General features: G+C 54.4%; 54 protein-coding genes, 1 tRNA gene and 1 pseudogene (2 of these 56 cut by a window edge). 23 read left to right on the forward strand and 33 right to left on the reverse strand.

The annotated features are described in order from the left end of the window. Both gss and NKJ21_RS08040 read left to right on the forward strand, forming a co-directional pair. Window positions 1-1,337, forward strand: partial view of a bifunctional glutathionylspermidine amidase/synthase gene (gss, locus tag NKJ21_RS08035; RefSeq protein WP_008806494.1) — the 3' portion only. It extends 529 nt beyond the left edge of the window; 1,337 of the gene's 1,866 nt are visible here — the last part of the coding sequence; the start codon falls outside the window, past its left edge; it ends in the stop codon at window positions 1,335-1,337. A 144-nt stretch (window positions 1,338-1,481) separates the two neighbouring features. Further along, window positions 1,482-2,663 carry a PLP-dependent aminotransferase family protein gene (locus tag NKJ21_RS08040; protein WP_032733815.1) on the forward strand — a complete coding sequence of 394 codons (1,182 nt, stop codon included), beginning with the start codon at window positions 1,482-1,484 and terminating at the stop codon, window positions 2,661-2,663. A 196-nt stretch (window positions 2,664-2,859) separates the two neighbouring features. Here NKJ21_RS08040 and NKJ21_RS08045 read toward each other — a convergent pair whose 3' ends face one another. The 3 genes from NKJ21_RS08045 to NKJ21_RS08055 form a co-directional block, all read right to left on the reverse strand. Then, a complete protein-coding gene (locus NKJ21_RS08045) occupies window positions 2,860-3,048 on the reverse strand; it encodes a hypothetical protein (RefSeq protein ID WP_008806492.1) in 189 nt (62 codons plus the stop codon). A 199-nt stretch (window positions 3,049-3,247) separates the two neighbouring features. Beyond that, entirely contained in the window at window positions 3,248-3,592 is a 345-nt protein-coding gene (locus NKJ21_RS08050) for a hypothetical protein (RefSeq protein WP_012540552.1), read from the reverse strand. Between the two features lie 86 nt (window positions 3,593-3,678). Next, entirely contained in the window at window positions 3,679-4,281 is a 603-nt protein-coding gene (locus NKJ21_RS08055) for a short chain dehydrogenase (RefSeq protein WP_012540553.1), read from the reverse strand. Between the two features lie 97 nt (window positions 4,282-4,378). On the opposite strand from NKJ21_RS08055, the gene NKJ21_RS08060 reads away from it, so the two are divergent. After that, entirely contained in the window at window positions 4,379-5,290 is a 912-nt protein-coding gene (locus NKJ21_RS08060; RefSeq protein ID WP_008806489.1) for a LysR family transcriptional regulator, read from the forward strand. On the opposite strand, the gene NKJ21_RS08065 is transcribed toward NKJ21_RS08060, so the two are convergent. Next, the gene (locus tag NKJ21_RS08065; protein WP_008806488.1) at window positions 5,291-6,439 is read right to left on the reverse strand and encodes a PLP-dependent aspartate aminotransferase family protein; all 1,149 of its coding nucleotides are present in this window, start codon (window positions 6,437-6,439) and stop codon (window positions 5,291-5,293) included. It lies immediately after the preceding gene. 11 nt (window positions 6,440-6,450) lie between these two features. Further along, a complete protein-coding gene (locus NKJ21_RS08070; protein ID WP_016161835.1) occupies window positions 6,451-7,827 on the reverse strand; it encodes a cystathionine beta-synthase in 1,377 nt (458 codons plus the stop codon). A gap of 753 nt (window positions 7,828-8,580) precedes the next feature. On the opposite strand from NKJ21_RS08070, the gene NKJ21_RS08075 reads away from it, so the two are divergent. Further along, window positions 8,581-9,723, forward strand: coding sequence for a Fic family protein (locus NKJ21_RS08075; RefSeq protein WP_048268211.1), 1,143 nt, complete (start codon window positions 8,581-8,583; stop codon window positions 9,721-9,723). Window positions 9,724-9,758: 35 nt separating this feature from the next. Here NKJ21_RS08075 and NKJ21_RS08080 read toward each other — a convergent pair whose 3' ends face one another. The 5 genes and pseudogenes from NKJ21_RS08080 to NKJ21_RS08100 all read right to left on the reverse strand — a co-directional run bounded on the left by NKJ21_RS08080 (window position 9,759) and on the right by NKJ21_RS08100 (window position 14,938). Beyond that, window positions 9,759-12,347, reverse strand: a complete 2,589-nt coding sequence (locus NKJ21_RS08080) for a helicase-related protein (protein WP_080928858.1) — start codon at window positions 12,345-12,347, stop codon at window positions 9,759-9,761. Between the two features lie 5 nt (window positions 12,348-12,352). Continuing rightward, the gene (locus NKJ21_RS08085) at window positions 12,353-13,252 is read right to left on the reverse strand and encodes a DUF1837 domain-containing protein (RefSeq protein ID WP_223175346.1); all 900 of its coding nucleotides are present in this window, start codon (window positions 13,250-13,252) and stop codon (window positions 12,353-12,355) included. A 233-nt stretch (window positions 13,253-13,485) separates the two neighbouring features. Further along, window positions 13,486-13,720 (reverse strand): annotated as a pseudogene (locus NKJ21_RS08090) (Arm DNA-binding domain-containing protein); the annotation flags it as partial. Window positions 13,721-14,043: 323 nt separating this feature from the next. Continuing rightward, window positions 14,044-14,119 (reverse strand) — tRNA-Phe (locus tag NKJ21_RS08095). 105 nt (window positions 14,120-14,224) lie between these two features. Beyond that, the gene (locus NKJ21_RS08100) at window positions 14,225-14,938 is read right to left on the reverse strand and encodes a DUF554 domain-containing protein (RefSeq protein ID WP_032733809.1); all 714 of its coding nucleotides are present in this window, start codon (window positions 14,936-14,938) and stop codon (window positions 14,225-14,227) included. A gap of 419 nt (window positions 14,939-15,357) precedes the next feature. On the opposite strand from NKJ21_RS08100, the gene NKJ21_RS08105 reads away from it, so the two are divergent. Then, window positions 15,358-17,496, forward strand: coding sequence for an ornithine decarboxylase (locus NKJ21_RS08105; RefSeq protein WP_008806477.1), 2,139 nt, complete (start codon window positions 15,358-15,360; stop codon window positions 17,494-17,496). 43 nt (window positions 17,497-17,539) lie between these two features. Here the strand turns inward: NKJ21_RS08105 and NKJ21_RS08110 are convergent, their stop codons facing one another. From NKJ21_RS08110 to mutY, 4 genes are all read right to left on the reverse strand, one after another. Beyond that, window positions 17,540-18,793, reverse strand: a complete 1,254-nt coding sequence (locus NKJ21_RS08110) for a nucleoside permease (RefSeq protein ID WP_012967223.1) — start codon at window positions 18,791-18,793, stop codon at window positions 17,540-17,542. Between the two features lie 191 nt (window positions 18,794-18,984). Further along, window positions 18,985-20,067 carry a membrane-bound lytic murein transglycosylase MltC gene (gene mltC, locus NKJ21_RS08115; protein ID WP_012540557.1) on the reverse strand — a complete coding sequence of 361 codons (1,083 nt, stop codon included), beginning with the start codon at window positions 20,065-20,067 and terminating at the stop codon, window positions 18,985-18,987. Between the two features lie 48 nt (window positions 20,068-20,115). Continuing rightward, entirely contained in the window at window positions 20,116-20,391 is a 276-nt protein-coding gene (locus tag NKJ21_RS08120; protein ID WP_004105744.1) for an oxidative damage protection protein, read from the reverse strand. A 28-nt stretch (window positions 20,392-20,419) separates the two neighbouring features. Further along, window positions 20,420-21,478 (reverse strand): A/G-specific adenine glycosylase, encoded by a 1,059-nt coding sequence (gene mutY, locus NKJ21_RS08125; protein ID WP_239270435.1) that lies wholly within the window; start codon window positions 21,476-21,478, stop codon window positions 20,420-20,422. A 136-nt stretch (window positions 21,479-21,614) separates the two neighbouring features. On the opposite strand from mutY, the gene trmB reads away from it, so the two are divergent. Genes trmB through NKJ21_RS08140 form a run of 3 tightly spaced genes read left to right on the forward strand, consistent with a single transcriptional unit; the run spans window position 21,615 to window position 23,430 of the window. Further along, window positions 21,615-22,334 carry a tRNA (guanosine(46)-N7)-methyltransferase TrmB gene (trmB, locus tag NKJ21_RS08130; protein ID WP_002916627.1) on the forward strand — a complete coding sequence of 240 codons (720 nt, stop codon included), beginning with the start codon at window positions 21,615-21,617 and terminating at the stop codon, window positions 22,332-22,334. Next, a complete protein-coding gene (locus tag NKJ21_RS08135; protein WP_012967224.1) occupies window positions 22,334-22,660 on the forward strand; it encodes a YggL family protein in 327 nt (108 codons plus the stop codon). The genes trmB and NKJ21_RS08135 overlap by 1 nt, the downstream gene beginning before the upstream one ends. A 50-nt stretch (window positions 22,661-22,710) precedes the next feature. Then, a complete protein-coding gene (locus NKJ21_RS08140) occupies window positions 22,711-23,430 on the forward strand; it encodes a DUF2884 domain-containing protein (protein WP_236744999.1) in 720 nt (239 codons plus the stop codon). Between the two features lie 47 nt (window positions 23,431-23,477). On the opposite strand, the gene NKJ21_RS08145 is transcribed toward NKJ21_RS08140, so the two are convergent. The 8 genes from NKJ21_RS08145 to NKJ21_RS08180 all read right to left on the reverse strand — a co-directional run bounded on the left by NKJ21_RS08145 (window position 23,478) and on the right by NKJ21_RS08180 (window position 29,931). Next, window positions 23,478-24,779, reverse strand: a complete 1,302-nt coding sequence (locus tag NKJ21_RS08145; protein WP_022064843.1) for a TRAP transporter large permease — start codon at window positions 24,777-24,779, stop codon at window positions 23,478-23,480. Beyond that, the gene (locus tag NKJ21_RS08150; RefSeq protein WP_032731249.1) at window positions 24,779-25,282 is read right to left on the reverse strand and encodes a TRAP transporter small permease; all 504 of its coding nucleotides are present in this window, start codon (window positions 25,280-25,282) and stop codon (window positions 24,779-24,781) included. Before NKJ21_RS08150 ends, NKJ21_RS08145 begins: the two co-directional genes overlap by 1 nt. 46 nt (window positions 25,283-25,328) lie before the next feature. Next, window positions 25,329-26,315 (reverse strand): TRAP transporter substrate-binding protein, encoded by a 987-nt coding sequence (locus NKJ21_RS08155; protein WP_023323264.1) that lies wholly within the window; start codon window positions 26,313-26,315, stop codon window positions 25,329-25,331. A 305-nt stretch (window positions 26,316-26,620) separates the two neighbouring features. Further along, complete coding sequence (gene hemW / locus NKJ21_RS08160) at window positions 26,621-27,757, reverse strand: radical SAM family heme chaperone HemW (RefSeq protein WP_002916617.1); 1,137 nt, start codon at window positions 27,755-27,757, stop codon at window positions 26,621-26,623. Continuing rightward, the gene (locus NKJ21_RS08165) at window positions 27,750-28,343 is read right to left on the reverse strand and encodes an XTP/dITP diphosphatase (protein WP_224229545.1); all 594 of its coding nucleotides are present in this window, start codon (window positions 28,341-28,343) and stop codon (window positions 27,750-27,752) included. The genes hemW and NKJ21_RS08165 overlap by 8 nt, the downstream gene beginning before the upstream one ends. Before the next feature lie 12 nt (window positions 28,344-28,355). Continuing rightward, complete coding sequence (gene yggU / locus NKJ21_RS08170; protein WP_008806468.1) at window positions 28,356-28,646, reverse strand: DUF167 family protein YggU; 291 nt, start codon at window positions 28,644-28,646, stop codon at window positions 28,356-28,358. After that, entirely contained in the window at window positions 28,643-29,209 is a 567-nt protein-coding gene (locus tag NKJ21_RS08175; RefSeq protein WP_004205182.1) for a YggT family protein, read from the reverse strand. The genes yggU and NKJ21_RS08175 overlap by 4 nt, the downstream gene beginning before the upstream one ends. A 20-nt stretch (window positions 29,210-29,229) precedes the next feature. Next, the gene (locus NKJ21_RS08180; RefSeq protein ID WP_023298214.1) at window positions 29,230-29,931 is read right to left on the reverse strand and encodes a YggS family pyridoxal phosphate-dependent enzyme; all 702 of its coding nucleotides are present in this window, start codon (window positions 29,929-29,931) and stop codon (window positions 29,230-29,232) included. A 16-nt stretch (window positions 29,932-29,947) separates the two neighbouring features. Between NKJ21_RS08180 and NKJ21_RS08185 the strand changes: the two genes are divergently transcribed. Both NKJ21_RS08185 and NKJ21_RS08190 read left to right on the forward strand, forming a co-directional pair. Next, window positions 29,948-30,928 (forward strand): type IV pilus twitching motility protein PilT, encoded by a 981-nt coding sequence (locus NKJ21_RS08185; protein ID WP_042948086.1) that lies wholly within the window; start codon window positions 29,948-29,950, stop codon window positions 30,926-30,928. A gap of 348 nt (window positions 30,929-31,276) precedes the next feature. After that, on the forward strand, window positions 31,277-31,930 hold the full coding sequence (locus NKJ21_RS08190) for a LuxR C-terminal-related transcriptional regulator (protein ID WP_008806465.1): 654 nt from the start codon (window positions 31,277-31,279) through the stop codon (window positions 31,928-31,930). 52 nt (window positions 31,931-31,982) lie between these two features. On the opposite strand, the gene ruvX is transcribed toward NKJ21_RS08190, so the two are convergent. The 8 genes from ruvX to metK form a co-directional block, all read right to left on the reverse strand. Then, entirely contained in the window at window positions 31,983-32,399 is a 417-nt protein-coding gene (gene ruvX / locus NKJ21_RS08195; protein WP_012540565.1) for a Holliday junction resolvase RuvX, read from the reverse strand. Then, window positions 32,399-32,962, reverse strand: coding sequence for a YqgE/AlgH family protein (locus NKJ21_RS08200; protein ID WP_012540566.1), 564 nt, complete (start codon window positions 32,960-32,962; stop codon window positions 32,399-32,401). The genes ruvX and NKJ21_RS08200 overlap by 1 nt, the downstream gene beginning before the upstream one ends. A 173-nt stretch (window positions 32,963-33,135) precedes the next feature. Continuing rightward, window positions 33,136-34,086 carry a glutathione synthase gene (gene gshB, locus NKJ21_RS08205; protein WP_008806462.1) on the reverse strand — a complete coding sequence of 317 codons (951 nt, stop codon included), beginning with the start codon at window positions 34,084-34,086 and terminating at the stop codon, window positions 33,136-33,138. 20 nt (window positions 34,087-34,106) lie between these two features. Continuing rightward, on the reverse strand, window positions 34,107-34,838 hold the full coding sequence (gene rsmE / locus NKJ21_RS08210; protein WP_023323263.1) for a 16S rRNA (uracil(1498)-N(3))-methyltransferase: 732 nt from the start codon (window positions 34,836-34,838) through the stop codon (window positions 34,107-34,109). A gap of 91 nt (window positions 34,839-34,929) precedes the next feature. After that, window positions 34,930-35,637, reverse strand: coding sequence for a deoxyribonuclease I (gene endA, locus NKJ21_RS08215; protein ID WP_008806460.1), 708 nt, complete (start codon window positions 35,635-35,637; stop codon window positions 34,930-34,932). Window positions 35,638-35,731: 94 nt separating this feature from the next. Then, on the reverse strand, window positions 35,732-36,232 hold the full coding sequence (locus NKJ21_RS08220) for a SprT family zinc-dependent metalloprotease (RefSeq protein WP_008806459.1): 501 nt from the start codon (window positions 36,230-36,232) through the stop codon (window positions 35,732-35,734). 77 nt (window positions 36,233-36,309) lie between these two features. Then, window positions 36,310-37,704 (reverse strand): sugar porter family MFS transporter, encoded by a 1,395-nt coding sequence (locus NKJ21_RS08225; RefSeq protein ID WP_239270437.1) that lies wholly within the window; start codon window positions 37,702-37,704, stop codon window positions 36,310-36,312. A gap of 379 nt (window positions 37,705-38,083) precedes the next feature. Next, a complete protein-coding gene (gene metK, locus NKJ21_RS08230; protein WP_008806457.1) occupies window positions 38,084-39,238 on the reverse strand; it encodes a methionine adenosyltransferase in 1,155 nt (384 codons plus the stop codon). 138 nt (window positions 39,239-39,376) lie between these two features. On the opposite strand from metK, the gene NKJ21_RS08235 reads away from it, so the two are divergent. From NKJ21_RS08235 to speB, 4 genes are all read left to right on the forward strand, one after another. Continuing rightward, the gene (locus tag NKJ21_RS08235; protein WP_136047534.1) at window positions 39,377-39,652 is read left to right on the forward strand and encodes a hypothetical protein; all 276 of its coding nucleotides are present in this window, start codon (window positions 39,377-39,379) and stop codon (window positions 39,650-39,652) included. Between the two features lie 287 nt (window positions 39,653-39,939). After that, window positions 39,940-40,071 carry an acid stress response protein YqgB gene (gene yqgB, locus NKJ21_RS08240; RefSeq protein ID WP_002916578.1) on the forward strand — a complete coding sequence of 44 codons (132 nt, stop codon included), beginning with the start codon at window positions 39,940-39,942 and terminating at the stop codon, window positions 40,069-40,071. 8 nt (window positions 40,072-40,079) lie between these two features. Then, window positions 40,080-42,056: a biosynthetic arginine decarboxylase gene (gene speA / locus NKJ21_RS08245; protein WP_008806456.1), complete on the forward strand. Its 1,977-nt coding sequence runs from the start codon at window positions 40,080-40,082 to the stop codon at window positions 42,054-42,056. A gap of 233 nt (window positions 42,057-42,289) precedes the next feature. Continuing rightward, window positions 42,290-43,210: an agmatinase gene (speB, locus tag NKJ21_RS08250; RefSeq protein ID WP_002916572.1), complete on the forward strand. Its 921-nt coding sequence runs from the start codon at window positions 42,290-42,292 to the stop codon at window positions 43,208-43,210. 131 nt (window positions 43,211-43,341) lie between these two features. On the opposite strand, the gene NKJ21_RS08255 is transcribed toward speB, so the two are convergent. Continuing rightward, window positions 43,342-44,610, reverse strand: coding sequence for an OprD family outer membrane porin (locus tag NKJ21_RS08255; protein WP_008806455.1), 1,269 nt, complete (start codon window positions 44,608-44,610; stop codon window positions 43,342-43,344). A 377-nt stretch (window positions 44,611-44,987) separates the two neighbouring features. Further along, a complete protein-coding gene (locus NKJ21_RS08260) occupies window positions 44,988-45,746 on the reverse strand; it encodes a M48 family metallopeptidase (RefSeq protein WP_012540572.1) in 759 nt (252 codons plus the stop codon). Window positions 45,747-46,026: 280 nt separating this feature from the next. Between NKJ21_RS08260 and tkt the strand changes: the two genes are divergently transcribed. The 7 genes from tkt to NKJ21_RS08295 all read left to right on the forward strand — a co-directional run bounded on the left by tkt (window position 46,027) and on the right by NKJ21_RS08295 (window position 54,505). Next, window positions 46,027-48,018: a transketolase gene (gene tkt / locus NKJ21_RS08265; RefSeq protein WP_254732830.1), complete on the forward strand. Its 1,992-nt coding sequence runs from the start codon at window positions 46,027-46,029 to the stop codon at window positions 48,016-48,018. A 385-nt stretch (window positions 48,019-48,403) separates the two neighbouring features. Beyond that, window positions 48,404-49,432 (forward strand): erythrose-4-phosphate dehydrogenase, encoded by a 1,029-nt coding sequence (gene epd / locus NKJ21_RS08270; RefSeq protein WP_004205289.1) that lies wholly within the window; start codon window positions 48,404-48,406, stop codon window positions 49,430-49,432. 39 nt (window positions 49,433-49,471) lie between these two features. After that, window positions 49,472-50,635: a phosphoglycerate kinase gene (gene pgk / locus NKJ21_RS08275; protein WP_008806453.1), complete on the forward strand. Its 1,164-nt coding sequence runs from the start codon at window positions 49,472-49,474 to the stop codon at window positions 50,633-50,635. Between the two features lie 97 nt (window positions 50,636-50,732). Further along, window positions 50,733-51,812, forward strand: coding sequence for a class II fructose-bisphosphate aldolase (fbaA, locus tag NKJ21_RS08280; RefSeq protein ID WP_008806452.1), 1,080 nt, complete (start codon window positions 50,733-50,735; stop codon window positions 51,810-51,812). A 191-nt stretch (window positions 51,813-52,003) separates the two neighbouring features. Further along, on the forward strand, window positions 52,004-52,861 hold the full coding sequence (locus NKJ21_RS08285; RefSeq protein WP_012967232.1) for a small-conductance mechanosensitive channel MscS: 858 nt from the start codon (window positions 52,004-52,006) through the stop codon (window positions 52,859-52,861). A gap of 151 nt (window positions 52,862-53,012) precedes the next feature. Beyond that, window positions 53,013-53,648, forward strand: a complete 636-nt coding sequence (argO, locus tag NKJ21_RS08290) for an arginine exporter ArgO (protein ID WP_008806450.1) — start codon at window positions 53,013-53,015, stop codon at window positions 53,646-53,648. An 89-nt stretch (window positions 53,649-53,737) separates the two neighbouring features. Then, entirely contained in the window at window positions 53,738-54,505 is a 768-nt protein-coding gene (locus NKJ21_RS08295; RefSeq protein WP_012967233.1) for an oxidative stress defense protein, read from the forward strand. Between the two features lie 54 nt (window positions 54,506-54,559). On the opposite strand, the gene argP is transcribed toward NKJ21_RS08295, so the two are convergent. Then, window positions 54,560-55,453, reverse strand: coding sequence for a DNA-binding transcriptional regulator ArgP (gene argP / locus NKJ21_RS08300; RefSeq protein ID WP_008806448.1), 894 nt, complete (start codon window positions 55,451-55,453; stop codon window positions 54,560-54,562). Window positions 55,454-55,620: 167 nt separating this feature from the next. Here argP and rpiA point away from each other — a divergent pair, with 167 nt between their 5' ends. Continuing rightward, window positions 55,621-56,280: a ribose-5-phosphate isomerase RpiA gene (rpiA, locus tag NKJ21_RS08305; protein WP_008806447.1), complete on the forward strand. Its 660-nt coding sequence runs from the start codon at window positions 55,621-55,623 to the stop codon at window positions 56,278-56,280. 269 nt (window positions 56,281-56,549) lie between these two features. Beyond that, window positions 56,550-57,074 carry the 5' portion of a phosphoglycerate dehydrogenase gene (serA, locus tag NKJ21_RS08310; RefSeq protein WP_008806446.1) on the forward strand. 708 nt of this gene lie beyond the right edge of the window, so the window shows 525 of its 1,233 coding nt (coding positions 1-525); it begins with the start codon at window positions 56,550-56,552; its stop codon lies off the right edge, out of view.

Consider the following 57,074-nt stretch of genomic DNA (forward strand, 5'->3'; position numbering starts at 1 on the left):
AAGATACCTTTACCGATACCGAAATTTTAGGCTGGATGATCCAGACCGCCGATACCGAACACAGCCTGCCGCAGCCGGTGCTGCCGGGCGAGGCGATGGCGATCAAAGGCGCGCGGCTGCCGAACAACGGCCAGTTCCGCGGCAAATGGCTGAACGAGAAAGATCCGCTGCAGAAAGCCTACGTGGCGGCCAACGGCCATTTCATCAACCAGGATCCCTACCAGTATTTCACCATCAGCGAAAGCGCCGAACAGGAGCTGATCAAAGCCACTAACGAGCTACACCTGATGTATCTGCACGCCACCGATAAGGTGATGAAGGATGATAACCTGCTGGCGCTGTTTGATATCCCGAAAATCCTCTGGCCGCGTCTGCGTCTCTCCTGGCAGCGCCGTCGTCATCATATGATCACCGGGCGCATGGATTTCTGCATGGACGAGCGCGGGCTGAAGGTGTACGAATACAATGCCGACTCCGCCTCCTGCCATACCGAAGGCGGGTTGATCCTTGAGCAGTGGCTGAAGCAGGGCTACTACGGCACCGGCCACAATCCGGCGGAAGGTCTGCTCGATGAGCTGGCGGGGGCGTGGAAACACAGCCGGGCGCGGCCCTTCGTCCACATCATGCAGGACAAGGATCTGGAAGAGAATTACCACGCGAAATTTATTCAGCGTTCGCTGACCCAGGCCGGTTTTGAGAGCAAAATTCTCTTTGGCCTTGATGAGCTGCGCTGGGACGCTGCCGGCCAGCTGATTGACGCTGACGGGCGGCTGGTCAACTGCGTCTGGAAAACCTGGGCATGGGAAACCGCCATTGAGCAGGTGCGCGAAGTCAGCGCCGATGAGTACGCGGCGGTGCCGATTCGTACCGGACATCCGCAGAATGAGGTGCGGCTGATTGACGTCCTGCTGCGTCCTGAAGTATTGGTATTCGAACCCCTGTGGACGGTGATCCCGGGTAACAAAGCGATTCTGCCGGTGCTGTGGTCGCTGTTCCCGCATCATCGCTATCTGCTGGATACCGATTTTGTGGTTAACGACGAGCTGGCGAAAACCGGCTATGCCGTGAAGCCCATTTCCGGACGCTGCGGGAACAATATCGATTTGATCGGTCCTCAGGATGAGGTTCTGGATAAGACCAGCGGCCAGTTTGTCGATCGCAAGAATATCTACCAGCAGCTGTGGTGCCTGCCGAAAGTGGACGGTAAGTACATTCAGGTGTGCACATTTACCGTCGGCGGTAACTACGGCGGTACCTGCCTGCGCGGCGATTCGTCGCTGGTGGTGAAAAAAGAGAGCGATATCGAGCCGTTAATCGTTTTGAAAGACAAAGCATGACGTGCGAAACCCGGGTAGCGGCATACCCCTGTCCGGGTGACAACGTACAGAAAAGGATAGCCCCGGCATGGTCAGCGCCGCCGGGAACACCTGCAACGAAGCGAAGATAATTAACACAACAACAAGACAGAAAAGGAAAATAGTATGCACGATCGGCGTCTCGCCGCCCGCGCGGGTGAACTCAAGCCCTCCGCCGTCCGCGAACTTCTCAAGCACAGTAAACTGCCCGGCGTGATCTCGCTTGGCGGCGGCATTCCGGCCCCGGAATTGTTTGATACCGAAGGCCTGGAGCTGGCGGTGCAGAAGGTGATGAGCGAACGTTTTCATGACGCATTCCAGTACGGTCTGACGGAGGGCTACCCGCCGTTGCGCCAGGCGGTGAGTGAAATCTGTCACTCCCGTGGCGTGACCTGTTCTCCCGCTCAGGTCTATATCACCTCCGGCTCGCAGCAATCGCTGGATATCGTTGCTCGTACGCTGCTCGATCCAGGTGACACTATTGTCGTTGAGCGTCCTACCTATCTGGCGGCGCTGCAGGTGTTTCAGCTGGCGCAGGCCAATATTCTCAGTGTCGACACCGATGATGACGGGATGCTGGTGGAGCAACTGGCCGACCTGCTGGAGACCACCCGCGTCAAAGCCGTTTATCTGGTGCCGACGTTCGGCAACCCCGGCGGCAAAACGCTGAGCGAGACGCGTCGTCGTCACCTGGTTGAGCTGGCGAAAAAATATGACTTCGTCATTCTGGAAGACGATCCCTATGGCGAAATTAGCTTCACTGACGCCGTTCGACGCCCGCTCTATCAGCACGCGGTTGAGCTGGGCTGTGAAGATCAGGTGGTCTACACCTCGACCTTTTCGAAGATCCTCGCGCCGGGGATGCGCATCGGCTGGGTCGTGATGCCGGACTGGCTGGCGCAGCAGACGGTGATCGTCAAGCAGGCGGCGGATCTGCATACCAATATGCTGTCGCAGGTGATCACCGCGGAGTACCTTGGCATGAACCGGCTGGAGAACCAGATTGCGTTGATTCGCGAAGACTACCGCAAGAAGTGTGTGGCGCTGGCCGACGCGCTGGAAAGCCGCCTTGGCGAGCACCTGGAATTCAGCCGCCCGCAGGGTGGCATGTTCCTGTGGGCGCGTTTCCGCTATCCGTTCGATACCATGGAATGGATGAAGAAAACGCTGGAAAACGGCGTAGTCTACGTTCCTGGCGAAGCGTTCTATCACGATAAGCCGGATACCCGTACTCTGCGTCTCTCCTACTCCACGGTGTCTGAGGCCGGGTTGCTGACGGCCGTTGAGCGGCTGGCGGCCTCCCTGTAATGACTCTGCTGTGCGCCGCGTAACGACGGCGCACAGCCCTTCGCGGCGAGAGCGGGAGGAACTGACGTTAGCGTCCAGCGCCAGGGTCAATCTGTCTCGGCGATCCGGTCATCCAGCCAGACCAGCATCAGCGCTGCGAGAAAAGCAACCGCAAAGGTGCCAATAAACAACCACATAAATGTCCCTCGCGGGTTAATTATTTTTCTGATTTTACCGGAGAGCGATCGTTTCGGTCGGAGATGGAGATTTTTGTCCCAGCAGAATGGCTGGCGAGAGAGAAAAAGTCATCGGCATCAATATCGAAGTTGAGAATAATTTCCCTGTATTTCCCACCGTTAATCAATGCGTTGGCTTCTTTAATACTACTGGCAATAATGACTGGCATCAGTTTTATCTCATTTTGAAAACTGAGAAGCAAAATAAGAGTTAGTTCGTACCAGATCAACTACTTTTTATAGTATGTCGCAGCAGAAAAAAACGTCATATCGCGGCCCCGCAAGAGCGGGGTGTTTTATGGCGGTCATCTGGCTACCAACAGCAAAATCTCATTCGACGCTGAAGATATACTGCGATTTCGCCCCCCATCAGGATGATTTTCCCTGCTGTTTTTCGCGCAATATCTCGCCACAGCGCTGCCGATCTTCGCCCAGTGTTTGCTGCTCCTGCGCGCTGAGCTGGCGCCAGGTGTCCAGCATCCGCTGCCCCAGCGCCGGCAGGTAATGGGTTTTATGCAATGCATAGTCCGAATTTCCCCCTTCGACGATATTTTGCATATCGTGGAGGAACTGGCGGCTGTCGTCATGATCGATCATGCAAAAGACTGCCCGGTAGTAGGCTTCTTCATCTGCGGTGTAATGCGGGGTGAACCACCAGACCAGCAGCGCGATAAGCGCCAAAAGCGGGATAATAAAAGGTAATTTTTTCAACATCAGTTTTTCGGTCGGAGACAATCAGCCGTCAGTGTACCTGCAATGACGGCCTGATGTAAGCGCCGGCCCCGGCGGGCCGGCGCAGGCTAGTAGCCGACCGGGTAGATGCGGCCGGTCTGAACGCCTTCAATGCTGCGACGATAGGCCTGCGCCACGGCGGCGGCGGGGACGCTGGCAAAGCCCGGGAAAAAGTCGCCGTAGGCCGCCAGCGACTCGCTGAGCACGGTGGGGCTAATGAGATTGATGCGGATCCCGCGTGGCAGTTCGCAGGCGGCGGCGCGCACAAAGCCTTCCAGACCGGCGTTGACCGTCGTGGCATTGACCCCCTGAGCAATGGGCTCCTGGGCGACAATACCGCTGACCAGGGTAATCGACCCGCCGTCGCGCAGGAAATGCTGCCCGATTAGCGCCAGGCGAATTTGCCCCAGCAGCTTGTCCTGCAGCCCGAGGTTGAACTGACTGTCGGTCATGGTGCTTAACGGCCCAAAGTGCAGATTGCCGGTGGTGGAGACAATCGCATCTACTTCGCCCGTTTGGGCAAACAGCGCCTCGACGCTCTCCTGCGAGGTGATATCCACCTGATAATCCCCCCGGGTGCGGCCGACGCGGATAACGTCATGTCTCTGGCTCAGCTCTTCGCTGACCGCACGACCGATGGTGCCGCTGGCACCGATAACGATAATTTTCATGGCTGACTCCTGATGAGGTGAGAGGCTATTCTTTAATAAAACGAATATCGGATAAACTGGCTAAAAGTTAGAACATTACTAACCAGAGGTTAGCAATATGGATAAGTTACGAGGGATGGAGACGTTTATTGCCGTGGTGGAGTGCGGCAGCTTTACCGGGGCGGCGTCGCGCCTGGGGCTGTCGGCGGTGATGGTCGGAAAATATATCGCCCAGCTGGAAAGCCAGCTGGCGACGCGTCTGCTGGAGCGTAACACCCGACGCCAGAGCCTCACCGACGCCGGGCGGGTCTATTTTGACGAAGCGAAACGGGTGATGGAGCAGGTCTCCATCGCCGAAAGCGCGGTCGAGCGGCTGCGGCTGGCGCCCGCCGGCACTCTGCGGGTGAGCGCCCCCACCTCGTTTGGCGCCAGCGTGATCGCGCCCCTGACCGCCACCTTCCTGCAGGCCTGGCCTGCGGTCCGGGTGGAACTGGATCTGACTAACCGGATGGTCGATCTGGTGGATGAGGGGGTCGATCTGGCGATCCGCATTGGCGAGATCCATCAGGAGGATCTGGTGGCCCGCTATCTGGCGCCGTATCGGATGGTGATCTGCGCCGCGCCGGCTTATCTGGCGCGTTACGGGACCCCCGGGACGCCAGAGGATCTCGCCGATCATCTCTGCCTGTCCCATACGGTCTGGACCGCCCGCAACGAGTGGCGGCTGCCGGGCATGGAGGGGGAAGTGCGCTGGAAGCGCGATGCGATTTTACGCTGCAATGATGGCTACGCGCTGCGCCAGGCAGCAATCGCCGGGGCCGGGCTGCTGATGCAGCCGGAGGTGCTGCTGGCCGATGCGCTGGCCAGCGGCAGCCTGGTGCGGGTGCTGGAGGCCTGGACCCCGCAGCCGAGACCCGTGCATCTGCTCTGGCGCCAGGATCGTCGGCCCCTGCCGAAGCTGACGCAGTTTATTGCCCATCTTCAGCAGGGAATGGCCGACGCGCTGACAATGACCCGCGCGTCGGAATAATCACTCCTCCCGCAGCGCCTGCTGCCAGTCGGCAATCAGATCGTTGGGATCTTCGATCCCCACCGACAGGCGGATCAGCTGGGGCGTGATGCCATTCGCCAGACGTTTCTCCAGCGGGATCGAGGCATGGGTCATGCTGAACGGCTGGCTCACCAGACTCTCCACGCCGCCCAGGCTCTCCGCAAGCGTAAACCAGCGCAGCTTGCTGATAATGCGCTCGGCGTAACCTTCATCGCCCTTCACCACCACCGAAATCATGCCGCCGGGCAGCGCCATTTGCTGCCGCGCCAGCTGATGATGCGGGTGCGAGGCCAGCCAGGGGAACCAGACTCGCTCCACTTCCGGCTGCTGTTCCAGCCATTCGGCGAGCTGCAGCGCGTTCGCGCTGTGGCGCTCCATCCGCAGCGCCAGGGTACGGATACCACGTAGCGTCAGGAAGCTGCTGAACGGGTCGAGTACACCGCCTACCGCATTCTGCAGATAGCCAAGCTTTTCCGCGAGCTCGGAGTTATCGCCAACCACCGCCAGGCCGGCGACGACATCGGAATGGCCGTTGAGGTATTTGGTCGCGGAGTGCACCACAATATCAAATCCATGCTCCAGCGGGCGATGGATCGCCGGCGAGGCGAAGGTGTTATCGGCGACGCTGATCAGGTTATGGCGTCGCGCGATGGCGGCGATGGCGCTGAGATCCGCCAGCTTCAGCAGCGGGTTGGTGGGCGTTTCCACCCAGATCATGCGCGTATCGGGGCGGATCGCCGCTTCAATCCCCTTCAGGTCGTCGGGTTTCACCCAGCTCACCTGCAGACCAGCGCTACGGCGGCGCACGTTTTCCAGCAGGCGGTAAGTGCCGCCATACACATCATCGACCGCCACCAGGTGACTGTCCTTATCCAGCAGCTCCAGCACGGTGGAGATGGCGGCCAGCCCGGAGGCGAACGCGTAGCCGCGCGTGCCGTTTTCCAGGTCGGCGATCGCCGTCTCCAGCGCGTGGCGGGTAGGGTTCCCGCTGCGGGAATATTCATAGCCGGTATGCTGCCCCGGCGCCGGCTGAGCAAAAGTGGAGGTGGCGTAAATCGGCGGCATCACTGCGCCGTGGCTGTCGGTGAAGGTTCCGCTATGTACGCTCAGGGTGTGGATAGATGACATAAAAAAATTCCTTATTGTGCGACTCGGTTACGCCAGGCGGTTAGTACATCGCTGCGGGTGACCAGGCCAAGAAAACGCGCGTTGTCAGCGATCACCGCCACCAGACCGCGATCGAGAATAGCCTGCAGTTCGCTCTCTGGCGCACGCTTATCGAGAGTTTCAACATGGCGGCTCATCGCTTCGCTGACCGGCAGGGAGAAGCGTTGGCGATCGCCCTGTACGTGGCGGATCAAATCCCACTCATCGACAATGCCGACCACGTGGCCATCCTCCAGCACCGGCAGTTGGGAGATGTCATACAGCCGCATGCGGGTAAAGACTGCGGCCAGGGTGTCGTCCGGCGCGGCCGTGACGGTGGCGCCTTCGTCATGGCGCAGGGCGATAAAATCACTGAGATCGCCCTGTTCGGGCCGGGCGATCAGTCCTTGCTGGCGCATCCAGTCATCGTTGAACATTTTGGACAGGTATTTATTGCCGCTATCACAGGCGAAGGTCACCACCCGTTTCGGACGGCTTTGTGCCCGGCAGTAGCGCAGGGCGGCGCTGAGCAAGGTGCCGGTGGAAGAGCCGGCCAGCACGCCCTCGACCTGCAGCAGCTGGCGCGCAGTCTGGAACGCTTCGCGGTCGCTGACGCGATACGCGGTATGTACCCCCTCCAGCCTGGCCAGCGGCGGGATAAAATCTTCGCCGATCCCTTCGACCAGCCAGGATCCCGTTTCGCCGTAGCGTCCGGTATCGACCTGATCGGCAAGAATGGAACCCGCCGGATCGGCGAGAATAAATTCCGTTTTCGGCGAGTGTTCAGCAAACCAGGCCTGAAGCCCGCCCAGCGTACCGCCGGAGCCGACGCCGACGACGACGGCGTCGATATCGCCCTCCAGCTGCTGATAAAGCTCCGGCGCAGTGGAGGTGGCATGGGCCAGCGGATTGGCGTCGTTATTAAACTGGTCGATATAAAAGGCGCCCGGGGTTTCATCGGCAAGGCGGCGGGCATAATCCTGATAATAGGCCGGATGGCCTTTATTGACGTCGGAACGGGTGAGCAGCACCGTCGCGCCCAGCGCCCGCAGGTGAAAGATTTTCTCGCGGCTCATTTTGTCCGGCACCACCAGGATCAGCCGGTAATTTTTCTGCGCCGCGATCAGCGCCAGGCCGAGGCCGGTGTTGCCGGCGGTGGCTTCGATTATCGTTCCTCCGGGCGCCAGTTTTCCCTGGCGCTCGGCTTCATTAATCATCGACAGCGCAACGCGATCTTTAATTGACCCGCCGGGATTCTGATTTTCCAGTTTTAAAAACAGACTGCAGGGGCCGGTATCCAGTTTGTGCAACTGGAGCAGGGGAGTATGACCGATCAGGTCGCTCACGGAATGAAACAGTGACATAACCATTTACCCACTCGTTTAAGATATTTTTGCATGGTAGAGCTGTGAAAACAGTAATTTAAAGAACATTTCTCTGCCTGTTAGCGTCAAATGGAATATAAGATGCTATTTGGCCATCTGGAGGGAAAGCAGGGTAGCCACCTGGGCGGATCGATTGCCAGAAAAGGGCGTTTTTAGCCGCTTTTAGCGAGAAAATGGCGATTTGAATCAGCGTGTTATCTGATATCTGAAAATGTATTTTCGAAAAAATTCTATGGGGAATAGGCCTTAATGGCACAGAGGATACGGCGTGGTAGAAACCCACAGATATAGGGCGCAGAAAAGCAAAAACCCAGCCATAGGCTGGGTTCTCTGAATAAGTGGCGGACTCGGAATCATATCCACGATTAACGTGCTGTTTGTTATTGGTGTTGTTGGTATTTCTTGTAAACAGCGCCCCACGAAGGCCCCCATAAAAAATCGTTATTTAGCGAATGGGGTTTCGTTATGTGTGGAGTCAAGTCCACACATAACGGTCTGAGGTCCACATATAGTGGCTGGAACTCCATACATAGCAGCGCCAAACAACCCCTCCTACATTATGCAATCAAAGCCCCATTCCCTTTAGTGTTGAACATCTTTCAAACTTATATTTGATATGTTGGAACAACGGTTTTTGAGATAATCAGAAACGATGTTTTTTCTAATTTATAGATTCTATTAGTATTTTTGGTATACTTTTGAGATATCGTCATGCACCAGTTGAGATAACTAAACATCATGGCTCAATTTAATCACTTTGAACTCTCGCTTCTGAACCCCAGCTTTGACTCCCCTTTGGTCGATGCGCTGACGGAACTGGAGTTACTCCGACACCTGCGGCTGGAAACCGATGTTCACCCTATCCTGTTTGCGCAGTTGAAGGCGGTTTTCCACATGCTGGAGAGTCTTGGCTCTGCAAGGATTGAGGGAAATCACACCACGCTTGCCGACTATGTTGAAAGCAAAGTTGAAGGGACGCAGAGTTCGACGGACCAGCTCAAAGAAATCAATAATATTGAAGCCGCGATGGAGTATATCGACGAATACCTGAGCAACGGCGATGAGATAACGGAATATTTTATCCGCGAGTTGCATAGTCTGGCTGTCGTCGGGCTGCAACAGGAAGGCGACAGAACGCCCGGCGCATATCGACAACATAATGTCAGCATCGCTCAGTCTGACCATCTGCCACCGGACCACATCCGCGTTGCTGATTATATGGCGGAACTGACCGCCTTTATTAACCGTGCCGATAAGCCAAAGTACGATCTGATGAAGATTGCACTGGTGCATCACCGCTTTGGCTGGATACACCCCTTTGGCAATGGTAATGGCCGAACGGTCAGGCTGCTGACCTATGCGTTACTTATCAAGTATGGTTTTAATGTTCAGGCAGGTGGCCGGGTACTCAATCCGACTGCGGTATTTTGTAACGATCGTGAACGCTATTACGCCATGCTTTCGTTAGCCGATAAGGGAACAGAGCAGGGGCTGGAAGAATGGTGCTTATATGTGCTTTCGGGGATCTCCTCTGAGCTGAAGAAAGTCGATCAACTGACAAACCACGCTTTCCTGAGTGAAAAGATCCTGTATCCGGCCATCGATTTTTCGTCGGAGAGAGGAGTGATAAATCCGCTGGAATCAAAGGTTTTGAAACGTTCTGTTGAACTGGGGACGATAAAAGCGGGCGATCTCCGCGCTGTTTTGCCCGATCTGAAACCGACGCAGGTGACTTATCAGCTTGGTAAGCTGATTGAGCGGGGACTGCTTCAGCCGGTAGAACAGGGGGCTCGTACCTATACGGCGAAGTTTTCTAACTCGTATCTGATTCGTGGGGTGATTAAGGTTCTGCGGGACGAGGGGTTTATTCCTGACTTGTGATAACACCCCATCTGTAATTCAGATGGGGTGTTATGTTAAAGCAGGGCCTGAATTTCAAGCCAATATAATTTGTTCTGTTTAACCTTTGACTTGATTTCAGCTCTGTTTAATATGTATAACTGATTGTTTTCTTGATCATATTTAAGGTGTTTAGGGAAGTTTTTCTTTAAAAATATTGCACAATGTCTGGAAAATCCCATAAATTGCAGTTGCCATACAATCGGATCATTCGAGCCAAACTCTATGAATTGTGACCAATTTGCTCCCGGGTTATTTTCAAAAACAAGTGAAAGAAGTTGGCAATAATGTGAAATATAATTTTGTAGTTGATAACCTATTTTTAATTCTATATCTTTAATTGTATCATTTACTAATTTTGTTATATGAATAGAATTATTTTGATCAAATGGCTCTTGAGTCTTATCTGAAAGATAGATATTCTTTCTATTCGATATGTAATAAACAATCGCGTCAGAGATAATTTCACTTAATGTATTGCCATGCATCCACTTAGTTAAAATGACTGCGTAATATGGAATTGAATTAAAATTAAGACGGTTTAATCCTTTACTATATTTATCTATTTGATAAATATTGAATATGAGGGCCAATTTTTCTTTTATTTCTTCATTTGTAGGATTCCATGATAACTTTAGTTCGTCAATTGAATAATTCCTGATGCAATTAAATGCATTATGTTGTGAGTTAATAGCAATATGGCTATTTGCTAATAAAATATGTGTAGGTATGTTAATGTTATCTATGCTTTTCAAGGCATAATGTAATATATCGTTATTTCCATTATTTCTGAAATAATTGATAAGTGGTAAATTATTGGCTTTGTCAGTTCGTAGGGTATCAATCCTTACCATATCACTTAGTGTTCTGAGAAATTCGCTATTTTGAATCCCCTCAGTAGAACCAGTTTTTATTATTTGTTCTAGCTCTTTAATCCTTTTAGAATCGTTAAGATAAAAGCTGGGAGTTAGTTCAATTTCATTTTTATTGGATAGAATTAAATTTTTTACCGCTTTATCATTCCAGGTCCCACTTTCATCTTTTACGCAAAATATATCACCAGCTAACTCTATGGCTAGTCTTCCAGCTCTGCCTGCGAGATTCCAAAAATCCACAGGTTCAAAATATCTAGTACCCTTTTTTGATGTCAAAATAAATACTGAACGTGCGGGTAAATTTACCCCCTCAAGAAGAGTTGATGTGCAAAACAGGTAATCAATATTACCTATTTTAAAGTTGTATTCAATAAGATCTCTTATTGCTTGTGGCAGGTTTCCGAAATGAAATGCTACTCCATACTCTATAGCTTCAGCAAGTTCGTAGCCGGTATGCACAAATTCTCGGACCTGAGATGCTAGATCAAAATTTTGAGGTTTCTTGTTACTTTGTAATTTCTTTATGTAACGTAGGAAATCCCTTGTTCGAGATAATGTATTATCGATACCTCCAGTGTAAATAATCTTACTTTTCCCTTTGTTAATCTGGAAGATAAGATCATTAACAGATGTATAAGTCTGATTAACATTATCTATATCAATTAATTTGTTTTTATCAACATAACTAAACTTGTTGTTTAATAAATCAATAAAGTATAAGTTCTGAGCTGTAGCGCCTTCTATGCTGCGATAAACTTTAGCATGGTCCCGATTAAATAAATCATTAAATACTTCAGGGTTGGATAAATTTGGTGATGAGAAAAATAGTTTTGCGTTTGGATTTAAATTTAATGTTTGTTCGATCGCGGAATAGGTTACGAGACTTCGTGTATCATTTTTAATAGTAAGTTTTTGTGCTTCATCGACAAAAATATAATCAATAATTATATCAGGACATGTACTAATTAAACTAACTAATCTCTCTGGAGTCAATACGAAAACATACCCTTTACTATGATCAATACCTCCTCTGAGCATGTAAGATGTTGTTACTATCTTATACTGATTGCCATCAATTTCATCTCTTAGTTCATTTTTTAATTTTAATGTACTTTGGCTAATTAATGCTCTAGTTGGGACTATGAGCACTATATTTTTTTTAGCATTACCAAAAACAATATGTTTTATATATTCATTTATGACAAACGATTTCCCCATTGACGTAGGGCCGGCAAAGCTTAAAGTGTTTGAGGTAATTAGGGATTGATAAAGTTCATATTGTTTGTCTGTAAAAAATAATCCATCTATAGTAGTTCTTTGGAATGATTTTTTTATGGATGATTCTATTTCTCGGTCTAACGGTAAATGTACTCCTTGTGAGATTAAATTATCTGCGGCAAATATACCTAAACGATTTATGACCGCTGAACCTATCATTTTAAAATAAGGATCATCTGAATGAAATGCAGCTATTTTACTTATGATTTCAAATGATTTTGTTCGATGAGCTTCAACAAGTGAATGAGATAGAATATCAGCAAAACGTAAAGCTTTCTCTATTTTTGTTGTGTCAACAAATAGCAGATTATGAGTGCCGTTATTATTAAACAAACAATTATCGTATAAAATTGATATATATTTATAGATCTCTTTAAAATAGCTACTTGTATAAGCGTCCATCGAAAGACGTTGTGCTAATGGAATTTTTCTTGCTACATCTTTTTCGTTCATAATTTTTATCCAATTGTTAGCATTTCTTGGATTAATTTTTTACGAGTGATATCTATGTCTGTGAAAGGGACAATGTATATATGAAAGTCGTGACCAAAGAGTTTATGCTTTATAATTCTTTTTTCTATCGTATCAATTACACGAGAAGCATTATTTTTTACTAATGAATATGTCCAATCTCGGAATTCGTTGTTTCTCATAGACAATTGTGTATCACTAACAGGTAATTCAAATCCTAGGAAAACGCCAAAAGCTAGATCAAGGTTTGGCCCATTATTTCCTGAAGGTAATAGTATAGATTTTATTGTCTCATATCCTTCTTCAGTAACCATTTCATTTATGACATGAGTATCTATTAGACCTCGTTCAAATCCTAATCCGTTGGCTTTAAAGTCAGCAATAGAGTCAAACGCTTCACGAGCCCCCTCCAGTAAGTCCGAGTACATTTTGGACTCGCCAAAGATTAGTTGATAATTATTGTCGATCTCTAATAAATGTATACCATCGGAACCTTTGATATAATCATTTGCATCAGTCTTTAGCTCCATTTTGGATAGTAATTTAGGTGCGTTGAGACCTGATTCAAGGAATGCGTATAATAGTAGTTCACCTAACTCACCTTCATTTGATGTATAGGTACGAAATTTCTGTATTGCCTCTAAATATGGTTTGGGACTAAAAGATGGATGATTTTTTTCAAACTCAGCTATTCTTCTATTCGAATGTACGTAACAGACTATTAAGTCTCTTAATTCCTCAACCAATTTGTTATAAACAAAACTGTTACTCTCAATGTTTAGAACATGTAAGTTTACGGTAGATTGCCGTGGTGCTTTGTCTAATGTAAGTGTTCTAAATAAATTCAAGAACCGCTTGTTGACTCGTATGGGCAGCAGCATATCCATAATACCTTGTTGTTATCATGGATGAAATTTATCATGTGTGCCTCGTTTTGTCGATTTTATACTCACAGTATATATACTGTATAAAAACACAGTCAAGAGTAATTTTCAATTAAATTCGCTGTACCCTAGAACCACGGTAAGCCATTTGGACAAGAATTTATTAATGAAATGAATGTTTTTTACTAATGCGATTTTTAATATGTCAAATAAGTTAAACTACCTATAAAAAAAATAATTACGGATATCAGCAGCTTACGCGCCGCATCGCGCTTTTCGTGGGCTTCCGCCAGCGTAATCTATGGATAGGGCCAAAGGCCAGAGGATTTCCTCACCTTCAAAACGGTAGCGGAAATACCATAGCTTAGAGTCGGTGATAAATATCGTCAGGTACAGACCTTGTGTGTCGGTGAGCTTGTAGTATTTTGCGAGGGGCTTTGCAGCGCGGATTTTACTGTCATTCAGAGTCACATGAGGGTCTCTTCATTCATCGAACTGAATGACCCGCAATTTGACCCCAAATTTTCCGAATACATAGAGATAAATAGAAACGTATCTGGAAAGATTTTTAATCTAACCTATTGAATTTAATAAACGATGGGGTGCATAGAGAAGCATAAAAACAGAAAAGTGGTGCCCGGACTCGGACTAACGCCGCAGGCGTTGAACAGCGCGCGTGTCACGCTGGCCCCGAAGGGGTGAGCCGCTGTGCGGCGAATAATCGAACGCAGTTCGATGGAGAGTCCGGTCGTAGAAAAGCAAAAACCCGCCTTTTGGGCGGGTTCTTTAAATAGTGGTGCCCGGACTCGGAATCGAACCAAGGACACGGGGATTTTCAATCCCCTGCTCTACCGACTGAGCTATCCGGGCAACGGGGCGCATTAAACCGTAATCGCCGCGCCTCGTCAACGAAATTTATCTGTTTTGCAGCAGACTGAACAATCTATCACCACATTGCGCTAAAAGCACGCGCCTTCAGGTAAAAAACAGCGTCCAGGCCGCTGAAATTGGCATCGCCAGCACCAGCGCAGGCAGCATATTCACCACCGCAAACATTTTTATCCCGCAGATGCGCAGCCCGGTGGCCACCAGCAGCATACCGCCGACGGCGCTGAAATCCGCCAGCATCATCGGGGTAGTAAGCGGCATAATGATCGCCGCGCAGGCCGCAAGAGTCAGCTGGATGAGCAGCATCGGCACGCTGATGGCGGCGACGGCAATGCCCAGGGTGCAGGCGAAAATGGTGGCAGTGAAAAAGTCGAGAAACGCTTTAGCAATCAGAATGCTGGCGTCGCCAGTCATCCCTTCGCGCATGGCGCCGAAGACGCCGGTGCCGCTGGCGCAGAACAGGACGATAATCGCCACATAGCTCTGAATATAAGACTCATGAGCCGAAGCCTTTTTCTTGCCTTTCGCTGACATCAACTGCTGGAGCTTACTGACCAGCGTATTGATGCCTTTTTCCATATTGCATATTTCGCCGAGCAGCGTCCCCACCAGGGTCGACAGCACCATCACTGGCAGATTGGCGCACTTAATGACCAGTAAAATGCCGATGCCTAATGACGCCAGGCCAAAAATTGAGGTCATTGATGTGCGGATCCGTTCCGGCAACCGTTGACTGAGCAAGGCGCCCAGCACACCGCCGACCAGCACCGCGCTGGCGTTAATAAAAGGTCCTGTAACCACGCTGACTCCTGTTAAATATCCCTGATAACCGCATTATTATGACGTTAACCCGCCGTGAAAGCTTGTGTATCCGTGATATAAGTGCATACGGTTTTCATCTTGCGCCTGTTCGGGAAAGGTGCCATGATTGCGCGAATTTTCTCCTCCCTGATATGAGGCCGCCGATGACGACACTGCCATTATCTCGCCAGCGACGTCGCGCACAGATGCGCGGGCTGCCTCATCTTGCTACGCTTACTCCTCTGTTCACCATGCGGTGAAGGACACGTATGCTCACTGTAGGGCAACAGTAAGATCGGACGCGTCTGCTTTTACTGATGTCCGGCGGTCGGAGCTGAAATCCGTCAGACCCGGACACATCGTTGGGCAAGGTTTCCTTGTCTGAGATTTTTACACTCCCGATACGGGCATTTGCGCTTATGAAATCCATGCACATTGCCGCCAGCTGCGAGCTGGTCACCCGCTTGTCCACCCACCGTCGCGTTGTGGCGCTGGACAGTACCGATTTTACCGATGTGGCGGCAGTCGTCATCACCGCGGCGGACAGTCGCAGCGGCATCCTTGCTCTCCTCAGACGCAGCGGATTTAATCTGCCGGTCTACCTGCTGAGTGAGACGGCGGTCGAGAGGCCAGAGGGGGTGCAGGCGGTGATCGCCGGTAAAGATCAGGAGTGGCTGGAGCTGGAGGCGGCGGCCTGTGATTATGAAGCGCGTCTGCTGCCGCCGTTTTTCAATACTCTGACCCAGTACGTCGAGATGGATAACAGCACTTTTGCCTGTCCGGGGCATCAGCACGGGGCGTTTTTCAAAAAGCACCCTGCAGGCCGTCAGTTCTATGACTTTTTTGGCGAAAATGTCTTTCGCGCCGACATGTGCAACGCCGATGTGAAATTAGGCGATCTGCTGATCCACGAAGGGTCGGCCAAGCACGCGCAGAAGTTCGCTGCGAAAGTGTTCAATGCGGATAAAACCTACTTCGTCCTCAACGGCACCTCGGCGGCCAACAAAGTCGTGACCAATGCGCTGTTGACCCGCGGCGATCTGGTGCTGTTCGATCGTAACAACCACAAGTCAAACCATCACGGGGCGCTGATTCAGGCGGGGGCGACGCCGGTCTATCTTGAAGCCGCGCGCAATCCGTTCGGTTTTATCGGCGGCATTGACGAGCGCTGCTTTGATGAGCATTACCTGCGGGATCTCATCCGCGAAGCGGCGCCTGAGAAAGCCAATGCCTCCCGCCCGTTTCGTCTGGCGGTGATCCAGCTGGGGACCTACGACGGCACGGTCTATAACGCCCGCCAGGTGGTGGATAAAATAGGCCACCTCTGCGATTACATCCTGTTCGACTCGGCGTGGGTGGGCTATGAGCAGTTTATCCCGATGATGGCCGACTGCTCGCCGCTGCTGCTGGAGCTGACCCCGGACGATCCGGGTATTTTTGTCACCCAGTCCGTGCACAAGCAGCAGGCCGGCTTCTCACAGACGTCGCAGATCCATAAAAAGGATAACCATCTGCGCGGCCAGGCGCGTTTCTGTCCGCACAAGCGGCTGAATAACGCCTTTATGCTGCATGCCTCCACCAGCCCGTTCTATCCGCTGTTTGCCGCGCTGGACGTCAACGCCAAAATTCATGAAGGTGAGAGCGGCCGCCGCCTGTGGGCCGAGTGTGTGGCGCTGGGCATTGAGGCGCGGAAAGCGATCATCGCTAACTGCAAGATGATCCAGCCCTTTATTCCGCCAGTGGTGGCGGGGCGTCCATGGCAGGATCACCCGACCGAGGCGATCGCCCGGGAGCGCCGCTTCTTCAGCTTCGAACCCGACGCGCGCTGGCATGGTTTTGAGGGCTATGCGGACGACCAGTATTTTGTCGACCCATGCAAGCTGTTGCTGACCACCCCGGGCATTGACGCTGAAAGTGGGGAGTACAGTGAGTTTGGCATCCCGGCAACCATTCTGGCGCATTATCTGCGTGAAAACGGCATCGTGCCGGAGAAGTGCGATCTCAACTCGATTCTGTTCCTGCTGACGCCGGCGGAGAGCGCCGAAAAAATGGCGCAGCTGGTGGCGATGCTGGGGCAGTTCGAACAGCATATTGAGTCGGATACGCCGCTGGCTGACGTGCTGCCGACCATCTACAACAAATATCCGGTGCGCTATCGCGATTACACACTCCGCGAGCTGTGCCAGGAGATGCACGATCTGTACGTCAGCTTTGATGTGAAGAGCCTGCAAAAGGAGATGTTCCGTAAACGGAGCTTCCCGCGCGTGGTGATGAATCCGCAGGATGCTAACCGCGAATTTATCCGCGGCAACGTGGAGCTGGTGCGTCTGAGCGAAGCGGAAGGCCGCGTCGCGGCTGAAGGGGCGCTGCCCTATCCGCCGGGGGTATTATGCGTGGTGCCCGGCGAGATCTGGGGCGGGGCAGTACTGCGCTATTTCCTCGCGCTGGAGGAGGGGGTCAATATGCTGCCGGGCTTCTCACCGGAGCTGCAGGGGGTTTACAGCGAAACGGATCCGGATGGCATTAAGCGGCTGTACGGTTACGTGCTGAAGGGATAAAAAAACGCCCCGCCGAGCAGGCGGGGCGTTTTGCTTGTGACGATCAGGCGCTCTGCTGGGCGGCGGTCGGTTGTCTGACGTGTTTGTATTTGAACAGTGCCACGAAGGCAAAGGCCAACACCAGCGAATAGCCAGCGAAAATCAGCCATACGCTCTGCCAGTTAGTGATCCCCTCGACGGTAAAGTGCTCAACCACTTTGCCGCTCACCATCCCGCCAAGAATGCAGCCGAAGCCGTTGGTCATCATCAGGAACATCCCCTGGGCGCTGGCGCGGATTTCCGGACGAACCTCTTTCTCAACGAACACCGAACCGGAGATGTTGAAGAAGTCGAAGGCGCAGCCGTAGACGATCATCGACAGCACCAGTAGTACAGTGCCGAACGGTGTCGGGTCGCCAAAGGCGAACAGGCCGAAGCGCAGCATCCACGCCACGATACTAATCAGCATCACGTTCTTAATGCCGTAGCGGCTAAGGAAGAACGGGATGGTCAGGATAAACAGCGTTTCGGAGATCTGCGAAATCGACATCAGCACTGACGCGTGCTCGACGATAAAGCTGCCGGCAAACAGCGGATCTTTATCGAAGCTATGCAGGAAGGTGTTGCCGAACATATTGGTGATTTGCAGTTCGGCACCGAGCATCATCGAGAAGATAAAGAAGATAGCCATGCGCTTGTTTTTAAACAGCGCAAAGGCGTTAAGCCCCAGCATCTCCGTCCAGCTTTGATTGCGCTGGGCGTTGGCGACCGGAATATGCGGCAGCGTCAGGGTGAACAGCGCCAGCAAGACCGACAGCGTCGCGCCAATGTACAACTGCATATGGCTCAGTTCGAAGCCCGAGAAGCTGACGCCCCACATGGCGAGGATAAAGCCGATGGTGCCCCAGATACGAATTGGCGGGAAATCGGTGACGATATCCAGCCCCGCCGACTGCAGGCGATAGTAAGAGATGGTGTTAATCAGCCCCAGCGTCGGCATATAGGCCAGCGAGTTGAGGAGGATCACAAGGAACATCTCGCCCGGCGTGGTGACCTGCGCCGCCAGATACAGCGTTAACGCGCCGACCAGGTGGCAGATGGCGTATACCCATTTGGCGCTGATCCATTTATCGGCGACGATGCCGAGCAGCGTTGGCATCAGGACGGCGGCGATGCCGAGCGAGCTATACACTGCGCCGATTGCCGCGCCGTCAAACTTCAGCGTGACAAACATGTACGAGCCGAGCGTGGTCAGCCAGCTCCCCCAAAGGCAGAACTGCAGGAACGACAGTATTTTTAGCTGCAGCTTAAGATTCATGTATTTATCCTCACGAATGTGGGCTTGTTATGTTTATTAAATAACATAACCACCGTTATTTTGATGCGATTCTATCATTCAGGGGTGAGAAGCTTCTGTTAACTGCCGCAGAAAATCGAAAAGATATTACGAAGTATGTCCTATAAAAAAGAGAGGCCCAGTGCGATGTCCGGGCCTGTAAGAGAGGGGGGTTATTTGCGGCGATAGCTTTTCTGCGCAGTGTTAACTTTATACAGATACCGGCGCGATTCGGCCGACGGATGGCGGGTGGTGAGCGTCTGGTAGACGTCGCCTGGCGCCATGCTGTTAATGATGTTCGCCGCCTGGACTTTATCGCTGGAGAACACGCGCAGTACGCTGCCGGCGCCGCCGTTATAGGCGGTGATCACCGCGTAGCGACGCGAGGTGGGGTTATCGATGCCGGCGAGATAAACATTGTTCAGCATCGCCAGATAAGCGGTGCCGGTATCGATGTTATTCGCCGGGTCAAACAGATAGCTGCGGCTCGGCAGGCCGGATTTGCCCTGCGAACGGAAGACGTCTTTCCCCGCGCTGTGCTGGACGACCTGCATCAGCCCCATGGCATCCGCGTGGCTCACCGCATAGGGGTTAAACGATGATTCTGTTTGCATAATCGCAAGGATCAGCGACTCATCAACGCCGTATTTACGCGAGGCCTGGCGCACCATGCCGAGGTATTTATGCGCACGTTTGTCGAGGTGGTTTGGTACCAGGTTGATGGTGATGCTGTAGATCACGCGCAGGCCATTGTTGCGGCTCTTGAGGCGGGTTTGCAGCAAATAATCGGCGTAGCGCGCGGCGCGCCACTCCCAGCGAATCGACGCGCCGGTGTTATCCACCACCTGACCATAGAGGAACGGCTCTTTGGAGATCTGAATATCATCGACGTCAGAGTAGAGGTCAATGGAGTTGGGGTCATCGCCCATCAGCAGCGTTTTGATGATCGCCTGGCGCAGTCGTCCGCGCGGATCGGTGCCCGCGATGGTCTCGACGGTGATCGTCCCGGCATCAAAGTTGATGTGGCTACGGGTTTGGTACTGATCGGTATATTTAACGTAGTCCTTCGGCCCGGCGAGCAGGACTTCGTTATACCCCCAAATGTTCTCGATGTTGTGGGCAAACTGGCCCATCAGGATATCGAATCCGTTCGTGTCCTTGACCCAGGCCTCGTTGTATTCGGTGCCTTTTTTATTGGAGCTGGAACACGAAACGAGCAACGGCGCAATCAGCGCGAGCGCTAAGTATTTTTTCATCATTCCGGGCGTGCGTGTTGTGTTTGTTTTTAAAAGGCCGCAGGGCCCTTACTGTTTTTCTGGCGGCGTGTAGCCTTCGATATGCACGTCTTTCCCTTCAAACAGGAACTGCACCATCTCCTGCTCAAGCAGCTTGCGGTGCTCCGGGTTCATCATGCTGAGTTTTTTCTCGTTGATCAGCATGGTCTGCTTATGCTGCCACTGCGCCCAGGCTTCTTTGGAGATTTCGTTGTAAATGCGCTTACCGAGCTCACCCGGATAGAGCTGGAAATCCTGGCCGTCCGCTTCACGTTGCAGGAAAGTACAAAAAATGGTTCTGCTCATAATCAATCCTCTTTGATAGCCGAAAAATTTATACCGGCGTTCCGGCTTTTAACTGTTGCAACAAGCGCTCCACGGGGGCCGCCAGTCCGACCGACGGCGGCTGCGCTAAGTTATACCAGAGTGCGTTGCCTTCATCCATGCATGCGCCAGATGAGTGCACTGTAAGCCACATCGGCACAATATCCAGGTGGAAATGGCTGAAAGTGTGGCGAAAGGCGGTTAATTGCGTCAGATTATCGGCCTTTATCTGACGCTGCGCCAGCCACTCGCGCAGCCCCGCTTCGTCTGCAAACTGCGGAAAACAGAATAATCCGCCCCACAAACCCACCGGCGGACGCTGGGAGAGAAACACCTCGTCGCCATGCTGCATCAGCAGGAAATAGCCGGTGCGTTCCGGGATGGTCTGCTTCGGTTTTTTGCCCGGATATTCCGCCCATGAATGATTCGCGTAGGCCACGCAGCCATTGCTCAACGGGCACAGCTCGCACTTCGGCTTCGAGCGGGTGCAAACCATCGCCCCGAGATCCATCATCGCCTGGTTGAAGCGTTCTACCCCTTGCGCCGGGGTCACCTCTTCGCTGATATCCCACAGCCGTTTTTCGACCTCTTTTTTTCCCGGCCAGCCGCTGACAGCATAGCAGCGGGCGAGCACGCGCTTCACGTTGCCGTCGAGAATCGGATAATGCTGACCGAGCGAAAGCGACAAAATCGCCCCTGCCGTTGAACGCCCGACGCCGGGCAGCGCGGCCACTTCCTCAAAGGATTGCGGGAAGATGCCGCCATGCTGTGTCGCCACCTGCTGGGCGGCTTTATGTAAATTGCGCGCCCGCGCGTAGTAGCCAAGGCCGGTCCACAGATGCAGCACCTCATCCAGCGGCGCGTTGGCTAAATCAACCACCGTTGGGAAACGCGCCATAAAGCGTTCAAAATACGGGATTACCGTGGTCACCTGGGTTTGTTGCAACATCACTTCGGAGAGCCATACTTTGTAGAGCGTCTTGGCGATTTGCCAGGGCAGGGTTTTACGCCCGTATTTGTCGTACCAGTCCAGGACCTGGGCTGAAAATTGCGCGGCGAGAAAAGTCAAAGCTATGGCTCCGGGATCGCGATTACAGGGTGGCAGATTGCAGCACAAGGGCGAGTGGCTGTAAACCCTTGCATCCGCCGGGTAACTTTGGATAATGCCCGTTTTCCGAACACTTTCACTAGCAGACTTAACTTTTATGAAAAACGACGTCATTTCTCCGGAATTCGATGAAAACGGTCGCCCGCTGCGCCGTATTCGTAGCTTCGTCCGTCGCCAGGGGCGCCTGACGAAAGGGCAGCAGCATGCGCTGGATAACATTTGGCCGGTGATGGGCGTTGAATTCAACGATGCGCCACTCGATTTCGCTGCCCTGTTTGGCCGCGACGCGCCGGTCACACTAGAAATTGGTTTCGGCATGGGGGCTTCGCTGGTGGCGATGGCGAAAGCCAAACCGGAACAGAATTTCCTCGGCATTGAAGTGCACTCCCCGGGCGTTGGCGCCTGTCTGGCTTCTGCTGAAGAAGAAGGTGTGCAAAATCTGCGCGTGATGTGTCACGATGCGGTGGAAGTGCTGCATACCATGATCCCGGATAACTCACTGAATATGGTGCAGCTGTTTTTCCCTGACCCGTGGCATAAAGCGCGTCATAATAAACGTCGTATCGTGCAGCCGCCTTTCGCTGAGCTGGTCAAAAGCAAACTGAAACTCGGCGGCGTCTTCCATATGGCGACCGACTGGGAAGCCTATGCCGTGCATATGCTGGAAGTGATGTCCTCGCTGGAAGGCTATCGTAACCAGTCGGCAAGCAACGATTACGTACCGCGCCCGGAATCGCGCCCGGTAACCAAATTTGAACAGCGTGGCCATCGTCTCGGCCACGGCGTATGGGACTTAATGTTCGAGAGGGTGAAATAATGGCCAAGAATCGTAGCCGTCGTCTGCGTAAAAAAATGCATATCGATGAGTTTCAGGAGTTAGGCTTCTCCGTCGCCTGGCGTTTCCCGGAAGGGACCACCGAAGAGCAGATCGACCAGACGGTCAACGATCTGATCGAAGAGGTGATTGAGCCGAACAAGCTGGCCTTCGACGGTAGCGGCTATCTCTCCTGGGAAGGGCTCATCTGCATGCAGGAGATCGGTAAGTGCACCGAAGAGCATCAGGCCATCGTACGCCAATGGCTGGAAGCGCGTAAGTTAGAGGATGTGCGCACCAGCGAACTTTTTGACGTCTGGTGGGACTAAGTTTGACAAGGGTCGGCAGCTGCCGGCCCGTTTTGTCTTAAGGGAGTTTTATGATGCGTAAAACGCTGCTGGCGGTGGCGCTCTCCATCACCGCTTTGTCTGCCCATGCGGACTACCAGTGTAGCGTCACGCCGCGTGACGATGTGATCCTCAGCCCGCAGCAGGTGCAGGTGAAAGGGGAAAACGGCAATCTGGTGATAAAACCGGACGGCAACCTGACCTTTAACGGTAAAGCCTATACTCTCAGCGCCGCCCAGCGCGAGCAGGCGCAGGACTATCAGGCCAGTCTGCGCAGCAGCCTGCCGTGGATTGACGAAGGCGCGCGCTCGCGAGTCGAAAAAGGCCGCAAGGCGCTGGATAAAATCATTACCGAACAGGTTGGCGCCAACAGCAGCATGCATGGTCGCCTGACCAAGCTGGATGCGCAGCTGAAAGAACAGATGAACCGCATCATTGAGCGCCGCAGCGATGGCCTGACCTTCCACTATAAAGCTATCGACCAGGTACGTGCCGATGGTCAGCAGCTGGTGAATCAGGCGATGGGCGGCATTCTGCAGGACAGTATTAACGAGATGGGTGCGAAAGCAGTGCTCAAAGGCGGCGGCAACCCGCTGCAGGGCATTCTCGGCAGCCTCGGCGGCCTGCAAACGGCGATTCAGGATGAATGGAAAAACCAGGAGGCCGATTTCCAGCAGTTTGGTAAGGACGTCTGCAGCCGGGTTGTCTCGCTGGAAGATAGCCGGAAATCGCTGGTTGGCTCGTTAAAGTAAGTTGATTTCGCTACCTGCGCCTGCAGGTAGCGGTTAGGCTCAGTCGATCACATCAGCCCCAGCAGCTGTGGAATAAACAGTGAGATCTGCGGGATATAAACAATCATCATCAGCGCGATCAGCAGGGCGGCGTAGAACGGCAGCAGCGGTTTGATGAGCTGCTGAATTTTAACCCCTGAAATGGAGCAGCCGACAAACAGCGCGCTGCCTACCGGCGGGGTCAGCAGGCCGATGCACAGATTGGCGACCATCATGATGCCAAAATGGACCGGGTTCATGCCTAAATCCTCAGCGATGGGGAGAAATATTGGCGTAAAAATCAGTACTGCTGGGGTCATATCCATAAAGATACCGACGATTAACAGCACGATGTTAATCAGTAGCAGGATCACCAGCGGATTTTCAGAAAACCCCATGAGCGCATCGCTTATCATGTAGGGAATATCGGCATTGGTCATTGCCCACGACATGCCGACGGAAAAACCGATCAGCAGAAGGACGATAGACGTCATCACCACCGATTCAAGGATCAGCTTTGGCAGGTCGCGCCATTTGACTTCCCGATAAATCAGCACCGAGAGGATAAAGGTGTAGACCACGGCGATGGCGGAAGCTTCAGTGGCGGTGAAAATACCGCCGAGGATCCCGCCCATGACAATAATGACCAGCAGCAGGCTGGGCAGGGCATCGAAAAAAGCCTTTGCCGCCTGGGCGCAGGTCGGGCGCTCGGAAACCGGATATCCGCGGTGTTTAGCGATACCAGCGCAGACCAGCATGATGGACAGACCCATCAGAATGCCCGGCAAATAACCGGCCATAAACAGCGAGGCGACCGAGACGCCGCCGGCCGTCAGAGAAAAGACGATCAGCACGTTTGATGGCGGAATGAGCAGGCCCGTGATGCAGGATGAAACGTTTACCGCCGTGGAGAATGCCGGATCGTAGCCTTTCTGCGTCTGAATGGGATTGAGCGTCCCCCCTACCGCAGCGGCGGCAGCGACCGCCGAACCGGAGATCGAGCCGAACATCATATTGGCCAGCACGTTGACGTGTCCCAACGATCCGGGTACCCGCCCAACCATCACCTGCGCCAGATTGATGAGGCGTATAGCAATTCCCCCGCTGTTCATCAGGGTACCGGCAAAGATAAAGAAGGGGATAGCCAGCAGCGCGAAGTTATCGAGTCCGTTCGCCAGGCGCTGAGCAACGGTAATCACCGCGATATCCCAGGGAAACATCAGCAGCATTGAGCCGACGGTAGCAAGACCGATGGAAAAAGAGATAGGTACGCCAATAAAGACCAGAATAAAGAACGAGCCAAACAGCGTCAGTGCAATATAGCTATCCATTAATTTGCTCCTGCTTCTGAATGTTTCATGTTTTTTAGACCGTTGCTGATAAAACACAACGCGTAAAACATCATCATGATGCCGGTGAGCGGCAGGATCAGATACACATAGCCCATCGGGATCTGCATTGCGGCTGAGACCTGGGCGGTCGACAGCGTTTTTTCAATCAGTTTTACGCCGCCGGTAACAATCACTGAGCCAGCAAACAGAAAGATAAGCAGATTGATAATGACGCTGAGCAGTGCCTGCTTGCGGGAAGAGAGCATCAGCGTAAGTAAATCGATCGCCAGATGACGCTGGGCGCCGACGGTATAGGCCGCACCCAGTAGCCCGACCCAGATCATTAAGAAACGCGCCAGTTCATCGGTCAGGGTGCTAGGCTGGTTGAGCACGTAGCGGCTGAACACCTGCCAGACGACGCAGAAAACCAGCGCAATCATTACGACGACAGAGAATGCGGCGATGGTGCGGTCCACCGCCAGCTTTATGCGGTTAAGTATCATCATTGATTTCCTGGTGAAAGCGGGCCAGCGGCTGGCCCGTTAAAGGTTATTCAGCGGCAGCGTCAAATTTGGCCAGCAGAGCGGCCTGTTTTGGATCTTTCTTAAAGTCATCAAATAGCGGCTGCACGGCGGCACGGAACGGTGCTTTATCCACTTTGATAATTTCGCCCCCCAGTGCTTTGGCCTGAGCGCGGGTATCTGCGTCGATCTTCTGCCACAGCTGTTGCTGATATACCTCTGAGGCTTTGGCCGCTTTGACCAGAATTTGCTGCTGTCCCGGCGTCAGTTTGTCCCAGGTTTTGCTGGAGATCACGAGGAAGTCAGGGATGGAGGCATGTTCATCTTCAGAGAACACTTTCGCGATTTCGATATGGCGAGTCTGCACCCAGGAGGGCACGTTATTTTCCGCACCGTCCACCACCCCTTGCTGCATGGCGGTGTAAACTTCACCAAAGGAGATTGGCGTCGGGGAGCCGCCCATTAATTCAATCATTTTTAATGTTGTCGGGCTGGCCTGCACGCGGATCTTCAGTCCTTTTAAATCCTCCGGTTTGGTGATGGGCTTTTTGGCATAAAAACTTCGGGTTCCGGCGACATAAGCGGAAAGGGCAAAGAATCCTTTCTCTTTCGTCGAATCCATTATTTCCTTGCCCACTTCCCCGAAGACCACCTTATTGAAATGATTTTGATCGTTAAACAGGAACGGTAAATTATATATCGCGTAGATATTATCAAATGACTCCAGATCGCTGGCGGAACCTTTGGTCAAATCCAGCGCGCCATTTTGTAATAACTCCATCGTTTCGCGTGCGCTGCCCATCTGGCTACTGGGGTAAATACGAATCTTCATATTACCGTCAGAAAGTTGGTTTACCTCTTTGGCCATCTCTTCAAACGCCTGATGCACCACGTGACTGCGTTCAAGGTTATGTGCGAGTTTTAACGTCATTTTTTCAGCTGCGCTGGCTCCTGAAGAGAATAGAGCAAGCAAAGATATTGCTATTAGAGAACGAGAAAAAGCGTATTTTTTCATGAGTTGGCTCCATACACTTGTGGTAATTGGTCAATATGTTAAGCGTCGTGCTTTGTTTCTGTATGACATATTATCTTTGTTGTCGTACATCTTTAAGCTGCCTGACTCACACTTTTTCTCAATGAGGCACTGAAATAACGGATTTTATGGGTTTAATTATATTTTGTTTCTATAAATAAAAGAGAATTAATTAGAGGGTGGAATATTTTAAAAGAATGAATCGGGAATGGTGAGGTTGATATGTCGATAAATTCGAACTATTGTCCTTCCCGTTAAAACGATAAAGGGAAGGACAAGAGTGATATTTATTCGTTAAGGAAGAGTTCGAGCAGGGAATTCAAAAACAGCTTACCGTGCTCGGTAATCTGCCAGTTCTGCTCGTCTTCCTGCAGATAGCCCTGGGCTATCGCCGCGTCCAGCTGCGGGCGGATCGCCGCTTCCTCAAGACCGGTATAGCGACTAAATTCTGCGCGCGGCGCGGCCTCCAGCAGGCGGAAACGGTTCATAAAGAACTCAAACGGTTTATCCGCCTCTTCCACATCATGCTGACGCTCGAGGTAACGGCCTTCCATATACCCGCGCGGGTGGCGGGTTTTGGCGGTCCGCAGAATGCGTCCGTCAGGGAAGGTTATCTTACCGTGCGCGCCGCAGCCGATGCCGAGGTAGTCGCCAAAGCGCCAGTAGTTGAGATTATGCTGACACTGGAAGCCCGGTTTAGCGTAGGCGGACGTCTCGTACTGCTGATAGCCAGCGGCGCTTAGCAATTGATGTCCCTGCTCGAAAATATCCCATAGCGCGTCGTCATCCGGCAGCACCGGCGGCCGGGAGCCGAACAAGGTGTTCGGCTCAATGGTCAGCTGGTACCACGACAGGTGCGGCGGGTTGAGGGCAATCGCCTGACGCAGATCGTCCAGCGCCTCCTCCAGCGACTGGTCCGGCAGACCGTGCATCAGGTCGAGATTGAAGCTGCGCAGGCCGAGGCCGCTGGCGAGACGTGCTGCGCGCTTGGCCTCCTCCGGACCGTGGATCCGCCCCAGGCGCTGCAGCTTCGGTTCGCTAAAGCTTTGTACGCCGATGGAGATACGGTTCACCCCGGCGCGCTGGTAATCAACGAAGCGATCGGCCTCCACGGTGCCCGGGTTGGCTTCCATGGTGATTTCCGCCCCGGCGGCCAGCGGCAGGCAGGCGCGGACGCCATCCAGCAGGGTTTGCATGGCCGGGCCGGACAGCAGGCTCGGCGTACCGCCGCCGATAAAAATAGTGCCTATTTCCCGTCCCTGGGCATATTGCGCATCGGCCTGCAGGTCGTTTAGCAGATGCTGGACGTAATCGTCATGCGGCACCTCGCCTTTCAGCGCATGCGAATTAAAGTCGCAGTACGGGCATTTCTGCACGCACCAGGGAATATGAATATAGAGACTCAGCGGCGGCAAATTAGCCATTACGTAATGCTTCCAGTAACAGTTTTAGCGCTTGCCCACGATGGGAAATCGCACTCTTTTCTTCACGGCTCAGTTCGGCCGCGGTTTTCCCTTCGGACGGGACGAAGAAGATCGGGTCGTAGCCGAAGCCACCTGTACCAGCGGCCTGTCGGGTGATTACCCCAGGCCAGCTGCCGTGGCACACCAGCGGCGTGGGATCTTCGGCATGGCGCAGATAGACCAGCACACAGTGGAACTGCGCCTGACGCTGGCCGTCCGGCACGTCCTTTAACGCGTCGAGCAGCTTTTCAAGATTCTGCTGGTCGGTGGCGTCGACGCCGGAATAGCGGGCGGAGTAAATACCCGGCGCGCCGCCAAGAGCATCGACGGCCAGACCGGAATCGTCAGCGATGGCCGGCAGGCCGGTGATCTGTGCCGCATGACGCGCTTTCAGAATCGCGTTTTCAATAAAGGTCAGGCCGGTCTCTTCCGCAGAGTCCACGCCCAGCTCAGTCTGAGCGACGATATCGAGACCAAAATCTTCCAGCAGCGAGGCCAGTTCGCGCACTTTACCGGCGTTGCCGGTCGCGAGGACGACTTTTTGCATGATGAATCCTGTTTATTCAGTTAGCGCCGCGACCGCAGTCGGGATCTGTTGTGGGGCGATGATTTTAACTTGCTTATGGCGACCCAGCTCGCCTTTTTCAATCAGTACCTGGCTTTTGGCGACGCGGAACTGTTTGGCGAGAAATTTCACCAGGTGGGCATTGGCCTGGCCATCAACGGGCGGGGCGGTAATGGCGACTTTGAGCTCGTCGCCATGTACGCCCACGATGCTATCACGGCTGGCCTTCGGCTGAATATACAGCCTGAGCACCAGCCCCTCAGCGCAGGTTTCAACGGCACTCATAGCGCCATCCACAGCCCCGGCAGCAGCACGTTACCGGTGGCCTGCAGCACCTCGGCGACACCCATATTAATCACGTACAGCAGCAGCACCAGCACCATCGGTGAGAAATCGATACCGCCCATCGATGGCAGCAGGTTGCGGATAGGGCGCAGCAGCGGGTCCGCCAGCTGCATCAGCACGTACTCCACCGGACTACGGCCCTGGCTGACCCAGCTCATGATCGCCATCAACAGCAGCACCCAGAAGATCAATGAGCCGATGGTTTTCAGCAGAATAAGCAGGGCGGAGATCCAGATGATCGGCTGGAAGGTGATCACCATAAACAGCACGATCGCTTTGATGACGCAGAGAATAAATGCCACCAGCAGCGAGGCGCTGTCAATTGGCCCCATCGCCGGGATAATCCGGCGCAGCGGCCCGACAATCGGCTGGGTGGCCTTCACCACAAACTGCGAAAACGGGTTGTAAAAGTCGCAGCGCGCCCACTGCATCCAGACGCGTAACAACACGACCATCGTGTAAAGCTCAATGACCGTTGAAAGCAGGAAAGTCAACGTCTTCATGGCGTTCCTCAGATTCCTTATTATTTGCTGTAGTCGCGCGCACCAAAAATAGCTGTGCCGATGCGCACCATCGTGCTTCCCGCCGCGATTGCGGCTTCCATATCGTCCGACATTCCCAGAGACAACGTATCGACCGTGGGGTACCGCGTTTTTAATCGCGCAAATGCTACCGCCATTTGCTGGGCGACGGCAAACTGCCTTACATATTCTGACTCAGGCGCGGGGATGGCCATCAGACCGCGCAGCTCCAGATGAGGTAACTCAGCGATCTCTGCCGCTAATCCATCGAGCGCTTCCAGCGGGATGCCGGATTTGCTCTGCTCATCGCTAATGTTGATTTGAATCAGCACCTTCAGCGGCGGCAGATGCGCCGGGCGCTGTTCGTTCAGGCGGGTGGCGATTTTCAGCCGATCGACGGTGTGGCACCAGTCAAAATGCTCTGCCACCAGCCGGCTTTTGTTGGACTGCAGGGGGCCAATAAAGTGCCACTGTAGTCCACTGATGCCGGCCTGCTGGAAATGGTTAATCTTCTCCACGCCCTCCTGGACGTAGTTTTCACCAAATGCCCGCTGGCCTGCCGCGATGGCTTCTTCGATCGCGCTCGCAGGTTTTGTTTTACTCACTGCAAGCAATGTCACTTCTTCTGGCGCACGCCCGCAACGAGCGGCGGCACCGGAGATTTTGTCCCGGACCTGTGCCAGGTTATGCGCAATATCGTTCATATTCCGAGGATGAGTTATGAAGCTGGAAGAAATCGTAGCCCTTAGTGTAAAGCATAATGTCTCCGATCTACACCTGTGCAATTCCGCCGCACCGCGCTGGCGGCGGCAGGGCAAGCTGGAGCCCGCCCCGTTTCCCGCGCCGGATATCCCGGATTTACTCAACTGCTGGCTTGATGCCGCACAGTTACAGCATTGGCAGGAACAGGGCCAGATTGACTTTGCGCTGACCCTGGCCTGCGGTTTGCGGCTGCGCGCCAGCGCTTTCGCCCATACGCGTGGAATATCGCTGGTGCTACGCCTTCTGCCTGAACAGTGCCCGCGTCTGGAGACGCTGGGCGCCCCGCCTGCGCTGAGCGAGCTGCTGGCGGAAGAGAGTGGCCTGCTGCTGGTCACCGGAGCGACGGGCAGCGGCAAGTCGACCACCCTGGCGGCGATGGTGGGGCATCTCAACCAGCGTCTTGATGGCCATATCCTGACCCTGGAGGACCCGGTGGAGTTTATTCATCACAGCGAGCGCTGCCTGATCCTGCAGCGGGAGATTGGCCGTCATTGTCCTTCGTTCGCCGCGGCGCTCCGCGTGGCGCTGCGCCAGGATCCGGATGTGATCCTGCTCGGGGAGCTACGCGACAGCGAAACCATTCGTTTGGCGTTAACGGCTGCGGAGACCGGACATCTGGTAATGGCGACATTACATACCCGCGGCGCGGCGCCGGCGGTGGAGAGATTGATCGATGTCTTTCCGGCAGAGGAGAAAGATCAGGTTCGTAGTCAGCTGGCCGGAAGCCTGTGCGCGGTGCTGGCGCAAAAATTGTTGCCTGCGCGTCAGGGCGGCAGAGTTGCGCTATACGAGCTTTTGGTCAATACCCCCGCAGTAGCTAACTTGATCCGTGAAGGAAAAGTGCACCAGTTGCCCGGCATAATGCAGACCGGGATGCAGGCCGGAATGCTGACATTTACGCAGAGTTTTCAGCAACGTGTCGCCGCAGGCGAGCTGTAAGAGCAGCGTGAAGCAGACTGGGCGGGTTAAATGATATGTTAACTGAATGTTTGATTGCTGTTTCTTTATATTATTTGGTAATACAAATAATCATTATGAATAAATTCAAATAACACATTCAGTTGCGAAATGTCGACAGTGAATACGCATTTCCAGGAAAAAAGTTTGATTACCTTTTGACAGCTTTGAGGTATTCGATTTATGCTGTTTACGGGAATAGGATGATTCTCATGGAATAACGTTTCAGTTTGTAAATTGCCAAGGCTATTTATAAATTCACGACTGTTTGTATATTTTTTTATTCATTTAACCACCATGGCGGTGGGTAGCAGCTAAGGAGAGTTTTAAGTGATTAATTTAAATGGAAATTCATCATCTTCTCGTCAGGTCACATTTATTACCCATCCGTCAATTCAGAGCAAAGCTTTTGCCAGCTATCTGAGCGAAACCCTGATGGCATCAGTGGTTTTACAAAATATTAATAAACCACTGGCGCAGCGCCTGGCGAAAGATTCTGTAATATTATTTGATATCGCAGTGTCAAATAAGAAATTAAATGGGGTATGGCGAGACATTATTCGACTGCAGGCAGATAATCCTCGTTTGTTGATTATTAATAGCGCACAAAAGTATGAGTTATACGAAATGGCGCAGTGGCCGGCTTTATATGGCGTGTTCCGCCATGACGATGATGAATCGCGCTTAATTGAGGGCGTTAAGGCCGTACTGAACGGCGAACAGACGGCTGAATTGAGCGTGATGCACCCGGCGATGTACGCTGCGGACCATGCATCGGCGCCCGTTGAGAACTCGCCACTCACCGAGCGGGAATGTGAGATCCTCAACGAGCTGCGCTGTGGGGCGACGAATCTGGATATTGCCCGTGCCCTGTTTATCAGCGAGAACACGGTGCGTACGCACCTGTACAATGTGTTTCGTAAACTGAGCGTGAAGAATCGCACTCAAGCGGTGAGCTGGGCGAACGAACATCTGCGCCACTAAGCGGTCGGAAGCGCGCCGTCAGCAATTTGCCGGCGGCGCAGGAGAGCAGAGCCTAAAAGCTCTGCTCGAAGTAGCTTTCCAGAATGACCACGGCTGAGGCCGAATCAACGCTACCTTTATTCAGCGCCCGGTAGCCGCCGTGTTCAAATAAGCCTGCCCGAGCCTCCACCGTACTCAGACGTTCATCGTGAAGGACGATCGCGACGCCAAAGCGGCCATGAATTTTATTGGCGAAATTCCGCGCGCGCGCCGTCAGCGGTTGCTCGGTGCCGTCCATATTCAGCGGCAGGCCAACGATCACCGCCTCAGGCTGCCACTCTTTGAGCAGTTTTTCGATGACATTCCAGTCCGGTTTACCGTCCTGCGCCTTCAGCGCCGGTAAAGGTCGCGCGGTTGCGGTGATGCGTTGTCCCACCGCCACGCCGATGCTTTTGGTGCCGAAATCAAAGCCGAGAAAGGTTCCGCTCATCATGCATGCCCCGCGACGCCAGGCATCGTCACAATGTCGATACCAATCAGTTTAGCCGCCTCGCGCCAGCGATCGGCGATGGGCGTGCGGAAGAGAATATTCTGGTCGGCGGGGGCGGTGAGCCAGGCATTATCTAAAATCTCCTGCTCCAGTTGCCCTTTCTCCCATGAGGAGTAGCCCAGCGCAACCAGTACGTTGCCCGGCTGTCTGTCGGTACCTAAGGTTTCAAGAACATCCCGCGAGGTGGTGACCACTGTGTTATCCGAAATGCGGATACTCGAGGAGAAGTCCGAGGGCGGGGTATGCAGAATAAAGCCGCGGTCTTCCGCCAGCGGGCCGCCCAGCATCACCGGTTTATCCAGACGGATCTCCGGATTGCGCGGCTCCGGAACAATCTTGAGCTTCTCAAGGATCCCTTCCACCTGCAGATTTTCCAGCGGCTTATTGATAATAATGCCCATGGCTCCCTCGTCGTTATACTCGCAGATATAGACCACGGAGCGGCGGAAAATCGGGTCCTGAAGCGCAGGCATGGCAATCAGAAAGTGATGCTGTAAATTCATTGTCAGAGGTTCTGTTCCTGGTTCAAAAAGCAACACCCAGTATGCGGGCAAAGTAGAATAGTGTCGATGCACTTTATCTGGCTGGCGCCCGAGTGGCGCTGGCTGGCGGCGTTTCACGAGCGCGGTCAACCGCGCTCGCTGCGCCATGAGCGGACGTTTATCCGCCCTGGTGTTTATTTGGTGATACGTCTTTCGATAGCGTCCATCAGCATGCCGGTGATCGAAATATCCGGGAAGGCGGCTTCAATCTCACGCACGCAGGTGGGGCTGGTGACGTTAATTTCCGTCAGACGGTCGCCGATGATATCCAGGCCGACGAAGATAAGACCTTTGGCTTTCAGCGTCGGGCCGACGCGGCGGGCAATTTCCCAGTCGCTTTCGGTCAACGGGCGAGCTTCGCCACGGCCGCCGGCAGCCAGGTTGCCGCGGGTCTCGCCGCCCTGCGGAATACGCGCCAGGCAGTAAGGCACCGGCTCGCCGTCCACCACCAGCACGCGCTTGTCGCCGTCTTTAATGGCGGGCAGATAGTTCTGCGCCATGCAGTAGCGGCTGCCGAGCTCGGTCAGGGTCTCCGTGATCACGCCAAGGTTCGGATCGCCGGCTTTGACGCGGAAAATAGAGGCACCGCCCATGCCGTCGAGCGGCTTCATGATGATATCGCCGTGTTTTTCCCAGAAGGCCTTCAGCTGGGCTTTATTGCGGGTGACCAGCGTTTCCGGCGTCAGTTCTGAGAACCAGGCGGTGAACAGTTTCTCGTTACAGTCGCGCAGGCTCTGCGGCTTGTTGACGATAAGCGTGCCTTTCTCTTCCGCCCGCTCCAGGATGTAGGTGGCATAAATAAATTCGGTATCGAACGGCGGATCTTTACGCATCAAAATAACGTCAAGATCGGCCAGCGGCAGATCCTGCTCACCGGTGAAGTCATACCATTTATCGTAGTTCTGTTCGACGCTCAGCGTGCGCGTACGGGCGCGGGCTTCGCCGTTGATCAAATAGAGGTCGTTCATCTCCATATAATGGAGTTCATAGCCGCGACGTTGCGCTTCCAGCAACATAGCGAAGCTGGTGTCTTTCTTGATGTTGATGGTTGCGATGGGATCCATCACGATGCCGAGCTTGATCATGGTTCTTCTCCGTTAACGCCTCAACCTAAGTCGCCAAAACGCACCTGCAGGGCGGTGATGGCGGTGAGCGCAGTAGTCTCTGTACGCAGAACGCGCGGTCCCAACAGGATATCAGTAAACTGGTATTGCGCGGTCATCGCTATCTCTTCTGCCGATAGCCCACCTTCCGGACCAATCAGCAAACGGACGCGTTCAACCGGTAGCGGCAGCGTATTAATGCTGGCGCTGGCGCGCGGGTGCAGGTTGAGCTTCAGCCCGCTGTCCTGCTCGGCGCACCACTCTTCCAGCTGCATGGCCGGACGTATTTCCGGTACCACATTACGACCGCTCTGTTCGCAGGCGGCAATAGCGATTTTCTGCCACTGCTGGATCTTCTTCTGCAAACGTTCGGCGTCCAGTTTAACGCCGCAGCGCTCGGAAAACAGTGGCGTTATGAGGCTTACCCCGAGTTCGATCGATTTCTGGATAGTAAATTCCATTTTTTCACCGCGCGACATCACCTGGCCTAAGTGAATATGCAGCGGCGATTCACGATCGTCGGGTTCGCCGCTGAGCACTTCAACCGTGACATTTTTCTTGCCGGCCTCGGTGATGACGGCGTCAAATACCTGGTTACTGCCGTCAAAAAGCTGTAGGTGCTGACCTGCGGTCATGCGCAGGACGCGACCGACGTGGTTGGCCGCGTCATCGCTCAGCGCAATCTGGCTGCCGACAGTGAGGCGTTCTGGATGATGGATGCGAGGAATGCGCATGCTTGATATTCCGTTCGTTGCGCAGATGCCAGCTTCCCGCCACCGGGCGGGAAGCACAGGGCTGCAAATTAACAATTGCCGCTAGTGTAGGTTAGCTCTTTTGCGCCTGGCAAGCCTGCTGGACATACGGATTATGGTTGCCCTGCACTTTCGCGATGCGCTCATCGCGCTCACATTCCCAGGCGGTGACCGGGTACTGTTTATCCCAGGCGGTAAACAATTGAGTTTGCTGGCGGGAAAGATTCAGCTGGTAGCGGTCGCGCATATAGAAGTAGGTGCGGGCGATAGCGCCGCGGGCGCGGGCAGGGGGCTCGGCGACTTTATCTTTAAAATCGACCTTCATGGTGCACTGGCCGTACTGGCCTTCACCGCCGTTCCACTGGCTGTACATAAAGTTGCCGCGATCGCCATTGACTTCCCCTACCGCCGGCTGCAGGTTGTGCATATCGCTTTCCATCTTGCGGTACTCCGGATCTTTGGCGCAGTTTTGCCGCCCGCCTTCCTGCCAGCACTGGCGCTGATGGCCGAACTGCCACGCCGGCACCACGTGTTCCCATTCAACCCGGCTGGCGCGGTTCTCATTTTTACGCACTTTATAGCCGCAAGATTCCAGATCGATAACGCCTTTTTTACCCTGCCAGTCGATTTTACAGCCGCAATAAAAGTCGCCCGGAACGTCGGCGTTCACTTTGACGCCAGCGGCCTTGGCCTGGGAAAAACTATTAATACCGGCGGCCGCGAGCGGGCCACTGACTGCCGTGCTCAATACCGCAACGGCTAAAATATGCATACGGGACATCGTTAACTCCGTGTCAAAACGAGCCCGCAACGTAGCGAATGAGGGGGCTGGATGCAATCAGTCAGATCAGAAAGTTTCTAATAAATTCTGATGGTTATTTTTCAGCCACCAGCAGATCGCCGCAGTGAACGCAGCGGTAGGTGGCCTCGCCGCGCACCACCCGGTTATGGCGACGGACGGTGAGCTGATGCTGCTGACAGCGACAGCGGTAGGGGAAGGTGTTCTGGCGGACCGAATCGAGTTCAAAACGGTGAGTGCGACGCGCGGGAACGCCAAGGACGTTCTCCATCATCCATTTCCACTCTTTACCGTGCGGCGCGACGCGGCCAAAGTGCTGCCAGACCAGCAGGTGCGCCAGCTCGTGCGGCACCACTTCATCGATAAACTCCTGCTGATTTTCCAGCAGCAGCACCGGATTTAAACGAATTTCGTTTTTCTCCAGCCAGGCGGTGCCGGCGGAGGTACCGCGCTGCTGGTAGACCAGCGTCGGCTCAGCGTAGCGGCGTTCCAGTTTGAGGTTCGCTTTGGCGAGATGCTCCCGCAGGCTGCGCATCACGGCCTGCTGAATAGCGATGGGAATACGGGGTGTTTTCATAGCGCCAGAGGATAGTGCGACGGGCGGGGGAGAGCAAGAGGAAGCTTCCTCCCGGGAGGGGAGGAAGCTCAGGCGGGTTAGTCGCGGGCGCCGATTTCACGCAGCGGACGACCCTGCATCAGGTTACGTTCAATATGTTCCAGCGAGACGTTTTTGGTTTCCGGAATCAGCCAGATAGTCAGCAGGATAAACAGCACGTTCAGACCGCCGTACACCCAGAAGGTGTTGGCGCTGCCCAGCGAGTTGAGCATGGTCAGGAAGGTGGCGCCGACAATCATATTGGCAATCCAGTTGGTCGCTGTGGAGCAGGTGATGCCGAAGTCGCGGCCTTTCAGCGGCTGGATTTCGGAACACAGTACCCAAATCAGCGGACCGGCGCTCATGGCGAAACCGACGATGAACATCAGCAGCATCAGGACGGCGATGTACTGCGCGGCAGAGGAGTGAATGCCGATGTGCATCATGCTACCCAGCACGCCCATGCCCGCGGCCATCACGATAAAGCCGAGGATCAGCGTTGGTTTACGGCCCCAGCGGTCGACCAGACCGATAGCGATAAAGGTGGCCAGCACGTTGGTCAGACCGACGATCACCGTCCCCCACATCTGCTCGGTGGTGTTGGCATAGCCCGCCAGTTCAAAAATCTTCGGTGCGTAGTACATGATGACGTTCATGCCGGTGAACTGCTGCATCACCTGCAGCAGAATACCGAGGAACACCGCGCGGCGGAAGTTACTGTTGTCTTTGAACAGCGACCAGCCGGACTGTTTCACCTTCAGGCTTTCGCGGATTTCGTCGAGCTCACGTTTCGCTTCGGCGCTGGTATCGCGCAGGCGCAGCAGCACGCGTTCGGCATCGACGAAACGACGTTTGGCGGCGAACCAGCGCGGGCTGTCCGGCAGGAAGATAACCCCGATCAGCAGCAATACCGCCGGAATAATGATCACGCCGAGCATCCAGCGCCACGCGCCGCTGTAGCTGAAAGCGGTGTCAGAGAGATAGGCACCGAGGATCCCGATGGTGATCATCAGCTGGTACATCGAAATCATACTGCCGCGGATTTTCTCTGGCGCGATTTCCGACAGATACAGCGGAGCCGTGTATGAAGCGACGCCCACCGCCAGGCCCAGCAGCACGCGGGAAACCAGCAGGATCTCGACGTTTGGCGCGGCAGCGGAGAACAGAGAGCCGGCGACAAAGAGGATGGCGCCGATCATCAGGCTTTTTTTACGGCCCAGTTTGAAGGAGAGCCAGCCGCTGCCGACCGCACCGACGGCAGCCCCGAACATCATGGAGCTGACCACCCACTCCTGGGTGTGGGCTGAAATCTGGAACTCATTGGCAATAAAGGGTAAGGCACCCGCAATAACACCGATATCAAGGCCGAACAGCAGGCCAGCCAGCGCGGCGAGGAAACAGACGAAGAACGTCATAGTCTTGTTCGAACGCCCTTGTTTTTTGTTGTCAGGCATAACGCCCTCCAGTTGAGTTATTGATTCTGTCGATGGTTAGGGTAGGACACTCGACGGTAAAAAAACGTGATTATAGTCACGGCTGTGTAATCGTTTACACAAAGGTAAAGAAACGTAATCCATTAAATGCTTTTTAAATCAGCAGTATATACAAGGATAGTCGACATTTTGAAAAACGGTAATCAGAGTTGACCGAAACAATATGTAACATTGTGAAAAATACCCGCACGCTATGCCTGTTATGGAAACAAAGGGGCAGTCATCATAATGTAATCGCTTTCATCGCGTTACCGCGTTCCGCTGAAGCGAAGCGCAGGGGGGAGGGAGACGGAAACAAAAAGGCCAGCGCGAGGCTGGCCTTGAAGAGAGGAAGCAGGGGTTATTTCAGACCGGCCGCTTCGCGCAGCAGAGCCGCTTTGTCGGTTTTTTCCCATGGGAAATGCTCGCGACCAAAGTGACCGTAAGCCGCGGTTTCTTTGTAGATCGGGTGCAGCAGGTCCAGCATCTGAATCAGGCCGTACGGACGCAGGTCGAAGAACTCGCGCACCAGCAGGGTCAGCTGTTCAGAAGGCACTTTCTCGGTGCCGAAGGTTTCCACCATGATCGACGTCGGTTCAGCGACGCCGATAGCGTAGGAGACCTGAATTTCACAACGATCGGCCAGGCCCGCGGCAACGATGTTTTTCGCCACATAGCGTGCCGCGTAGGCTGCGGAACGGTCAACTTTAGACGGATCTTTACCGGAGAACGCGCCGCCGCCGTGACGAGCCATGCCGCCGTAGGTATCAACGATGATCTTACGACCGGTCAGACCGCAGTCGCCCATCGGGCCGCCGATAACGAAACGTCCGGTCGGGTTGATGAAGAATTTGGTCGAAGCGTTCAGCCATTCGGTCGGCAGGGTCGGCTTGATGATCTCTTCCATCACCGCTTCCTGCAGGGATTTCTGGTCGATGTCTTCCGCGTGCTGCGTGGACAGAACCACCGCATCGATGCCGACGATTTTGCCGTCGTCATACTGGAAGGTCACCTGGCTTTTCGCATCCGGACGCAGCCACGGCAGGGTGCCGTTTTTACGCACTTCAGCCTGGCGCTGCACCAGACGGTGAGCATAGGTCACCGGCGCCGGCATCAGCACGTCGGTTTCGTTGGTCGCATAGCCAAACATCAAACCCTGGTCGCCTGCGCCCTGTTCCAGCGGGTCGGCACGGTCGACGCCCTGGTTGATGTCCGGAGACTGTTTACCAATGGCGCTCAGAACGGCACACGAGTTGGCGTCAAAGCCCATATCGGAATGCACGTAGCCAATTTCGCGGACGGTGTTGCGGGTGATCTCTTCGATATCAACCCATGCGCTGGTGGTGATTTCGCCGCCTACCAGCACCATGCCGGTTTTGACATAGGTTTCACATGCGACACGCGCTTTCGGATCCTGCTCGAGGATCGCATCCAGCACGGCATCAGAGATTTGGTCAGCAATTTTGTCAGGATGCCCTTCTGATACGGACTCAGACGTAAAAAGGTGTTTTGCCATATTTTATTTCACCTGTGGACGATTCGGATAGCTCATACTGTTGTGTAATGTGGCTTTGGTGGATAATCAGCGCAAAGCCGCGCAGGTAGCGACACGAGCAGTCTGAGTGTTAATCAGTATAGACGGATTAACTTCTGGATGGCTATTTTAGGTCAATTCTTGAGCCCATTTCCAGCCTTTTTTGATGGCGGTCGCATTTATGGGAAAACCCGCCTGGCAAATTTTCCTGACAACCGCGCAAACGCACACATTTTTATTTTGCTTTTTACCCTGCTTCTCGGTATAAAACGCCGCGCGCGGCTCATTAAAAAAGCGCACGGGGCATCGCCCTGTGGTGCCACTTCCAGCCGGGTTAAGCAGTCTGTATTTACAGAATCTCGCAGCGGCGTAGCGCCTGTTGCCCGGTATGTATAGCTTTGGCTTGTCGCCGACCCTGTCGCAGGGCGGTGTGGAGGTGATACCAGATAATGAACCAATGTTTTTCGCTTGATTCGTCGCGTCGTTCTGTCGCGCGTCAGCACTCCGCAACCTGCATCTCTCTCATGCAAACCAGCCGATGTTCACCCCATCTCGGCGCTTCTCAGGATTCCAGGGCCGGTCGGTCGTTAGAAAACTGAACAAGGGCGCTCTTGCCAGGCAAGAGTTTTCTCGTGGTTTCTCCGGACTGTCATACTCTGTTCGGCTACGTGTTATACGATGATATGAATAAGAAACCGGTCGCGCAGTCGCAAAACCAGCAGATAGTGCTGGGCTTTAGGACTGTTCATGGGTTGTTATCGCATCTTTGGACTGCGATAGTAGTTAACTGTCTTACACTTATTATTAAAAATTGAGGTTCGCTATGTCTGACGACATGTCTATGGTTTCGCCTTCGTCAGCAGGCGAACACGGTGTACTACGTTCCATGCAGGAGGTAGCGATGAGCTCCCAGGAAGCCAGCAAGATGCTGCGTACTTATAATATTGCCTGGTGGGGCAATAACTATTATGACGTCAACGAACTGGGCCACATCAGCGTTTGCCCGGATCCGGACGTCCCGGAAGCGCGCGTGGACCTCGCGGAATTAGTCAAAGCCCGCGAGGCGCAAGGGCAACGTTTGCCGGCGCTGTTCTGCTTCCCGCAGATCCTGCAGCACCGCTTGCGCTCGATCAACGCCGCCTTCAAACGCGCGCGTGAATCGTACGGTTATAATGGCGATTACTTCCTTGTCTACCCGATTAAGGTTAACCAGCACCGTCGCGTGATTGAATCGCTGATCCATTCCGGCGAGCCGCTGGGACTGGAAGCCGGTTCGAAAGCCGAACTGATGGCCGTGCTGGCGCACGCCGGGATGACCCGCAGCGTCATCGTCTGTAACGGCTATAAAGACCGCGAATATATCCGCCTGGCGCTGGTGGGCGAGAAGATGGGCCACAAGGTCTATCTGGTCATCGAGAAGATGTCCGAGATCGCCATCGTGCTGGAAGAGGCCGAGCGCCTGAACGTGGTGCCGCGCCTTGGCGTGCGTGCGCGTCTGGCCTCGCAGGGCTCCGGCAAATGGCAATCCTCCGGCGGAGAGAAGTCCAAGTTTGGCCTCGCGGCGACCCAGGTACTACAGCTGGTCGAGATCCTGCGTGCCGCAGGGCACCTTGAGAGCCTGCAACTGCTGCACTTCCACCTCGGTTCGCAGATGGCCAATATTCGCGATATCGCCACCGGCGTGCGTGAATCCGCGCGTTTCTACGTCGAACTGCATAAGCTGGGCGTCAACATTCAGTGCTTTGACGTCGGCGGCGGTCTGGGCGTGGACTATGAAGGGACCCGCTCGCAGTCTGACTGCTCGGTGAACTACGGTCTGAACGAATACGCCAACAACATCATCTGGGCGATCGGCGATGCCTGCGAAGAGAACGGCCTGCCGCACCCGACGGTGATCACCGAATCCGGCCGCGCGGTGACCGCGCACCATACCGTGCTGGTTTCCAACATCATCGGCGTGGAGCGTAACGAATACACTGAGGCGACCCCGCCGGCGGAAGACGCCGCGCGTCCGCTACAGAGCATGTGGGAAACCTGGCTGGAGATGCACGAGACCGGCAACCGCCGCTCGCTGCGCGAATGGCTGCACGACAGCCAGATGGACCTGCACGATATCCATATCGGCTACTCCTCTGGCACCTTCAACCTGCAGGAGCGCGCCTGGGCCGAGCAGCTGTATCTGAACATGTGTCATGAAGTGCAGAAGCAGCTCGACCCGAGCAACCGCGCGCATCGTCCCATCATCGATGAGCTGCAGGAGCGGATGGCGGATAAAATCTACGTCAACTTCTCGCTGTTCCAGTCGATGCCGGATGCCTGGGGGATCGATCAGCTGTTCCCGGTGATGCCGCTGGAAGGGCTGAACAAGTCGCCGGAGCGCCGCGCGGTGCTGCTGGACATCACCTGCGACTCCGATGGCGCCATCGATCACTACGTGGACGGCGACGGGATCGCCACCACCATGCCGATGCCGGAGTACGACCCGGAGAACCCGCCGATGCTGGGCTTCTTTATGGTCGGCGCCTATCAGGAGATCCTTGGCAACATGCATAACCTGTTTGGCGATACCGAGGCGGTGGACGTGTTCGTCTTCCCTGACGGCAGCGTTGAGGTTGAGCTGTCCGACGAGGGCGATACCGTGGCGGATATGCTGCAGTATGTGCAGCTGGATCCGAACACGCTGCTGACCCAGTTCCGCGATCAGGTGAAAAATACCGGCCTGGACGACGCGCTGCAGCAGCAGTTCCTCGAAGAGTTTGAGGCGGGACTGTACGGCTATACTTATCTGGAAGACGAGTAACCATTGATGCCCGGTGGCTTAGCGCTTACCGGGCCTGCGAAGGTAGGCCGGATAAGGCGAAGCCGTCATCCGGCGGAATGCGATACTTACTTGAACCCGTATGCATTACCGGCGATAATTCACGCCAATAAGCGATTTATCTATCAAACCCTTCCTCGTCGGGCCTAACGACGCGGAGGGGTTTTTTTATACTTATTTTTTACGTTCCACGACTGCGAAAAGAGGTCATATCCATGAGCACTTTAGGTCATCAATACGATAACTCCCTGGTATCCAATGCCTTTGGCTTTCTGCGTTTGCCAATGAACTTCATGCCGTATGAAAGCGATGCGGACTGGGTCATCACCGGCGTGCCGTTCGATATGGCGACCTCCGGGCGCGCGGGTGGCCGTCATGGCCCGGCGGCTATCCGTCAGGTTTCCACTAACCTCGCCTGGGAGCACAACCGTTTCCCGTGGAACTTTGACATGCGCGAACGCCTGAACGTGGTGGACTGCGGCGATCTGGTGTACGCCTTCGGCGACGCGCGCGAAATGAGCGAGAAGCTGCAGGCCCACGCCGAGAAACTGCTGGCGGCAGGCAAGCGCATGCTCTCCTTCGGCGGTGACCACTTTGTTACCCTGCCGCTGCTGCGCGCCCACGCTAAGCATTTCGGTAAAATGGCGCTGGTGCACTTTGATGCCCACACCGACACTTACGCCAACGGCTGCGAGTTCGACCACGGCACCATGTTCTACACCGCGCCGAACGAAGGGCTTATCGATCCGAACCACTCCGTGCAGATTGGTATCCGTACCGAGTTCGACAAAGATAATGGCTTTACGGTGCTGGACGCCGGCCAGGTTAACGACCGCAGCGTTGATGACGTCATTGCCCAGGTGAAGCAGATCGTCGGCGACATGCCGGTGTACCTGACCTTTGATATCGACTGTCTGGATCCGGCGTTTGCGCCAGGCACCGGGACCCCGGTTATCGGCGGATTGACCTCAGACCGGGCGATCAAACTGGTGCGTGGCCTGAAGGATCTGAACATCGTGGGGATGGACGTAGTGGAAGTCGCTCCGGCCTACGATCAGTCCGAAATTACCGCTCTGGCGGCGGCGACTCTCGCTCTGGAAATGCTCTACATCCAGGCGGCGAAGAAGGGCGAATAAGCCGGGTAACCCCGACCCTCTCCCTTCCCGGGAGAGGGTTGCGCGCGGCACAGAGGGGTTATCAAGGCGCCGGGCGAGTGCTCCTGCGCGCCGGGAGAGGGCCGGCGCGCAGGAGAGGGGTCATTATCGCGTCAAAACACGTTAAACGGATATTCGACGTAGAACCGGACTTCATTCCCGCTGACGTTATAGTCGCTGGCGTTGCTGGACACGCGCAGCACCGAATAGCGTAGTCTGAATTTCAAATCTTTCGCCACGCCGTTTTGCACCTGGTATTGAACCTGGTTGAACCATTCGTGTTCTTTGCCGTTGCTGGTCTCTGAAGTTTTAATGTTATCACCGCGCACGTAGGCGGTGGTCCAGGTCAGCCCCGGTAATCCCAGCCCGGCAAAATCCAGTCCGTACGATGCCTGCCAGGAGCGTTCATCTTCACCGTTAAAATCAGACCAGTAGGAGTTGGCCAGCCAGATGGTGTTCCCGCCATCGCCGACGCCGCCCTGGTTCTGGTAGCCGCCGTAGTGGTATCCGGTGCTGCCGCTGCTTTGCTGATAAGCGACTTTAAAGGTATGAATATCCCAGATGTAGCTGGCGGCCAGGCTCCAGATGCTATTGCTGCGACCGGTGTCATTGGCATCGGCATATTCTTGATCCAGGCGTGAGTTATAGCCGTTGAAATCGAGAACCAGCTGTTGGTTGGCGGCGAACGGCTGCTTATAGTTCAGGCCAAGATACTGTTTGTTCAGCACATCTTCGACGTGTGACGCGTACAGCGCGCCGCTGAGCTGGTCGTTGAACCGGTAGCTTGCCCCGCCGAAGGTCAGGCTTTTCAGGCCGCTGTTATGGCTGTCGTCGCTTTTGCGCTGCTGGTCGGTGAGATAACCGGCGTTAATTTCCAGGCCGTCGATTTCGCGCGAGGTGAGCATGGTGCCGGTATAGCTCTCGTACAGCAGGCGTGAATCGTCAGCGTAGACGATGGGCAGCATCGGCCGCTGGCTGCCGTAGCTGAGCACGGTATTCGAAAAGCGCATTTTGCCGGTAGCGCCGAATTTGGCGAGGTCGGATTTCGCGCGGCCGTCGTCATCCTGGGCGAAAAAGTCGATCCCGCCCGCGCCGCTGCGCCCGCGACCGCCGTCAAGGCGCACCGCATACTGGGCGATACCGTCCACGCCAAAGCCGACCGGTCCCTGGGTAAAGCCCGATTCGAAGGTGGCGATAATCCCCTGGCCCCATTCGGCTTTATCCGGCAACCCATCGCGATAATCACGTTTGATATAAGCGTTACGCAAAAAGAGATCCAGATGGCTGTCGTCAATAAAGCCCTGACTGGCGGATTGTTGGCTGGCGAAAGTCGGCGTGGCGGCAATAATGCCAAGTGCGATTAACGATAATTCTTTTTTCACTGAAGGCACTTCTCTGTCTGTCGATATATTCAAGGGAATCACTGCAGTCGCGATATTCTCCTGAAATAATGTCGAAAGCAATCATTGTGTGAGCAATGGTATCGCCAGGAAACAAGCTGTGTGGCGCACGCCGGCTGCGTTTGGCGAAGAGGGGTGGACTATTTATTATCTGGAGGAACGCGGTTCTTAAAGGCGGATTGTGTACGCTGTTTTTTATTTGCCAAATAATATCTTGCTGAGTGACAGCGCTTAAAATAATTGGCTGTGACGAGGTGCAGCAATAATTAACGGTTTGTGCGCTTAAGTTATCAATTCATGCGGCTAAATATTTTTACAGGGATATAAAAAAGGGAGGCGATAATGCCTCCCGCTGTCGATTATTTAATCCCGTCGGCTTTCATGCGATCGCGAATATGCTGGGCGCGAGCTTCGGAGGCCGGGTGATCGTCAAACATAGAGCTCTGACGACCGGCTTCCAGCTTGGCCAGTTTTTCGAAGCTGGTGGCCAGTCCCGACGGATTGATGCCGCGCTTACGCAACAGGTCATAAGAGTAGTCATCCGCTTCCGATTCCTGACGCTGGGAGAACTGCGAGTTCACCAGTTTTTCGCCTAAATCGCCCAGCTGCGACTGCGACAGGCTGCCGACGATGCCGCCGGCGGAGGCCGCCGCCGCACGCACGGCGTTGGTCCCCAGCGCGACCTGCATGCCTTTCTTCACGTGGCCCAGCGCAACGTGACCCATTTCGTGGCCGATAACCGCTTCAACTTCATTATCGTTCATCAGGTCCATCAGCCCGCTGTAAACGCGGATGCAGCCGTTCGCCATCGCGAAGGCGTTCACATCCTTGGTCTCATAGACCTTGTAGTTCACTGGTTGGCCATTGATGTTATCGCCCAGCGCGGTCGCGATTTTGCTCAAACGCTGGCTGTATTCACTGCTGGCCGGGGCGATTTTCGCTTTGGCGTCCATCTCTTTACAGGCCTGGTCGCTTAAGGTTTTCACCTGCGCGTCGCTGAGGGAGTACGCCTGGAAGGCTTCGGCGCCTGAGCTGAGCAGACCATTGGAGTCCATGTTCTGACATCCGGTGAGGGTTGCTGCGATCCCAAGAGCAAGTACGGTTGAGCGAATTTTCATTTTTTTATCTTCCACAATCTTATGGTTGTTTATCCGACAATACGGCGACGGCAGGGAACCGTATTCTGCGTAAATTATAAAGAGTATCGCAGGATGCGGGCGAGCGGATTCCGGGGTAGCACAACCTGTTCCAGAGATTTCTTAAAGGGCAAAAGGATGCTCCATGTACATGACTTGTCGCTTGGGTTACATTGTTCACACTTTTTTCCGGCGTAGCCCAAAACGCGCTCTCGTCAAGTCGTTAAGGGCATGGCCTTCAACAGTCCGAACTGGAGTCAAAATGTCCTCACGTAAAGAGCTTGCTAACGCTATTCGTGCGCTGAGCATGGACGCTGTACAGAAAGCCAAATCCGGCCACCCGGGGGCCCCGATGGGTATGGCTGACATTGCCGAAGTGCTGTGGCGTGATTTCCTGAACCATAACCCGAACAATCCGGCCTGGGCTGACCGTGACCGTTTTGTGTTGTCAAATGGCCATGGTTCGATGCTGATTTACAGCCTGCTGCACCTCACTGGCTACGATCTGCCGATTGAAGAGCTGAAAAACTTCCGCCAGCTGCACTCCAAAACCCCGGGTCACCCGGAAGTCGGCTACACCGCGGGCGTGGAAACCACCACCGGTCCGCTGGGCCAGGGTATCGCTAACGCGGTCGGGATGGCTATTGCCGAGAAAACTCTGGCGGCGCAGTTCAACCGTCCGGGCCACGATATCGTCGATCACTACACCTACGCCTTCATGGGCGACGGCTGCATGATGGAAGGCATTTCTCATGAAGTGTGCTCCCTGGCCGGTACTCTGAAACTGGGCAAACTGGTGGCCTTCTATGATGACAACGGCATCTCCATCGACGGCCACGTTGAAGGCTGGTTCACCGACGATACCGCGAAACGCTTTGAAGCCTACGGCTGGCACGTGGTACGCGGCGTTGACGGTCACGACGCTGACGCCATCAAACGCGCAGTAGAAGAAGCGCGTGCAGTTACCGACAAACCGTCCCTGCTGATGTGCAAAACCATCATTGGTTTCGGTTCGCCGAACAAAGCCGGTACCCACGACTCCCACGGCGCACCGCTGGGCGACGCCGAAATCGCCCTGACCCGCGAAGCGCTGGGCTGGAAACACGCGCCGTTTGACATCCCGTCTGACATCTATGCCCAGTGGGATGCCAAAGAAGCCGGCCAGGCGAAAGAAGCGGCGTGGAATGAGAAGTTTGCTGCCTATGCCAAAGCCTTCCCGCAGGAAGCGGCCGAATTCACCCGTCGTATGAAAGGTGAGATGCCGTCTGACTTCGACGCCAAAGCTAACGAGTTCATCGCGAAGCTGCAGGCTAACCCGGCGAAAATCGCCAGCCGTAAAGCGTCGCAGAATGCTATCGAAGCCTTCGGCCCGCTGCTGCCGGAATTCCTCGGCGGCTCCGCTGACCTGGCGCCATCTAACCTGACCCTGTGGTCTGGTTCTAAGCCGATCAACGAAGACATCGCGGGTAACTACATTCATTACGGCGTGCGTGAATTCGGTATGACCGCTATCGCCAACGGTATCGCGCTGCACGGCGGTTTCCTGCCGTACACCTCCACCTTCCTGATGTTCGTGGAATACGCGCGTAATGCGGTACGTATGGCCGCGCTGATGAAACAGCGTCAGGTGATGGTCTACACCCACGACTCCATCGGTCTGGGTGAAGACGGCCCGACTCACCAGCCGGTAGAGCAGGTGGCTTCCCTGCGCGTGACGCCGAACATGTCCACCTGGCGTCCGTGTGACCAGGTTGAATCCGCGATTGCGTGGAAATATGGCGTAGAGCGTCAGGACGGCCCGACCGCGCTGATCCTCTCCCGTCAGAACCTGGCGCAGCAGGAGCGTACCGCAGAGCAGCTGGCAAACGTCGCTCGCGGCGGTTACGTGCTGAAAGATTGTGCCGGCCAGCCGGAGCTGATCTTCATCGCCACCGGTTCCGAAGTGGAGCTGGCAGTGGCCGCGTGGGACAAACTGACTGCCGAAGGCGTGAAGGCGCGCGTGGTCTCCATGCCGTCCACCGACGCGTTCGACAAGCAGGATGCCGCTTATCGTGAATCCGTACTGCCGAAAGCCGTTTCTGCCCGCGTCGCGGTAGAAGCCGGTATCGCGGACTACTGGTTCAAATACGTTGGCCTGAACGGCGCTATCGTTGGCATGACCACCTTCGGTGAGTCTGCGCCGGCTGAGCAGCTGTTCGAAGAGTTCGGCTTCACCGTCGACAACGTGGTCGCTAAAGCGAAAGCGCTGCTGTAATGGCTGGTACGGTGCGGGCTGATGCCCTCACCCCAGCCCTCTCCCACAGGAGAGGGTGCAAACACCAAAAACGGTAACCCCTGGGTTACCGTTTTGCTGTTACCTCGCCACCCGGCTTTTTTGTATGCACTATTCTTCGAACATGTAACCACCCTGTGAATTATTCCAAAGGAAATGTGACGCAAGTCATATAGCTGGTTTATTGCGCTGGACAAACATTCCTTTTATTCCTTGTTTCGCTTATTCTAGCTGAAGCGTTTCAGTCGTTTAAATGTTCGACAATTAATCAATCAGTCGCAGTTTGCAGCTGGTAAGGTTCCCCTCAGAGCGTTGCTGGATTACTCTGTCAGCCACCTCAAAAAAGGGTCAGCCTTGCAGGAGATCTATGACCATTCGCATCGCGATTAATGGCTTCGGTCGTATTGGACGCAACGTGGTTCGTGCGCTATATGAGTCCGGGCGTCGTGCGGAAATCACCGTGGTGGCAATCAATGAGCTGGCGGATGCGGCAGGGATCGCGCATTTGTTGAAATATGATACCAGCCATGGCCGCTTCGCGTGGGATGTCCGTCAGGAGCGCGAACAGCTGTTTGTTGGCGATGATGCCATCCGCCTGCTACACGAGCCGACCATTGCGGCGCTGCCGTGGCGCGAGCTGGCGGTAGACGTGGTGCTCGACTGCACCGGCGTATACGGGAGTCGTGAACACGGCGAAGCCCATCTGCAGGCTGGCGCGAAGAAAGTGCTCTTCTCCCATCCTGGCGGCAACGATCTCGACGCGACGGTGGTCTATGGCGTCAATCAGGATGAGCTCCGCGCCGAGCACCGCATTGTCTCCAACGCCTCCTGCACCACCAACTGCATTATTCCGATCATTAAACTGTTAGATGATGCCTATGGCATTGAGTCCGGCACCGTCACCACCATTCATTCGGCGATGCATGACCAGCAGGTGATTGACGCCTACCATCCGGATCTGCGGCGTACCCGCGCGGCCAGCCAGTCGATTATTCCGGTGGATACCAAACTGGCGGCAGGGATCACCCGTATTTTCCCGCAGTTTAATGACCGTTTTGAAGCGATTGCCGTGCGGGTGCCGACGATAAACGTGACGGCAATTGACCTGAGCGTGACGGTGAAAAAACCGGTAAAAGCATGTGAAGTCAACCAGTTGCTGCAAAAAGCAGCACAAGGTGCATTTCATGGTATAGTTGACTATACGGAATTACCGTTGGTCTCGACAGATTTTAACCACGATCCGCACAGTGCTATTGTTGATGGCACGCAAACCCGGGTCAGTGGCGCGCATCTGATCAAAACGCTGGTCTGGTGCGATAACGAATGGGGCTTTGCTAACCGAATGCTCGACACGACGTTAGCGATGGCGGCTATTGGTTTCAGGTTCGACGCATAAACGTCGACAAAACTTTATGAATCAACGAGAGGATTCACCATGTCTGTAATTAAGATGACCGATCTGGATCTGGCTGGTAAACGCGTTTTTATCCGTGCGGATCTGAACGTACCAGTTAAAGACGGGAAAGTAACCAGCGACGCACGTATCCGTGCATCTCTGCCGACCATTGAACTGGCGCTGAAGCAGGGCGCGAAAGTCATGGTTACTTCTCACCTGGGTCGTCCGACCGAAGGCGAGTACAACGAAGAATTCTCTCTGCTGCCGGTTGTTAATTACCTGAAAGACAAACTGTCCAACCCGGTACGTCTGGTTAAAGACTACCTGGATGGCGTGGAAGTGGCTGCCGGTGAGCTGGTGGTTCTGGAAAACGTTCGCTTCAACAAAGGCGAGAAAAAAGACGACGAAGCGCTGTCCAAAAAATACGCCGCGCTGTGCGACGTGTTCGTGATGGATGCTTTCGGTACTGCGCACCGCGCGCAGGCTTCCACCCACGGCATCGGCAAATTTGCTGACGTGGCGTGCGCAGGCCCGCTGCTGGCCGCTGAACTGGACGCGCTGGGTAAAGCGCTGAAAGAGCCGGCTCGTCCGATGGTCGCTATCGTGGGTGGTTCTAAAGTGTCCACCAAACTGACCGTGCTGGATTCCCTGTCTAAAATCGCTGACCAGCTGATCGTCGGCGGCGGTATCGCCAACACCTTCGTTGCTGCCCAGGGCCACAACGTCGGTAAATCCCTGTACGAAGCAGACCTGGTTGATGAAGCTAAGCGCCTGCTGAGCACCTGTGATATCCCGGTTCCGACTGACGTTCGCGTGGCGACCGAGTTCTCCGAAACCGCAACGGCAACCCTGAAATCTGTTAACGACATCAAAGATGACGAGCAGATTCTGGACCTTGGCGACGTTTCCGCACAGAAACTGGCCGACATCCTGAAAAACGCCAAAACCATCCTGTGGAACGGCCCGGTTGGCGTATTCGAATTCCCGAACTTCCGTAAAGGGACTGAAATCGTGGCTAACGCTATCGCGGACAGCGAAGGTTTCTCCATCGCCGGCGGCGGTGACACCCTGGCAGCGATCGACCTGTTCGGCATCGCTGACAAAATCTCCTACATCTCCACTGGCGGCGGCGCATTCCTTGAATTCGTCGAAGGCAAAGTCCTGCCGGCAGTAGCGATGCTCGAAGAGCGCGCTAAGCAGTAATTCAGTTCAGGCGGGGAAACCCGCCTGTTTTTCAGCGCGCTTAAGGGCTCGCGAACCTTCTTCAACGGTCGAAGATACAGATACAGGACTAAGTAACATGTCTAAAATTTTTGATTTCGTAAAACCGGGCGTCATCACTGGCGACGACGTTCAGAAAGTGTTCCAGGTAGCGAAAGAAAACAACTTTGCACTGCCGGCGGTAAACTGCGTAGGTACTGACTCCATCAACGCCGTTCTGGAAGCTGCTGCGAAAGTTCGCTCTCCGGTTATCGTTCAGTTCTCTAACGGCGGCGCCGCGTTCATCGCAGGTAAAGGCGTGAAAACTGACGTTCCTCAGGGTGCTGCTATCCTCGGCGCTATCTCTGGCGCGCACCACGTGCACCAGATGGCTGAGCACTACGGCGTGCCGGTTATCCTGCACACTGACCACTGCGCGAAGAAACTGCTGCCGTGGATCGACGGTCTGCTGGACGCCGGTGAAAAACACTTCGCCGCTACCGGTAAACCGCTGTTCTCTTCTCACATGATCGACCTGTCTGAAGAGTCCCTGCACGAAAACATCGAAATCTGCTCTAAATACCTGGCGCGCATGGCCAAAATGGACATGACCCTGGAAATCGAACTGGGTTGCACCGGTGGTGAAGAAGACGGCGTGGACAACAGCCACATGGACGCTTCCGCCCTGTACACTCAGCCGGAAGATGTGGATTACGCCTACACCGAGCTGAGCAAAATCAGCCCGCGCTTCACCATTGCCGCTTCCTTCGGTAACGTACACGGCGTGTACAAACCGGGTAACGTGGTTCTGACTCCGACCATCCTGCGCGACTCTCAGGAATATGTTTCCAAGAAACACAACCTGCCGCACAACAGCCTGAACTTCGTCTTCCACGGCGGTTCCGGTTCTTCCGCTCAGGAAATCAAAGACTCCGTCAGCTACGGCGTAGTGAAAATGAACATCGATACCGACACCCAATGGGCGACCTGGGACGGTATCCTGCAGTACTACAAAACTAACGAAGCTTACCTGCAGGGCCAGCTGGGCAACCCGAAAGGCGAAGACCAGCCGAACAAGAAATACTACGATCCGCGCGTATGGCTGCGTGCTGCACAGACTTCCATGGTGACCCGTCTGGAGCAGGCATTTAAAGAGCTGAACGCGATCGACGTTCTGTAAGAAAAATCTGTTTCTTACCCTGAAGCCCGCAGCAATGCGGGCTTTTTTATTACTTTAACAACAGGATAGCGTGCAGGAAAACTGTGATCCATTTGGCAAAACGTGCACTTATTGTTTACCCTATAACCTGACTGCCCTGTTGCAGGCTGAGTTATTTACTTCCCCGTTCGGGGATTCATAAGGAATGTTAAATGGAAGATTTGAACGTTGTCGATAGCATCAACAACGCCGGGACGTGGCTGGCACGCAACCAGGAGCTGCTGCTGAGCTATGCCGTCAACATCGTGGCGGCGATCGTTATCCTGGTCATCGGGATGATCGTGGCGCGCATCGTCTCTAACACCGTCAACCGCCTGATGCTGGCGCGTAAGATTGATGCCACCGTTGCTGATTTTCTCTCGGCGCTGGTGCGTTACGCGGTTATCGCCTTCACCCTGATTGCCGCCCTGGGCCGGGTAGGCGTGCAGACCGCCTCGGTCATTGCTGTGCTGGGTGCCGCCGGTTTGGCGGTGGGTTTAGCGCTGCAGGGATCGCTGTCGAACCTTGCCGCAGGCGTACTACTGGTGATGTTCCGCCCGTTCCGCGCGGGTGAATATGTCGATCTCGGCGGTATCGCCGGCACCGTGCAGAACGTGCAGATTTTCTCCACCACCCTGCGTACCGCAGATGGCAAAATCGTGGTGGTGCCGAATGGCAAAATCATCGCCGGCAACATCATTAACTTCTCCCGCGAACCGGCGCGCCGCAATGAGTTTATCATTGGCGTATCCTACGATGCCGATATCGACAAGGTGAAGCAGCTGCTGACCTCGATTATCGAATCTGACGATCGTATTCTGCGCGATCGCGAAATGACCGTACGCCTGAACGAACTTGGCGCCTCATCGGTGAACTTCGTGGTTCGCGTGTGGAGCAAAAGCAGCGATCTGCAAAACGTCTACTGGGACGTGCTGGAGCGTATTAAGCGTGATTTCGACGCTAACGGCATCAGTTTCCCGTATCCGCAGATGGATGTTCATGTGGTACAACTGCCGGAAAAAGCAGAGTAAATCATCACTGACAGAGTCAGGCCGGCCATGCCGGCCTTTTTTAATGGCTCGCTATTAGCTTAGCTTATTAATGATTAATACTTTCAATTTCCGCTAATAATCCATTCGCGTTATAGTCAGCGCCACTCTCGAACACAGCGGAAAAATCCTTATGTTTACCTATTACTTTCAGGGCCTTGCCCTGGGAGCGGCAATGATTTTGCCGCTTGGCCCGCAAAATGCTTTTGTGATGAATCAGGGGATCCGTCGTCAGTATCACCTGATGATTGCCCTGCTGTGCGCGGTCAGCGACTTGCTGTTGATCTGCGCCGGTATTTTTGGTGGTAGCGCGCTGCTGATGCAATCCCCATGGCTGCTGGCGATAGTGACCTGGGGCGGCGTGGCCTTTTTGTTGTGGTATGGCTTCGGCGCACTGAAAACGGCGTTCAGTCAGAATCTTGAGCTCGCCAGCGCCGAGGTGATGCAGCAGGGGCGCTGGAAAATCATTATAACTATGCTGGCGGTCACCTGGCTGAACCCGCATGTTTACCTGGATACCTTTGTGGTGCTGGGCAGCCTGGGAGGGCAGCTGGCGGTGGAGCCGAAGCGCTGGTTTGCGCTGGGGACCATTAGCGCCTCTTTCCTGTGGTTCTTTGGCCTGGCGCTGTTAGCCGCCTGGCTGGCGCCGCGGCTGCGTACCGCCAAAGCCCAGCGGATCATCAATATTGTGGTCGGCGCCGTCATGTGGTTTATTGCGTTTCAGCTGGCAAAAGAGGGCGTCGGCCATATCCTGGCGTTGCTCAACTAAGCGTTGTCCGATGGACTTTCCTGCTGTACGCGCTAAGCTTGCTGGCATGCGTCCCGTAAGGGCGATTTAAGTAACATGGAGAAACGACAGTGAAGTTAAAAGTCTTAGCCCTGGCGGCAGCACTCGGATTTAGCACAATGGCGGCACAGGCAAACGAATTGCCAGACGGTCCGCACATTGTGACTTCAGGCACAGCAAGCGTTGCCGCGGTTCCGGATATTGCCACCCTGGCGATCGAAGTGAACGTCGCGGCGAAAGATGCCGCATCGGCGAAAAAGCAGGCAGACGATCGCGTCGCGCAGTATCTCTCTTTCCTTGAAAAGAGCGGTATCGCGAAAAAAGACATTAGCTCGGCGAATCTGCGTACCCAGCCTGATTATGACTATCAGAACGGGAAAAGCATTCTCAAAGGCTATCGGGCGGTGCGCACCGTGGAAGTGACGTTGCGCCAGCTGGATAAACTTAACGGCCTGCTGGACGGCGCGCTGAAGGCGGGACTGAACGAAATCCGCTCCGTTTCGCTGGGCGTTGCGCAACCGGATGCCTACAAGGATAAGGCACGTAAAGCGGCGATCGATGACGCGGTGCATCAGGCACAGGAGCTGGCGGCTGGCTTCCACAGCAAGCTGGGGCCGGTCTACAGCGTGCGCTACCACGTCTCCAACTATCAGCCGAGCCCGATGGTGCGTATGATGAAGGCCGCTGACGCTGCGCCGGTTTCAGCCCAGGAAACCTACGAGCAGGCGACTATCCAGTTTGACGACCAGGTTGACGTGGTCTTTGAGCTGCAGCCAGCTCAGGCCGCCGCGCCAGCCGCGCCGGCGAAACCGGCGGAAGAGCCGAAACCAGCGCAGTAAGCGATAGAAACAAAAAAGCCACTTCCGGGAAGTGGCTTTTTTTATGCCGGCGATTTAATCCTGACGCAGCACTTTGTGGCCGTAATCAATAAGCGCATCGGTCACCCGGCGCATCATGCGGCTTTCCGGCGCAAAGCGGTGCCAGTACAGCATACGACGCTGGAACAGACCGGGCGTGAGGTCAATAAGCTCGCCGCTTTTCAGCTCTTTTTCGATTTGCAGATGCGGGATCATACAGCAGGTAGTGCCCTGGCGCGCCAGCTGCACGAAGGCTTCTGATGAGTTAACAATGTGGCAGGGGACGCTACCCGGCGGCAGGTCGAAGTTTTGCTGCAGGAACGCCTGATGCATATCGTCCAGATGATCAAAGGCGACGACCGGCGCTTTCAGCAGCGCAGAACGCGTCACGCCGTTCGGGAAATAGCGTTGCGCAAACTCTTTTGAGGCGACAAACAGGTAATCGAGCGCGCCGAGCTGATCCACCAGGCAGCTTGGCAGCGCCTGCGGCTGGATACTCACTGCGCCCACCACTTCCCCACGGCGCAGGCGCTCCTGGGTGCGGGTTTCATCTTCCACCTGCAGGTTAAGACGAATAGGGGAGTCTGACAGAACATTGGCCAGCGCCGGCAGCAGCCAGGTGGCCAGACTGTCGGCGTTCACCGCCAGCGACAACAGCAGCGGCGTGGAGCCGGTCTGCTCGTCGCCCAGCCACTCTTCTTCCAGCAGTTCAACCTGGCGTAACAGGGCCAGCAGCTTTTGCCCCTGCTCGGTGGGGCGTGGCGGCACGGTGCGCACCAGCAGCGGTTGACCGAACATATTTTCCAGCTGCTTAATACGCTGTGAGACGGCGGACTGGGTAATACATAGCTTCTGCGCGGCGCGCTCAAATCCTCGTTCCCTAATCACCGCATCCAGCGCTTGTAGTGTCCTGTAGTCCGGTCGTTTCATTATTCTGGCGTGCCCCCATAACTAATCGTTATCTCGCACTATGACATAAATTTTTATTTGATACAGACGAAATTGGTCTGCTCAGTTGTGTGATCTGCATCGCAGGGACATTTCCACTGTCGATGTTCTATAATGCGCCACAGGCATTCACATCTCGGACCATAATTATGACGCAGGATGAACTGAAAAAAGCAGTAGGTTGGGCGGCGCTGCAATACGTACAGCCAGGGACCATTGTCGGCGTAGGCACCGGCTCGACGGCGGCCCATTTTATTGACGCGCTGGGCACGATGAAGGGGCAGATTGAAGGCGCGGTCTCCAGCTCCGATGCCTCTACCGAAAAGCTCAAAAGCCTCGGGATCCCCGTCTTCGATCTCAACAGCGTCGATCGCCTGGGGATCTATGTTGATGGCGCGGATGAGATCAACGGCCATATGCAAATGATCAAAGGCGGCGGCGCGGCGCTGACCCGTGAGAAGATCATCGCTTCGGTCGCCGATAAATTTATCTGCATCGCCGATGCCTCCAAGCAGGTTGATATTCTCGGCGCATTCCCGCTGCCGGTTGAAGTCATTCCGATGGCGCGCAGCGCCGTCGCGCGTCAACTGGTCAAGCTGGGCGGTCGTCCGGAGTACCGTCAGGGCGTGGTGACCGATAACGGCAACGTCATCCTGGACGTGCATGGCCTGGAAATTCTTGATGCTGTCGCGCTGGAGAATGCCATCAACGGCATCCCTGGCGTCGTGACAGTAGGGCTGTTCGCCAACCGCGGGGCCGACGTGGCACTGATCGGTACGGCCGATGGCGTGAAAACCATCGTAAAATAGTCTGTCCGCAGGGAGCCAGTCGGCTCCCTCGCAAATATTTTTTCACCTGGTGCAATTTGGTGACTTCTGTCACATTTATGCAACCATTCTGATTAACACGCTACCATTAATCTTCTTTCTGGTGTTTTGTCCTGTCATTTCCCTCTGGATGACATTTCTTCAGGACGGCGACGCAAACGTTCATATTGCCGCGATAGTTTTTTTTGATATGTTGCTGAGACGAACTTTCGTTCAGCACGACATCAGTTAAGACAAAACAGGACGGGGAAATGGCTAAGGTATCACTGGAAAAAGACAAGATTAAATTTCTGCTGGTTGAAGGTGTGCATCAAAAGGCAATCGATAGCCTTCGCGCAGCAGGTTACACCAACATTGAATTTCATAAAGGCGCGCTGGACTCCGAACAGCTGAAAGCGTCGATCCGTGATGCCCATTTCATCGGCCTGCGTTCCCGTACCCATCTGACTGAAGAGATTTTCGCCGCGGCGGAAAAACTGGTTGCCGTGGGTTGCTTCTGCATCGGTACCAACCAGGTCGATCTGAACGCCGCCGCGAAGCGCGGTATTCCGGTGTTTAACGCGCCATTCTCGAATACCCGTTCGGTGGCCGAGCTGGTCATCGGTGAGCTGCTGCTGCTGCTGCGCGGCGTGCCGGAAGCCAACGCCAAGGCGCATCGCGGCGTATGGAATAAGCTGGCGGTCGGCAGCTTTGAAGCGCGCGGCAAGAAACTGGGGATTATCGGTTACGGCCATATCGGTACCCAGCTCGGCATTCTGGCGGAATCGCTGGGGATG

It is taken from the genome of Klebsiella sp. SWET4, assembly GCF_024296565.1.
Taxonomy (GTDB): domain Bacteria; phylum Pseudomonadota; class Gammaproteobacteria; order Enterobacterales; family Enterobacteriaceae; genus Klebsiella; species Klebsiella variicola.

What these genes read in the sequence shown, in the direction of transcription:
- NKJ21_RS08040 (WP_032733815.1), top strand. Translation starts at nt 1,482, where the DNA reads ATGCACGATCGGCGTCTCGCCGCCCGCGCGGGTGAACTCAAGCCCTCC.
- NKJ21_RS08045 (WP_008806492.1), bottom strand. Translation starts at nt 3,048, where the DNA reads ATGCCAGTCATTATTGCCAGTAGTATTAAAGAAGCCAACGCATTGATT.
- NKJ21_RS08050 (WP_012540552.1), bottom strand. Translation starts at nt 3,592, where the DNA reads ATGTTGAAAAAATTACCTTTTATTATCCCGCTTTTGGCGCTTATCGCG.
- NKJ21_RS08055 (WP_012540553.1), bottom strand. Translation starts at nt 4,281, where the DNA reads ATGAAAATTATCGTTATCGGTGCCAGCGGCACCATCGGTCGTGCGGTC.
- NKJ21_RS08060 (WP_008806489.1), top strand. Translation starts at nt 4,379, where the DNA reads ATGGATAAGTTACGAGGGATGGAGACGTTTATTGCCGTGGTGGAGTGC.
- NKJ21_RS08065 (WP_008806488.1), bottom strand. Translation starts at nt 6,439, where the DNA reads ATGTCATCTATCCACACCCTGAGCGTACATAGCGGAACCTTCACCGAC.
- NKJ21_RS08070 (WP_016161835.1), bottom strand. Translation starts at nt 7,827, where the DNA reads ATGGTTATGTCACTGTTTCATTCCGTGAGCGACCTGATCGGTCATACT.
- NKJ21_RS08075 (WP_048268211.1), top strand. Translation starts at nt 8,581, where the DNA reads ATGGCTCAATTTAATCACTTTGAACTCTCGCTTCTGAACCCCAGCTTT.
- NKJ21_RS08080 (WP_080928858.1), bottom strand. Translation starts at nt 12,347, where the DNA reads ATGAACGAAAAAGATGTAGCAAGAAAAATTCCATTAGCACAACGTCTT.
- NKJ21_RS08085 (WP_223175346.1), bottom strand. Translation starts at nt 13,252, where the DNA reads ATGGATATGCTGCTGCCCATACGAGTCAACAAGCGGTTCTTGAATTTA.
- NKJ21_RS08105 (WP_008806477.1), top strand. Translation starts at nt 15,358, where the DNA reads ATGAAATCCATGCACATTGCCGCCAGCTGCGAGCTGGTCACCCGCTTG.
- NKJ21_RS08110 (WP_012967223.1), bottom strand. Translation starts at nt 18,793, where the DNA reads ATGAATCTTAAGCTGCAGCTAAAAATACTGTCGTTCCTGCAGTTCTGC.
- mltC (WP_012540557.1), bottom strand. Translation starts at nt 20,067, where the DNA reads ATGAAAAAATACTTAGCGCTCGCGCTGATTGCGCCGTTGCTCGTTTCG.
- NKJ21_RS08120 (WP_004105744.1), bottom strand. Translation starts at nt 20,391, where the DNA reads ATGAGCAGAACCATTTTTTGTACTTTCCTGCAACGTGAAGCGGACGGC.
- trmB (WP_002916627.1), top strand. Translation starts at nt 21,615, where the DNA reads ATGAAAAACGACGTCATTTCTCCGGAATTCGATGAAAACGGTCGCCCG.
- NKJ21_RS08135 (WP_012967224.1), top strand. Translation starts at nt 22,334, where the DNA reads ATGGCCAAGAATCGTAGCCGTCGTCTGCGTAAAAAAATGCATATCGAT.
- NKJ21_RS08140 (WP_236744999.1), top strand. Translation starts at nt 22,711, where the DNA reads ATGATGCGTAAAACGCTGCTGGCGGTGGCGCTCTCCATCACCGCTTTG.
- NKJ21_RS08145 (WP_022064843.1), bottom strand. Translation starts at nt 24,779, where the DNA reads ATGGATAGCTATATTGCACTGACGCTGTTTGGCTCGTTCTTTATTCTG.
- NKJ21_RS08150 (WP_032731249.1), bottom strand. Translation starts at nt 25,282, where the DNA reads ATGATACTTAACCGCATAAAGCTGGCGGTGGACCGCACCATCGCCGCA.
- NKJ21_RS08155 (WP_023323264.1), bottom strand. Translation starts at nt 26,315, where the DNA reads ATGAAAAAATACGCTTTTTCTCGTTCTCTAATAGCAATATCTTTGCTT.
- hemW (WP_002916617.1), bottom strand. Translation starts at nt 27,757, where the DNA reads ATGGCTAATTTGCCGCCGCTGAGTCTCTATATTCATATTCCCTGGTGC.
- NKJ21_RS08165 (WP_224229545.1), bottom strand. Translation starts at nt 28,343, where the DNA reads ATGCAAAAAGTCGTCCTCGCGACCGGCAACGCCGGTAAAGTGCGCGAA.
- yggU (WP_008806468.1), bottom strand. Translation starts at nt 28,646, where the DNA reads ATGAGTGCCGTTGAAACCTGCGCTGAGGGGCTGGTGCTCAGGCTGTAT.
- NKJ21_RS08175 (WP_004205182.1), bottom strand. Translation starts at nt 29,209, where the DNA reads ATGAAGACGTTGACTTTCCTGCTTTCAACGGTCATTGAGCTTTACACG.
- NKJ21_RS08180 (WP_023298214.1), bottom strand. Translation starts at nt 29,931, where the DNA reads ATGAACGATATTGCGCATAACCTGGCACAGGTCCGGGACAAAATCTCC.
- NKJ21_RS08185 (WP_042948086.1), top strand. Translation starts at nt 29,948, where the DNA reads ATGAAGCTGGAAGAAATCGTAGCCCTTAGTGTAAAGCATAATGTCTCC.
- ruvX (WP_012540565.1), bottom strand. Translation starts at nt 32,399, where the DNA reads ATGAGCGGAACCTTTCTCGGCTTTGATTTCGGCACCAAAAGCATCGGC.
- NKJ21_RS08200 (WP_012540566.1), bottom strand. Translation starts at nt 32,962, where the DNA reads ATGAATTTACAGCATCACTTTCTGATTGCCATGCCTGCGCTTCAGGAC.
- gshB (WP_008806462.1), bottom strand. Translation starts at nt 34,086, where the DNA reads ATGATCAAGCTCGGCATCGTGATGGATCCCATCGCAACCATCAACATC.
- rsmE (WP_023323263.1), bottom strand. Translation starts at nt 34,838, where the DNA reads ATGCGCATTCCTCGCATCCATCATCCAGAACGCCTCACTGTCGGCAGC.
- endA (WP_008806460.1), bottom strand. Translation starts at nt 35,637, where the DNA reads ATGTCCCGTATGCATATTTTAGCCGTTGCGGTATTGAGCACGGCAGTC.
- NKJ21_RS08220 (WP_008806459.1), bottom strand. Translation starts at nt 36,232, where the DNA reads ATGAAAACACCCCGTATTCCCATCGCTATTCAGCAGGCCGTGATGCGC.
- NKJ21_RS08225 (WP_239270437.1), bottom strand. Translation starts at nt 37,704, where the DNA reads ATGCCTGACAACAAAAAACAAGGGCGTTCGAACAAGACTATGACGTTC.
- metK (WP_008806457.1), bottom strand. Translation starts at nt 39,238, where the DNA reads ATGGCAAAACACCTTTTTACGTCTGAGTCCGTATCAGAAGGGCATCCT.
- NKJ21_RS08235 (WP_136047534.1), top strand. Translation starts at nt 39,377, where the DNA reads ATGGCTATTTTAGGTCAATTCTTGAGCCCATTTCCAGCCTTTTTTGAT.
- yqgB (WP_002916578.1), top strand. Translation starts at nt 39,940, where the DNA reads ATGAATAAGAAACCGGTCGCGCAGTCGCAAAACCAGCAGATAGTGCTG.
- speA (WP_008806456.1), top strand. Translation starts at nt 40,080, where the DNA reads ATGTCTGACGACATGTCTATGGTTTCGCCTTCGTCAGCAGGCGAACAC.
- speB (WP_002916572.1), top strand. Translation starts at nt 42,290, where the DNA reads ATGAGCACTTTAGGTCATCAATACGATAACTCCCTGGTATCCAATGCC.
- NKJ21_RS08260 (WP_012540572.1), bottom strand. Translation starts at nt 45,746, where the DNA reads ATGAAAATTCGCTCAACCGTACTTGCTCTTGGGATCGCAGCAACCCTC.
- tkt (WP_254732830.1), top strand. Translation starts at nt 46,027, where the DNA reads ATGTCCTCACGTAAAGAGCTTGCTAACGCTATTCGTGCGCTGAGCATG.
- epd (WP_004205289.1), top strand. Translation starts at nt 48,404, where the DNA reads ATGACCATTCGCATCGCGATTAATGGCTTCGGTCGTATTGGACGCAAC.
- pgk (WP_008806453.1), top strand. Translation starts at nt 49,472, where the DNA reads ATGTCTGTAATTAAGATGACCGATCTGGATCTGGCTGGTAAACGCGTT.
- fbaA (WP_008806452.1), top strand. Translation starts at nt 50,733, where the DNA reads ATGTCTAAAATTTTTGATTTCGTAAAACCGGGCGTCATCACTGGCGAC.
- NKJ21_RS08285 (WP_012967232.1), top strand. Translation starts at nt 52,004, where the DNA reads ATGGAAGATTTGAACGTTGTCGATAGCATCAACAACGCCGGGACGTGG.
- argO (WP_008806450.1), top strand. Translation starts at nt 53,013, where the DNA reads ATGTTTACCTATTACTTTCAGGGCCTTGCCCTGGGAGCGGCAATGATT.
- argP (WP_008806448.1), bottom strand. Translation starts at nt 55,453, where the DNA reads ATGAAACGACCGGACTACAGGACACTACAAGCGCTGGATGCGGTGATT.
- rpiA (WP_008806447.1), top strand. Translation starts at nt 55,621, where the DNA reads ATGACGCAGGATGAACTGAAAAAAGCAGTAGGTTGGGCGGCGCTGCAA.